Origin of the sequence: Variovorax sp. RA8 (assembly GCF_901827175.1) — a bacterium.
In the GTDB taxonomy this organism is placed as follows: Bacteria; Pseudomonadota; Gammaproteobacteria; order Burkholderiales; family Burkholderiaceae_C; genus Variovorax.
On record NZ_LR594662.1, the window covers coordinates 2460682 to 2516360 of the forward strand.

51 protein-coding genes (2 of these 51 only partly in view) are annotated in these 55679 nt (G+C 67.6%); 21 read left to right on the top strand and 30 right to left on the bottom strand.

Annotated features, from left to right (window positions below):
- The 5 genes in view from E5P3_RS11680 to E5P3_RS11700 are tightly spaced (at most 18 nt apart) and all read left to right on the top strand, a layout consistent with a single transcriptional unit that may run on beyond the window.
- On the top strand, nt 1-17 hold the final stretch of the coding sequence (locus E5P3_RS11680) for a TRAP transporter substrate-binding protein (RefSeq protein WP_162586119.1). 1012 nt of this gene lie to the left of the window's left edge; only the last 17 of its 1029 coding nucleotides appear in the window; the start codon falls outside the window, past its left edge; its stop codon occupies nt 15-17.
- Between the two features lie 4 nt (nt 18-21).
- A complete protein-coding gene (locus tag E5P3_RS11685) occupies nt 22-1893 on the top strand; it encodes a TRAP transporter large permease (RefSeq protein WP_162586120.1) in 1872 nt (623 codons plus the stop codon).
- A gap of 18 nt (nt 1894-1911) precedes the next feature.
- Nucleotides 1912-3006, top strand: coding sequence for a LacI family DNA-binding transcriptional regulator (locus tag E5P3_RS11690; RefSeq protein WP_162586121.1), 1095 nt, complete (start codon nt 1912-1914; stop codon nt 3004-3006).
- Nucleotides 3003-4001: a hydroxyacid dehydrogenase gene (locus E5P3_RS11695; RefSeq protein ID WP_162586122.1), complete on the top strand. Its 999-nt coding sequence runs from the start codon at nt 3003-3005 to the stop codon at nt 3999-4001. Before E5P3_RS11690 ends, E5P3_RS11695 begins: the two co-directional genes overlap by 4 nt.
- Nucleotides 3998-4912, top strand: a complete 915-nt coding sequence (locus E5P3_RS11700; RefSeq protein WP_162586123.1) for an amidohydrolase family protein — start codon at nt 3998-4000, stop codon at nt 4910-4912. The genes E5P3_RS11695 and E5P3_RS11700 overlap by 4 nt, the downstream gene beginning before the upstream one ends.
- Here E5P3_RS11700 and E5P3_RS11705 read toward each other — a convergent pair.
- The 4 genes from E5P3_RS11705 to E5P3_RS11720 form a co-directional block, all read right to left on the bottom strand.
- On the bottom strand, nt 4881-6317 hold the full coding sequence (locus E5P3_RS11705; RefSeq protein ID WP_232073097.1) for a trypsin-like peptidase domain-containing protein: 1437 nt from the start codon (nt 6315-6317) through the stop codon (nt 4881-4883). The genes E5P3_RS11700 and E5P3_RS11705 overlap by 32 nt on opposite strands.
- A 13-nt stretch (nt 6318-6330) precedes the next feature.
- Entirely contained in the window at nt 6331-6786 is a 456-nt protein-coding gene (locus E5P3_RS11710; RefSeq protein ID WP_162586124.1) for a universal stress protein, read from the bottom strand.
- Nucleotides 6787-6889: 103 nt separating this feature from the next.
- Nucleotides 6890-8329, bottom strand: a complete 1440-nt coding sequence (locus E5P3_RS11715) for a phenylacetate--CoA ligase family protein (protein ID WP_162586125.1) — start codon at nt 8327-8329, stop codon at nt 6890-6892.
- Nucleotides 8330-8399: 70 nt separating this feature from the next.
- Nucleotides 8400-8903, bottom strand: a complete 504-nt coding sequence (locus E5P3_RS11720; protein ID WP_162586126.1) for a DUF883 family protein — start codon at nt 8901-8903, stop codon at nt 8400-8402.
- Nucleotides 8904-8935: 32 nt separating this feature from the next.
- Here E5P3_RS11720 and E5P3_RS11725 point away from each other — a divergent pair, with 32 nt between their 5' ends.
- Nucleotides 8936-9589, top strand: coding sequence for a BON domain-containing protein (locus E5P3_RS11725; protein WP_162586127.1), 654 nt, complete (start codon nt 8936-8938; stop codon nt 9587-9589).
- A 101-nt stretch (nt 9590-9690) separates the two neighbouring features.
- Here E5P3_RS11725 and E5P3_RS11730 read toward each other — a convergent pair whose 3' ends face one another.
- The 5 genes from E5P3_RS11730 to E5P3_RS11750 all read right to left on the bottom strand — a co-directional run bounded on the left by E5P3_RS11730 (nt 9691) and on the right by E5P3_RS11750 (nt 12385).
- Nucleotides 9691-9954 carry a hypothetical protein gene (locus E5P3_RS11730; protein ID WP_162586128.1) on the bottom strand — a complete coding sequence of 88 codons (264 nt, stop codon included), beginning with the start codon at nt 9952-9954 and terminating at the stop codon, nt 9691-9693.
- Nucleotides 9955-9983: 29 nt separating this feature from the next.
- Nucleotides 9984-10637 (bottom strand): BON domain-containing protein, encoded by a 654-nt coding sequence (locus E5P3_RS11735; protein ID WP_162586129.1) that lies wholly within the window; start codon nt 10635-10637, stop codon nt 9984-9986.
- A 136-nt stretch (nt 10638-10773) separates the two neighbouring features.
- Nucleotides 10774-11169 carry a hypothetical protein gene (locus E5P3_RS11740; protein ID WP_162586130.1) on the bottom strand — a complete coding sequence of 132 codons (396 nt, stop codon included), beginning with the start codon at nt 11167-11169 and terminating at the stop codon, nt 10774-10776.
- A 65-nt stretch (nt 11170-11234) separates the two neighbouring features.
- A complete protein-coding gene (locus tag E5P3_RS11745; protein WP_162586131.1) occupies nt 11235-11663 on the bottom strand; it encodes an Hsp20/alpha crystallin family protein in 429 nt (142 codons plus the stop codon).
- A 122-nt stretch (nt 11664-11785) separates the two neighbouring features.
- Nucleotides 11786-12385, bottom strand: coding sequence for a host attachment protein (locus E5P3_RS11750; RefSeq protein WP_162586132.1), 600 nt, complete (start codon nt 12383-12385; stop codon nt 11786-11788).
- Between the two features lie 50 nt (nt 12386-12435).
- Here E5P3_RS11750 and ftsH point away from each other — a divergent pair, with 50 nt between their 5' ends.
- Entirely contained in the window at nt 12436-14316 is a 1881-nt protein-coding gene (gene ftsH, locus E5P3_RS11755; protein ID WP_162586133.1) for an ATP-dependent zinc metalloprotease FtsH, read from the top strand.
- Between the two features lie 20 nt (nt 14317-14336).
- Complete coding sequence (locus E5P3_RS11760; protein WP_232073099.1) at nt 14337-15869, top strand: trypsin-like peptidase domain-containing protein; 1533 nt, start codon at nt 14337-14339, stop codon at nt 15867-15869.
- Here the strand turns inward: E5P3_RS11760 and E5P3_RS11765 are convergent.
- From E5P3_RS11765 to E5P3_RS11780, 4 genes are all read right to left on the bottom strand, one after another.
- Entirely contained in the window at nt 15861-16268 is a 408-nt protein-coding gene (locus tag E5P3_RS11765; RefSeq protein WP_162586135.1) for a CBS domain-containing protein, read from the bottom strand. The genes E5P3_RS11760 and E5P3_RS11765 overlap by 9 nt on opposite strands.
- The gene (ppsA, locus tag E5P3_RS11770; RefSeq protein ID WP_162586136.1) at nt 16265-18703 is read right to left on the bottom strand and encodes a phosphoenolpyruvate synthase; all 2439 of its coding nucleotides are present in this window, start codon (nt 18701-18703) and stop codon (nt 16265-16267) included. The genes E5P3_RS11765 and ppsA overlap by 4 nt, the downstream gene beginning before the upstream one ends.
- Nucleotides 18700-19218, bottom strand: a complete 519-nt coding sequence (locus E5P3_RS11775) for a universal stress protein (protein ID WP_162586137.1) — start codon at nt 19216-19218, stop codon at nt 18700-18702. The genes ppsA and E5P3_RS11775 overlap by 4 nt, the downstream gene beginning before the upstream one ends.
- Nucleotides 19219-19401: 183 nt before the next feature.
- A complete protein-coding gene (locus tag E5P3_RS11780; RefSeq protein ID WP_162586138.1) occupies nt 19402-20031 on the bottom strand; it encodes a dienelactone hydrolase family protein in 630 nt (209 codons plus the stop codon).
- 257 nt (nt 20032-20288) lie between these two features.
- On the opposite strand from E5P3_RS11780, the gene E5P3_RS11785 reads away from it, so the two are divergent.
- Entirely contained in the window at nt 20289-21113 is an 825-nt protein-coding gene (locus tag E5P3_RS11785; protein WP_162586139.1) for a universal stress protein, read from the top strand.
- A gap of 23 nt (nt 21114-21136) precedes the next feature.
- Here E5P3_RS11785 and E5P3_RS11790 read toward each other — a convergent pair whose 3' ends face one another.
- The 8 genes from E5P3_RS11790 to E5P3_RS11825 form a co-directional block, all read right to left on the bottom strand.
- Nucleotides 21137-21877 (bottom strand): ABC transporter ATP-binding protein, encoded by a 741-nt coding sequence (locus E5P3_RS11790; protein WP_443083243.1) that lies wholly within the window; start codon nt 21875-21877, stop codon nt 21137-21139.
- Nucleotides 21837-23066 carry an ABC transporter permease gene (locus E5P3_RS11795; RefSeq protein ID WP_162586140.1) on the bottom strand — a complete coding sequence of 410 codons (1230 nt, stop codon included), beginning with the start codon at nt 23064-23066 and terminating at the stop codon, nt 21837-21839. Before E5P3_RS11795 ends, E5P3_RS11790 begins: the two co-directional genes overlap by 41 nt.
- Nucleotides 23063-24328 (bottom strand): efflux RND transporter periplasmic adaptor subunit, encoded by a 1266-nt coding sequence (locus tag E5P3_RS11800; protein WP_197893958.1) that lies wholly within the window; start codon nt 24326-24328, stop codon nt 23063-23065. The genes E5P3_RS11795 and E5P3_RS11800 overlap by 4 nt, the downstream gene beginning before the upstream one ends.
- A 98-nt stretch (nt 24329-24426) precedes the next feature.
- Nucleotides 24427-27087 (bottom strand): bifunctional lysylphosphatidylglycerol flippase/synthetase MprF, encoded by a 2661-nt coding sequence (mprF, locus tag E5P3_RS11805; RefSeq protein ID WP_162586142.1) that lies wholly within the window; start codon nt 27085-27087, stop codon nt 24427-24429.
- Nucleotides 27088-27108: 21 nt separating this feature from the next.
- Nucleotides 27109-29592: a magnesium-translocating P-type ATPase gene (gene mgtA / locus E5P3_RS11810; protein ID WP_162589650.1), complete on the bottom strand. Its 2484-nt coding sequence runs from the start codon at nt 29590-29592 to the stop codon at nt 27109-27111.
- A gap of 44 nt (nt 29593-29636) precedes the next feature.
- Nucleotides 29637-29867, bottom strand: coding sequence for a hypothetical protein (locus E5P3_RS11815; protein WP_162586143.1), 231 nt, complete (start codon nt 29865-29867; stop codon nt 29637-29639).
- A gap of 34 nt (nt 29868-29901) precedes the next feature.
- On the bottom strand, nt 29902-30420 hold the full coding sequence (locus tag E5P3_RS11820) for a CBS domain-containing protein (RefSeq protein ID WP_162586144.1): 519 nt from the start codon (nt 30418-30420) through the stop codon (nt 29902-29904).
- Between the two features lie 39 nt (nt 30421-30459).
- Nucleotides 30460-30885 (bottom strand): hypothetical protein, encoded by a 426-nt coding sequence (locus tag E5P3_RS11825; RefSeq protein WP_162586145.1) that lies wholly within the window; start codon nt 30883-30885, stop codon nt 30460-30462.
- 168 nt (nt 30886-31053) lie between these two features.
- On the opposite strand from E5P3_RS11825, the gene E5P3_RS11830 reads away from it, so the two are divergent.
- Nucleotides 31054-32637, top strand: coding sequence for a phospholipase D family protein (locus E5P3_RS11830; RefSeq protein WP_162586146.1), 1584 nt, complete (start codon nt 31054-31056; stop codon nt 32635-32637).
- An 18-nt stretch (nt 32638-32655) separates the two neighbouring features.
- On the opposite strand, the gene E5P3_RS11835 is transcribed toward E5P3_RS11830, so the two are convergent.
- Complete coding sequence (locus E5P3_RS11835; protein ID WP_162586147.1) at nt 32656-35487, bottom strand: AMP-binding protein; 2832 nt, start codon at nt 35485-35487, stop codon at nt 32656-32658.
- 144 nt (nt 35488-35631) lie between these two features.
- Between E5P3_RS11835 and E5P3_RS11840 the strand changes: the two genes are divergently transcribed.
- The 7 genes from E5P3_RS11840 (at nt 35632) to E5P3_RS11870 (ending at nt 43335) form a co-directional block, all read left to right on the top strand.
- Nucleotides 35632-36063, top strand: a complete 432-nt coding sequence (locus tag E5P3_RS11840) for an avidin/streptavidin family protein (protein ID WP_162586148.1) — start codon at nt 35632-35634, stop codon at nt 36061-36063.
- Between the two features lie 10 nt (nt 36064-36073).
- On the top strand, nt 36074-38074 hold the full coding sequence (gene pcm / locus E5P3_RS11845) for a protein-L-isoaspartate O-methyltransferase (protein ID WP_232073101.1): 2001 nt from the start codon (nt 36074-36076) through the stop codon (nt 38072-38074).
- Nucleotides 38075-38158: 84 nt separating this feature from the next.
- Entirely contained in the window at nt 38159-39937 is a 1779-nt protein-coding gene (gene acsA, locus E5P3_RS11850) for an acetate--CoA ligase (protein WP_162586149.1), read from the top strand.
- A complete protein-coding gene (gene pdhA / locus E5P3_RS11855; RefSeq protein ID WP_162586150.1) occupies nt 39934-40947 on the top strand; it encodes a pyruvate dehydrogenase (acetyl-transferring) E1 component subunit alpha in 1014 nt (337 codons plus the stop codon). The genes acsA and pdhA overlap by 4 nt, the downstream gene beginning before the upstream one ends.
- Nucleotides 40944-41930 (top strand): alpha-ketoacid dehydrogenase subunit beta, encoded by a 987-nt coding sequence (locus tag E5P3_RS11860; RefSeq protein ID WP_162586151.1) that lies wholly within the window; start codon nt 40944-40946, stop codon nt 41928-41930. The genes pdhA and E5P3_RS11860 overlap by 4 nt, the downstream gene beginning before the upstream one ends.
- Nucleotides 41927-43075, top strand: a complete 1149-nt coding sequence (locus E5P3_RS11865) for a dihydrolipoamide acetyltransferase family protein (protein WP_162586152.1) — start codon at nt 41927-41929, stop codon at nt 43073-43075. The genes E5P3_RS11860 and E5P3_RS11865 overlap by 4 nt, the downstream gene beginning before the upstream one ends.
- Nucleotides 43072-43335, top strand: coding sequence for an acyl carrier protein (locus E5P3_RS11870; protein WP_162586153.1), 264 nt, complete (start codon nt 43072-43074; stop codon nt 43333-43335). The genes E5P3_RS11865 and E5P3_RS11870 overlap by 4 nt, the downstream gene beginning before the upstream one ends.
- On the opposite strand, the gene E5P3_RS11875 is transcribed toward E5P3_RS11870, so the two are convergent.
- A complete protein-coding gene (locus E5P3_RS11875; RefSeq protein ID WP_162586154.1) occupies nt 43311-44156 on the bottom strand; it encodes a formate/nitrite transporter family protein in 846 nt (281 codons plus the stop codon). The two genes, E5P3_RS11870 and E5P3_RS11875, sit on opposite strands and share 25 nt — an antisense overlap.
- Nucleotides 44157-44240: 84 nt before the next feature.
- On the opposite strand from E5P3_RS11875, the gene E5P3_RS11880 reads away from it, so the two are divergent.
- From E5P3_RS11880 to E5P3_RS11890, 3 genes are all read left to right on the top strand, one after another.
- On the top strand, nt 44241-44936 hold the full coding sequence (locus E5P3_RS11880) for a hypothetical protein (protein ID WP_162586155.1): 696 nt from the start codon (nt 44241-44243) through the stop codon (nt 44934-44936).
- Between the two features lie 66 nt (nt 44937-45002).
- Nucleotides 45003-46187, top strand: a complete 1185-nt coding sequence (locus tag E5P3_RS11885; RefSeq protein WP_162586156.1) for a thiolase family protein — start codon at nt 45003-45005, stop codon at nt 46185-46187.
- Nucleotides 46188-46229: 42 nt separating this feature from the next.
- Entirely contained in the window at nt 46230-47267 is a 1038-nt protein-coding gene (locus E5P3_RS11890; RefSeq protein ID WP_162586157.1) for a ribose-phosphate diphosphokinase, read from the top strand.
- Here E5P3_RS11890 and E5P3_RS11895 read toward each other — a convergent pair.
- Both E5P3_RS11895 and E5P3_RS11900 read right to left on the bottom strand, forming a co-directional pair.
- A complete protein-coding gene (locus E5P3_RS11895; RefSeq protein ID WP_162586158.1) occupies nt 47193-48212 on the bottom strand; it encodes a hypothetical protein in 1020 nt (339 codons plus the stop codon). The genes E5P3_RS11890 and E5P3_RS11895 overlap by 75 nt on opposite strands.
- Before the next feature lie 39 nt (nt 48213-48251).
- Nucleotides 48252-48449 (bottom strand): hypothetical protein, encoded by a 198-nt coding sequence (locus E5P3_RS11900; protein WP_162586159.1) that lies wholly within the window; start codon nt 48447-48449, stop codon nt 48252-48254.
- A 177-nt stretch (nt 48450-48626) separates the two neighbouring features.
- Here E5P3_RS11900 and E5P3_RS11905 point away from each other — a divergent pair, with 177 nt between their 5' ends.
- Nucleotides 48627-49667 carry a DHHA1 domain-containing protein gene (locus E5P3_RS11905; protein ID WP_232073103.1) on the top strand — a complete coding sequence of 347 codons (1041 nt, stop codon included), beginning with the start codon at nt 48627-48629 and terminating at the stop codon, nt 49665-49667.
- 23 nt (nt 49668-49690) lie between these two features.
- On the opposite strand, the gene lon is transcribed toward E5P3_RS11905, so the two are convergent.
- From lon to E5P3_RS11930, 5 genes are all read right to left on the bottom strand, one after another.
- Complete coding sequence (gene lon / locus E5P3_RS11910) at nt 49691-52093, bottom strand: endopeptidase La (RefSeq protein ID WP_162586160.1); 2403 nt, start codon at nt 52091-52093, stop codon at nt 49691-49693.
- Nucleotides 52094-52139: 46 nt separating this feature from the next.
- On the bottom strand, nt 52140-53768 hold the full coding sequence (gene groL, locus E5P3_RS11915) for a chaperonin GroEL (protein WP_162586161.1): 1629 nt from the start codon (nt 53766-53768) through the stop codon (nt 52140-52142).
- Between the two features lie 171 nt (nt 53769-53939).
- The gene (locus E5P3_RS11920) at nt 53940-54512 is read right to left on the bottom strand and encodes a hypothetical protein (RefSeq protein WP_232073104.1); all 573 of its coding nucleotides are present in this window, start codon (nt 54510-54512) and stop codon (nt 53940-53942) included.
- A gap of 184 nt (nt 54513-54696) precedes the next feature.
- Nucleotides 54697-54906, bottom strand: coding sequence for a hypothetical protein (locus E5P3_RS11925; RefSeq protein ID WP_162586163.1), 210 nt, complete (start codon nt 54904-54906; stop codon nt 54697-54699).
- 229 nt (nt 54907-55135) lie between these two features.
- Nucleotides 55136-55679, bottom strand: the 3' portion of a protein-coding gene (locus E5P3_RS11930; protein ID WP_162586164.1) for an MBL fold metallo-hydrolase. The gene runs 359 nt beyond the window's last position; only the last 544 of its 903 coding nucleotides appear in the window; its start codon lies off the right edge, out of view — the gene reads right to left on this strand; the stop codon is at nt 55136-55138.

Consider the following 55679-nt stretch of genomic DNA (forward strand, 5'->3'; position numbering starts at 1 on the left):
ACGCGGCGCGGGTCTGAAGCCATGACCGCGGTCGCCGCAAGCTCGCTGGGCTTTCGCCACGACACCGTCTCGGGCGGGTGGCTTCGGACACTGAACCGCTGGACCGAGATCCTGTCGGCCGTCGTGCTGGCGGCCGACGTGGTCGTGGTCTTCCTTTCGGTCGTGTTCCGCTACTTCCTGCACGACCCCGTGGACTGGGCCGAGGAGATCGCGCGCGCGCTGATGATCGTGCTGGTCTTCTTCGGCGCCGCCACCGTGCTCGCGCGCAGCCAGCACGTGGGCATCGACCTGTTCCGCCACCTGCTGCCCGCGCACTGGCAGCCGGCGCTGATGCAGGTGAGCCACTGGATCATCGCGGGCGTGTCCGCGAGTCTTTTCGTCTCGTCGACGCTGCTGCTCGTCGACACCTACGAGCAGACCACCTCGATCGGCCTGCCGCAATGGCTCTACGTGTATCCGGTGGTGATCGGCAGCCTGTTCATGACGCTGTTCGGCCTGGCCAATGCGCTCAACGGCCCGCGCCGCGTGGTGCTCGGCACGTTGACGGCCTGCGTGCTGATCTCGGCCGTGGTCTTCGGCTGGAACGCGCTGGTGCCGCAGCACGCCATCCCGAGCGGCTTGCTGCTGGCAGTGGGCTTCATCGGCGGACTGGTGCTGGGCGTGCCGATCGGCTTCGTGCTGGCCTTCGCCGCGCTGCTCTACTTTCTCTCCGATCCATCGCTGCCGATGCTGATCTACTCGCAGCAGGTCATGGCCGGCACCGACCACTTCGTGCTGCTGGCCATTCCCTTCTTCGTGCTGGCCGGCCTGCTGATGGAATCGAACGGCATGTCCTCGCGCCTGATCGAGCTGCTGCTGCGCATCTTCGGCCGCGTGCGCGGCGGCCTGGGGCTGATCACCATCACCGCGACCGCCTTCTTCTCGGGCGTCTCCGGCTCCAAGCTCGCCGACATCGCCGCGGTGGGCGGCATTGTGATGCCGGCGGTTCGCCGCACCAAGCAGGACCCGAACGAAGCCGCGGGGCTCCTGGCCTGCACGGCGGTGATGGCCGAGACCATTCCGCCGTGCATCAACATGATCATCATGGGCTTCGTGGCCAACATCTCCATTGCCGGCCTCTTCATGGCCGGCCTGGTGCCCGCGGCCGTGATGGCGCTCGCGCTGGGCGTGCTGGCGGTGATCGTCGGGCGCAAGATCAATCCGGACGACGCCTTCGAGAAGCGCACGCCGCTTTTCAAGCTGCTCGGCGGTGCGCTGGTCGCGATCGTCATGGTGGGCATGATCGGCAAGGGCGTGACCTCCGGCGTGGCGACCTCGACCGAGGTTTCGGCCTTCGCCGTGGTCTATGCGCTGGTGGTCGGCAGCCTGGCCTTCCGGGAGCTCAGCGCGCGCGCCATGGGGCAGCTGTTCGTGCGCTCGGCCTCGATGGCCGGCAGCATCCTCTTCATCGTGGCGGCCGCATCCAGCGTGTCCTTCGCGCTCACCATCGAGCAGATTCCGCAGCTGGTCTCGACCACCATGATCGCCTTCGCGCAGCAGTACGGCAGCGTGATGTTCATCCTGCTGTCGGTGGCGATCATGATCGTCTTCGGCGCGGTGCTCGAAGGCGCGCCGGCGCTGATCATCTTCGGCCCGCTGCTGACGCCGATCGCACAGCAGCTCGGCATCAACCCGCTGCACTTCGGCACCGTGATGGTGATCGCGATGGGCCTGGGGCTGTTCGCGCCGCCGATCGGGCTCGGCTTGTTCGCCACCTGCGCGATCACCGGCACCGAGGTGAAGAACGTGGCGCGACCCATGATGAAATACCTGGCAGTGCTCCTGGTGACGCTGGTCGTGCTGGTGCTCGTCCCGTCGTTCTCCCTGTGGCTTCCGAACCGGCTCGGGTTGTAGCCGGCAACACCGTATTCGATGACCACCATTCAGGATGTCGCCCGCCATGCCGCCGTGTCGGTCAGCACCGTGTCCAACGTGCTCAACGGCCGAACCGACCGCATGCGTTCGGAAACCCTGGCGCGCGTCGAGGCGTCGATCCAGGCGCTGCAGTTCCGGCCCAGCAAGCTGGCCCAGCAGCTGAAGACCGGACAGACGCCGCTGCTCGGCCTCCTGGTGCCGTCGATGGCGAACCCGATGTACGGCTACATCGCGCGCGAGATCGAGAGCATCGCGCAGGAGCGCTTCGGCTATCGCCTGCTGATCGGCAGCACCTACCGCGACCGGGAGAAGGAGAGCGCCTTCTTCGAGGACCTGCTGGCGCACGGCGTGCGGCGCGTGATCGTGATCTCCTCGCTGGCTGACGAGCGTCACTTCGAATCGGCGGTGGAGCGCGGCATGGCGGTGGTGAGCTACGACCGTGGCGCGACGCCCGGCAAGCCGTCGAAGGTGGGCCACGTGATGCCCGACAACTTCGAGGCCGCGCGCCTGGCCACGCAGCACCTGATCGACAAGGGCCACCGGCGCCTGGCCTTCGCCACCGTGGCCGGGATGACCATGAGCCGCAGCGCCAAGATCGACGGCTTCTTCGCCGCCGCCGAGGCCGCGGGCCTGCGTGCCAGCGCACAGGTGCTGGATGGCGGCGCGCTCAACGAGTACGGCGACTCGGTGATCGCCGAGGTCGGCCGCGCGACCGCGCTGCAGATCGCGGGCCTGCCCGAGCATCCGACCGGCATCGTTGCCCTCAACGACCTGATGGCGCTGGGGTTGATGGCGGGCCTGCGCGAAGCCGGCCTGCGCGTGCCGGGCGATGTTTCGGTGGTGGGCATCGACGGCCTGTTCCTCGCGACCGTGTCGAACCCGATGCTGACGACGGTGCAGCTGCCGGTGCGCGAGATGGCCCGCGCCATGGTCGAGCGCGTGATGCAGCACCCGGGCGTGGCCGGCGAGGACGAGCACGCGCAGGTCTTCACCGGCGTGCGACTGATCGAACGCGAGTCCGTCGCGCCGCCGCCCGCGGCCAGCCAGCATCGCAACGCAAGAAGAACCAAGCCCGAGAAGGCAGCCCCATGACGACCGTTTTCGTGACACACCCGGCCGACAAGCTGGCGCAGTACTTCGGCCCCAAGGCCACCCAGGCGCTGGAGGCGATCGCCGAAGTGCGCTTCAATCCCGAGGCGCGCGAGCTCTCGACACCCGAGCTGGTGGCCGCGGCGCAGGGCTGCGATGCGCTGATCGCCTACCGCCAGACGCCCGGCCCCGAATCGCTCTTTCGCGACTTGCCGCGGCTCGCCGCCTTCGTGCGCTGCGCGGTCGACATCCGCACCGTCGACGTCGAGGCCGCGAGCCGCCACGGCGTGCTGGTGACGCAGGCCAGCCCGGGCTTCGTGCCGGCGGTGGCCGAGTGGATCGTCGCCGCGATGGTGGATCTCGCGCGCGGCATAGGCCGCTACACCCATGCCTATCATCGCGGCGAACCGCCGTCACCCTTCATGGGCCGGCAGCTGCGCGCGTCGACGCTGGGCATCATCGGCTTCGGCGCGATCGGCCGTTACCTGGGCGACCTCGCGCAGGCCTTCGGCATGCGTTTGCTGATCAACGATCCCCAGCCGATCGCGCGGCAGGCGATGTGCGAGCAGGTGGCGCTGCCGGCGCTCCTGGCGCAGTCCGACTTCGTCGTCTGCCTGGCGCCGGCCAGCACGCAGACCGAGAAGCTCATGAACGCCGAGGCCTTCGCGGCCATGCAGCCCGGCGCCTTCTTCATCAATGCGGCCCGCGGCGAGCTTGTCGACGACGAGGCGCTGCTCGCCGCGCTCGAATCCGGCCACCTGGGTGGCGCCGCGCTCGACGTCGGACGCGCGCCCGACCAGATGCCCACGCCGGCGCTCGCACGCCATCCACGCGTTGTCGCCACACCGCACATCGGCGGGCTCACGCTGCCGGCAGTGGAGCACCAGGCGCTCGAGACCGTGTCGCAGATGGCCGCACTGATGCGCGGCGAGATGCCCCCCGGCGCCGTGAATGCGGCGCATGCCACGCGGATGGCCCATTGGAGGCTTGCCGCATGACGACTCCTCCCATTGCCTACGCCGGCGCCTGCGATTGCCACGTCCACATCTACGAAGACGCCTGGCCGCTCGCGCCCACCGCAACCTTCAAGCCGCCGCATGCACCGGCCTCGGCCTACCGCGAAGTGCGGCGGGCGCTCGGCCTCACCCGCACCATCGTGGTCCAGCCCACGGGCTATGGCTTCGACAACCGCTGCACCCTGTCGGCGCTGGAGCAATTGGGCCCCGAGGCGCGCGGCATCGCGGTGGTGCCGCTCGACGTCGCCGACGACGAGCTCGAGCGCCTGCACCGGGCCGGTATCCGCGGCGTGCGCTTCATGATGCTGGCGGGTGGCCTCCTGCCCTGGTCCGGTTTGGAGGACATGGCCGCGCGGATCGCACCGCTCTCCTGGAACATCAACCTGCAGCTCGACGGCCGCGAGCTGCCGCAGCGCATGGCGATGCTCGAGCGCGTGCCGGGCCGCCTGGTCATCGACCATATCGGCAAGTTTCTCGGTCCGACGCCGCTTGACGGCGAGGCTGTCGGCGCACTGTGCCGCTTGCTCGACAAGGGCAACTGCTGGATCAAGCTGGCCGCGCCCTACGAGACCTCGAAAAGCGGCCCGCCCGCGTACGGCGACGCCGTGCCGCTCGCGCGGCTGCTGGCCCAACGCTATCCCGAGCGCTGCGTCTGGGCCAGCAACTGGCCGCATCCCAACGTCAAGCCGGAGCCCTCCAACGCAGCCTTGCTGGACTGGGCGTTGGCGCTCTTCGACAGCGAGCCGGTGCGGCGCAAGCTGCGGGTGGACAATCCGGCCGAGCTGTATGGGTTCCCGCTCTTATCGGCCGAAGGCTTCCATGGTCCGGCAAGCGCTCAAGCGGAACCTGGGCCCCGGCCGGTCAGTGGGATACGGGCCGCGCGGAGATCCTGATCGGCACATAGGCCAGCCTGCGATCGCGCATGACCAGCAATGCGACGGTCCGGCCCGCAGTCACATGCGTCAGGGCGAGCCGGAAATCGTCCACGCGTTCGAGGCGCTTGTCATTGATGGCGACGATCAGGTCGCCCGCGCGGATGCCCTCGCTGCGGGCGAGCCCGCTTGATTCGCGCACCAGCAACCCGGCGTCGATGCGAAGCTGCTGGCGCGTTGCGGCGGAGAGCTCTCCGAGACTCAGGCCGAGACCATCGTTCCATTCGGGTTCGGTGTTGCCGGGCGAGGGAAATCGCGCGCCCGGCTGCTCGGAAAGGGTGACCCAGATCGTGTGCGTCTCGCCACGGCGCCAGAGCTCGAGGCGGCTGCGCGTGCCGGGTGTATGCCCGGCGACTTGCTGCAGCAACTCGGAGAAGTGCGAGAAGCGCGCGCCGTCGATGGCCGTCACGATGTCGCCGGCTGCCAGCCCCGCGCGCCGGGCCGGACTATCCGCCTCCACGTTCACGACCAGCGCGCCGGCGGGCAGGGCGAGACCGAACGACTCCGCCAGCAAGGGCGTCATCTCCTGGAACTCGGCACCCAGGCGCGCCCGGCGCACGGCGCCGGTGGCGCGCAGCTGCTTCGAGATCTGCATGGCCAGGTTGATCGGCACGGCGAACGACAGGCCCATGTAGCCGCCACTGCCGCTGTAGATCATTGAATTGATCGCCACCACTTCGCCTCGGCTGTTGAACAGCGGGCTGCCCGAACTGCCGGGATTGATGGCGACATCGGTCTGGATGAACGGGATCTCCCCGGCGCCGGCGATGAGTCGATCCTTCGCACTCACCACGCCGGTGGTGACGCTTCCATGAAATCCGAACGGCGCGCCGATCGCTGCCACCCAGTCGCCGGGCAACAGCTGCGACGAATCGCCGATGACCGCGACAGGCAGCCCCTCGGCGTCGATCTTCAGCAACGCGACATCGGTCTGCCGATCGCTGCCGACCAGCCGGGCCGTGAATCGGCGTCCGTCGTCCAGGCGGACCTGCGCTTCGTCGACGTGGCTGACGACGTGCGCGCTGGTGAGGATGAGCCCGTCGCTCGAGACGATGATCCCTGAGGCCAGATCCCGGATCTGGCTGATCCTGGCACTGGCCGGAAGCGGCCAGGCAAGCCGGTCGGCAAAATCGTTCTCGGGCGCGAACTCCAGGCCCATCTCGCCTTCGCTCTCATCGCGCCCGATGCGCAGGGTGCTGATGTCCACCACCGTCGCGCTGCGGCTCGCGACCAGCGTCGAGAAAGCCACCGCCGCCTGCGCGGAGGGTTCGCTGCCTGCCGGTGGAACCTGGGCCGGGCTGATGCCGCAGCCGCAGATCAGGCAGGCACAAGCGAGGGCCGAGAGAAGTTGGCGTGGCTGTCGCACGAAGCGCGGCGCGTCAGGACTGTTCCGGATCGTCACGGACCAGAAGGACAGGCACGGGACTCTGGCGTACCACCAGATCGGCGTCGCTGCCGAGCGCCAGACGGCTGAAACCGCGCCGCCCGTGCGTGCCCATGACGATCAGGTCGCAGCCCGAGCTGCGCGCCTCGTCGATCAGGATGTCCGCGATGCGGCCCTGCGTCACCTCGCGCAGGACGGTCTCTGCCTGAACGTCAGCGGCGGCGGCTGCGGCATGCGCCTTCGACAGCACCTCCTGGCCGTACTCGCGCACCTTGCGCATCGCGGCGTCGAAGCTGGAAACCGCCGACATTTCCATCAGCATCGGAAAGTCGTCGATCACGTGCAACAGACGCAGCTTGCTCTTCTGCTCGGCGGCGAGACGTACTGCTTCGCGCAGCCCGCGTTCGGCAGTGGCACTGCCATCCAGGGGAACCAGAATATGTTGGTACATGGCTTTTCCTCGTTCGTCGGCCGTCTTGAACTTGCTCGCGATCGGCCTGGTCGACGAGCCGGCTCATTGTTCATTGCTGGCGCATCGTCGGGCTTGCGCTGCGTCAACGTTCACGCATGCGCACTTTCCGGTTCTTTCGGCGGGGGGTATGGCGCACGGCCGCTGGCGCGGCGATCACACGCTGTACCTTGCCGCTGCGGCCGTACAGTGCCGGCTCCGCGCTTCGGCAGCGGATACGGATTCCTCGCGCGCCCTGGCCGCGCAGGAAGACCTCGAGCGCACCTCGGCCGCGCTCCAGCGCGGCAACGGCGTCCGCGCCGTGCAAGCTGGTGCGCAGCAGGAGCTCGGACGGCCCCTCCTGCACCAGCTGGAAATCGAACAGGCCGGCCTCGCTCTCCAGGATCGTGCTCAGAGCCAGCGGGAGGAGGGAAATGAGGTGGCCCGGGTCGCGGCCGAGCTGGAGGGTCTCGTCGCAGCGGCCCTCGACGTCGATGACAGGAAGATGCGATCCGCAGGGGCAGGGCTCGGCATGCAGCGTCACCCGATCGCCAAGGTCATAGCGGATGAGCGGCTGCAGGTGGTTGGCGAGGTTGGTGAGTAGCACCGTTGCACCCGCGGTGCCGCACGGGACGGCGCGCCCCTCGCCGTCAACCGACTCGAGGATCGCCCAGTCGCTGTTCAGGTGCAGGTGGCCCAACCGGCACTCGAAGGCCAGCGACAGGAATTCGGAAGCGCCGTAGCTGTTCGCGATCGGGCAGTGGAAGGCTGCCTGCACGAGTCGTCGCATGGCGTCGGAAAGGCCTTCCCCGCCAGTCCAGATCTCCTGCACCGGGATGTTCAAGCGACCAGCAAGCTGCTCCTGCGCCAGCAAGACCGCTGCGCTCGGGTAGGTGGCGATGACGGTGGGGGCGATGCTGTTCAGGTCTTCGACCAGCTGCGGCATGGGCTGCAGAAAGGACACGCTGTGGAGATTGCCCGTGAGAGCGGGATTCAGGCGCTTCAGGCGCGCCAGCGAGACCGTACTCGCAAAATGCCCGTTGGTGGCCCCCACGAAGGCGATGCGCTCGCCCAGGCACCACGGGTCCATCCAGGGACGCAGGGGTCGCACCGAAGGCCTGCGTAGCGCCTCGAGCGCATCGTAGACGGCCATGGCCTTGCGGTCCTGCACGAAGATGCAAGGTTCGCCACTGCTGCCGGAACTCTCCCACACGGTGTATCCGTCCCTGTAGGGTGCCCCGATGGATGCCGGATCCGAGACGAAGAGGCGCAGGTCTTCCAGCCGCACGTCCGGGTCGGTGACCCATTCGTCGAAATGCGCCATCAGTTCGCGCTTGCGCACGATGGGCAGGTCGGCCAAACGAACGGAGGCGGAACGGCGGCCGGCGAGAAGACGCCCGTAGAGGGGCGAGCGGCGTGCCGCGGTTTCGACGAGTTCGCCAAGGCGCTGCGCGCGAAGCGCGGCCAGGGCGCCGGCATCGACACATCCGCCGGCGGCGACTTGGGCCGCGACCGCGCCGGCGAGCCAGGGGTCGAAGGACAGCATGGCTGTCGAGCCGGTCAGGGTGGGTTGTCCTTCGAGGGAGGGGCGGCGTGGCTCCTCCCCCGGGAGCAGCTCAGCGACGCGCGGCCAGGAAGCCGACGAGCAGCCCCGTGACCGCCACCGCTGCAAGTGCCCCGTAGGGGTGATGGTGCACGGACTCGTCGGCGGCGCGGATGGCCTCGCGCGTTCTGCGCAAGCTCGTACCTTGCAACTCGCTCAACTGTGCACGAACGCCGCGCAGCGCGTCGTCCAGCTTGGCGAGCGCTTCGCTGGAACGCAGGACCCGCCCGCAATGCGACGAGCTCTGGATCGAGCCGGCAGACTCTTCTTGGGGAGCGTGGATCATGGCATGTCTTTCGATAGGGGTGGGTGCGGTCATCGTAGGCGCGCCGTGCGTGCAACCGTTGATGCAGATCAAGCACGCGCAAGGCTGCCAGGTGACTTTGGCGGCGGCGATCTCCAAACGACCTTTCATTTGAGCTTGCTCAATCAGGTGCGCGAACCTTGGCTTCACCATGGCAAGTCGGGTGGCCCCCATTCTTCGTCGCCCGAACATCTTGCAGTTCTGTTCCTGCAAGCCCCGGTCAGACAGACTTTGAAAGGTAGATCATGAAGACGGATGCACAACTGAAAAAGGACGTGGAAGACGAGCTCGAGTGGGATCCCGCAGTGAATGCGACGCATGTGGGCGTAGTGGTCGACAAGGGTGTCGTCACTTTGACCGGTCATCTCGAGACGTACGGCGAGAAGTACCTGGTCGAGCGCGCCGTGCAGCGGGTCCAGGGCGTGAAGGCGCTTGCAGTCGAACTGGACGTCAAGCTTGCACCCGGACACAAGCGCAGCGACTCGGAGATCGCCGCGGCCGTGGAGTCGGCGCTCAAGTGGCATACGCAGGTGCCGGCGGAGCGCCTCACGGTGCGGGTGGAGCAGGGCTGGGTGACGCTCAAAGGCGACGTCGACTGGGCGTACCAGCGCAACGCTGCCATGCAGGCTGTCCGTGCGCTGACCGGTGTCCTGGGCCTGACGAACGAAATCATCCTCAAGCCGAAGGTGATGTCGGCGAACGTGCTCACGCGCATCCGCGAGGCGCTCGCCAGGCATGCCGAGCAGGAAGCGCAGCGCATCGAGGTCGTGATCGACGGCGCCACCGCCACCTTGCGGGGCACGGTGCATTCATGGGCGGAGCGCACGACAGCCCAGGGCGCCGCGTGGTCTGCGCCCGGAGTGACCAACGTGGTCAATGAACTCAAGGTTGGCGCTTGATGCGCGCAGGGGCGCCGCATCGCCTGCGGCGCCCCTGCGGCGGCACTCGAATCGAGAGGTCGAAGGCGCGGCAGCGCATCACGCACCTGCCGCATCGGCGGCTATTCGAAAGGCAAGGCCTTCTTGTCTTCCGTGAGAGACTCTGGCGCTTCGACGCCCCCTGCCTCCGCGTCGCGCGATGCGGTCTCGACAGATTGGCCATGCCCTTCGTTCGCTCGTTCGATATCGGTCCGATCCGGATCCCACGCGCCCCGCCGCGTGCTGTCGATCGCATCGCCTGCAGCCTCGTCGGGAGGCACCGGCGATCGGATCCGGCGCGCTTTTGCGGGTGCGGTGGAAGGCTTGGGCGTCGAGCGCTTCTTCATGGCATCGAGCTTCGAGCTGTCATCCGGACTCAGTCCAGGACCACCAGGTCGTTCTCGACCGAAGTCACGCCCGGCACCGACCAGGCGGCATTGCGGACCGCGTAGAGCTCGGCGAAGGAATGAACGGTGCCGCGCAGCGCGACCTTGGATCCGTCGACCGAGATCCGGATGCGGTCGCTCTCGCGCTGCGCCTGCCGGGCCAACGCTTCCCGCAGCTTCTTCTCGACGTCAGCGGCGTGCAGCTTCGGCGAGATCTTGACCATGTTCGACACGCCGGTGACACCCATCAGGGGACGCACCGCGTTCTCCGCTGCGCGGCGCTGGTACTCCCACTCGACCTCGCCGTTCAGCGTCACCCAGCCGGCCTCGACCATCGGCTTGATCTTCCCGTTCGGCACAAGGATGGTCCATTCGAGCGCGTGCTCCACGGCCCGCGCGATATCGGCATCCGTGCGTTCATCGCCCGCGGGCAGCTTGACCGTCAACTCGACCGCAAGCGCCTTCACGCCCCGGACACGTTGCGCCGCACGTTCGGCGGCCACCTTCTCGGCATGGCTGCCGAGATGGCCTGTCAAGGTGACCACGCCCTCTTTGGCGGTGACGCCGACTGCGCCGGCCTTGATGGCCGGGTCCCAGTCGAGTTCGGCCAGGACGTCGGTTCGGAGTTGCGTATCGGATTTCATGACTTGCCTTTCATTGAGAGATCGCGGCTGGCCTCCAGAAAGGAGCCCATGCCACTGTAGGAAGAGATTGCCGCCACCGCGTTGCGCTGGATCAAGAGAACCACGCGCGTGTCTTTTGCAGGCCCATCGCGCCTTGTCATGGATTGAGGATTTCGCCGTCGAGCAGGCGTGTCCATTCCTCATGGTCCTGAAGGAAGTCGTCGATCTCCTGAAGAACGTCGAGCACTACTCCATCGGAGCGCAGCTTGCTCGGCTGCCGCGCGTGCCCATCGGAGAGCTGCGAACGAACGCGCACGATCAGGCATGTGGAATCCGAGAACGCGCTGATCCGGACTTCATGGCGGCCCAGCTCGAAATGCGAAAGAAGCCCGCGCAAGGATTCCAGGCAATGGGCCGCACGTGCCTTGCGCGCGGCCTCGAGTGCTGTCTCCATGTCATTCTCGATGGCGCGAAGCGCAGACAGACAATTGCTGCGGCTGAGCGCAGCGACGCCCTCCGAAGAACGGGCGCTGCTTGAATCATCGAACATCATGCTACTCGTGGGGAGCCTGCGGCCCCAAGGACCGGGTCGCCCGGTCTTCAGGGCCGCATGGCAGCTCACTGGATGACGATCTTCGACGAGGCGGCGGGCGCCTTCTTCGGAAGCTCCAGCGTGAGCACGCCGTCGAGGTACTTTGCTTGCACCTTCGTGTCGTCGACGTCCTGGCCAAGGCTGAACGTGCGCGAAACCGACCCGTAGTAGCGCTCGCTGCGCAGGATCTTGTCGCCGTCGACCTTGGTTTCCTTCTCGCTCTTCGACTCGGCTTCGATGCTGACGACGTTGCCGTCGATCTTGACATTGATGTCTTCCTTCTTGACACCCGGAATGTCGGCCTGCACGGTGAAGGCCTTGTCGTTCTCTTTCACGTCGATGCGCATCTTCAGAGGAGCAGTCTCGCCCTCGAAGACAGTTGGAGAAAAGAAGCGGCGCAGCGCGGCTTCGAAGTCATTGCCGAACACCGGGTCCAGCAGTCTCAGGTTGCTCATGATGGTTCCTTGGGTAGAAGTGGTTGCGAAGGCGCGGGCATCTGCACCGCGCTTTGTCAATGTAGGCAGCCGCGCCGACAAGCCGCTTGATCTTCCTCAACTCTCGTGCGTGTGACGGGCGTTCATCGAGATGGCGATAGGTTCGCCTCGCCCCAGGAACGCGGCAATCTCGCCTCGATCTCGGCCATGTCTAATGCGGTGAGGTCGTTGTTGAGCGCCATCTTCAAGTGCTTCTCGACCCGTTCGCTGAGAAGCGCCCGCAGCTCGCCCAGGAAAGGGCTCGAAGCGAACACCAGCAGCGAGTCGAACTCGCCGGCGGCCAACCCTTTTTCCAGCCGCTCGGAGATCTCGTGCGCGAAGCGCAGATGCTCCTTGCGGCGCACATCGCTGCGCGGCTCGAAGCGGTTGGGACCGCGGCTGTTGTCGTTGGCTTCGCGACCCGGCCGGTCGTGCGCCAGTTCGGCGCCCTTGAGTCGGCTTTGCCGATGCGTCATCGTCTCCACGGGGACCAACGCTTCGCTGGCCGACCCACGCCTGAACAGGCGTGCAACCGAGGCATTGGCAACAAGAATCCACTGGTCTTTCATGGGAAAAGCTCCTGAAATGTGTGGGACATGTTGCGCGTCTTCCCGATCGCCGGCTTTGCGCCAGCGCAACAATCGGGTGGAGCGATGCCTCTTCTGCACCCGGCCCGTTTGACGCCTGGGCTTGCTCTGCGTCAAGGCCGCCGCTCGGCCGCCGTGCCTCAATCCCATTATTTGGCGAGGCCACCATGAAGAAGTGGAAGTTGACGCATCTGAACCTTGGCGCCGTGTGGCTCGCGGCGGCGCTCGGCCTGTTGATGTGGGACTACTGGACGCAGAGCCGGGGCGTCGAAGTGCTTCCGTACAGCACCTTCGAACGGCAGCTGCTCGACGGGCGGATCGCCGAAGTCACCGTGGGCGACACCGTGATCACCGGGCGGCTCAAGACGCCAGATGCCGAGGGCAGGCAGTTCGTTGCATCGACGATGGTGGAACCACAGATCGCGCAGCGGCTCTCGTCCTTCGATGTGCCCTATCAACGGGTTCACAGCTCGACCTGGGTTCAGACCCTGCTGCAGTGGGTTTTCCCCGTCCTGCTGATGTTCGGCCTGTGGAGTTTCCTGGCTCGTCGCGCGGGAGGCGGGATGGGCGGCGGGCTGCTGGGCATCGGCCGCAGCAAGGCGAAGGTCTACATGGAAAAGAGCACCGGCGTGCGCTTCGATGACGTGGCCGGGGTCGACGAAGCCAAGGAGGAGCTGCAGGAGGTCGTCGACTTCCTGAAGAATCCGAAGGAGCATGGCCGCCTGGGTGCACGCATTCCCAAGGGCGTGCTCCTGATGGGGCCGACCGGCACAGGCAAGACCCTGCTCGCGCGGGCGGTCGCCGGGGAGGCCGGCGTGGTCTTCTTCTCGATCAGCGGTTCCGAGTTCATCGAGATGTTCGTCGGTGTCGGGGCGGCACGCGTGCGCGATCTTTTCGAGCAGGCGCGCGCCAATGCGCCCGCCATCATCTTCATCGATGAACTCGATGCGCTCGGCAAGGCGCGCGCCGCGTTCCCGATGGCCGGCGGGCAGGAAGAGCGTGAGCAGACGCTGAACCAGCTGCTGGTCGAACTCGACGGCTTCGATCCCAGCGTCGGCGTCGTGCTGCTGGCCGCAACCAATCGCCCCGAGACGCTGGACCCGGCGCTGTTGCGCGCCGGCCGCTTCGATCGACAGGTGCTGGTCGACCGGCCGGATCGCATCGGGCGTGCCGCGATCCTCAAGGTGCACGCGAGGAAGATCAGCCTGTCCCCGGATGTGGATCTCGATCAGGTTGCCGCCATCACGGTGGGCTTTGCCGGTGCGGATCTTGCAAACGTGGTCAACGAGGCGGCCTTGGTCGCGACCCGGCGCAAGGGGAGTGCGGTGACGATGTCCGACTTCACGCAGGCCATCGAGCGCATCGTTGCCGGCATCGAGAAGAAGAACCGCATCCTCGGCCCCCTGGAGCGCAGGCTGGTGGCCACCCATGAACTGGGCCATGCGTTGACTGCACTGGCGCTGCCCGGCGCCGACAAGGTGCACAAGGTCTCGATCGTGCCGCATGGCATCGGTGCGCTCGGCTATACGCTGCAGCGGCCTTCGGAGGATCGTCATCTGCTGCGGCGCGCGGAGCTGCTCGACAAGCTGGCAGTGCTGCTGGGCGGGCGGGCCGCCGAGATACTGGTCTTCGGCGAGCCTTCCACCGGCGCCGCGGACGATCTGGTCAAGGCGACGGACCTGGCGCGCGACATGGTGCAGCGCTATGGCATGGACATCGGGCTCGGCCCCGTCGTGTACGGCGAGCAGGCGTCGCCCTTTCTCGAGCCCGCGCAGCACCCGGCATCCAGGCAGGCCGGCGCCGCGAGCGAACAGACCGCGCAGCAGATCGATGGCGCCGTGCGCGAACTGCTGAAGGATGCCCTGGAACGCGCGACCCAGCTGCTGCGCGCGCGCCGCGCGACGCTCGACCGATGCGTGCATGCATTGATGGCCAAGGAGACGCTGGAGGAATCGGAGTTGCTCGCGCTGGTCGGCAACGCCGGGGCGCCGGCCGCCGCCGTTGCATTGCCGTCCTCCAGTCTTCCGGTAGCCGCCACGGCGGCCTGAGAATGGGGAGCGGACTTTCCATGCCGGGAACATGGATCCACGCGGGTTGGGGCAGGTTGCTGCAGGGGGGCGTCTTCGCGGCCGTCGTTGCAGGCTCGGGCGCATGCACCACCGGAGCGATCCGGACCGGCGATCCCGTCGCACACGCCCGATCCCCGGTGGCGGCGCCCGCGCCGCCATTGCAGGCCGGTTCGGTGCCCGACTATCGCGCCATCGTGCAGCGGGAAGGCCCGGCCGTGGTGGGCATCACCACGGCAGGCGTGCACACGCTGTCCCCGACCGAGCTGCCGCCCGGCCTGGAGGATGATCCCGGCCTTCAGCTCCTGCTCGATCTCCTCGGCTTGCGGGGCGACGCGGCCAGGCTCGACATTCCCTTCCGCAACCAGGGCTCCGGCTTCATCATCGGAAGTGACGGACTGATCCTCAGCAGCGCGCACGTGGTGCGAGATGCCGCCGAACTCAAGGTCAAGCTCGGCGATCGGCGCGAGTTCAAGGCCAAGGTGCTGGGGAGCGACCCGGTCACGGACACCGCCCTGCTGCGCATCGATGCAAGGGGCCTGCCCGTCGTGCGCGTGGGCGATGTGGAGCAGTTGCAGGTGGGCGATCCGGTGCTGGCGATCGGCTCACCCTTCGGCTTCGAGCAGACGGCCACGCAAGGCATCGTGAGTGCCAAGGGCCGGGCACTGCCCGGCGACATCGCGGTGCCCCTCATCCAGACCGACGCTGCCGTGAATCCGGGCAGTTCGGGTGGCCCGCTGTTCGACGGCAGCGGCGCGGTCGTCGGCATCAACGCCCAGATCTATTCCCACTCGGGCGGCTACCAGGGGCTGTCGTTCGCCATCCCGATCGACGTGGCCCTGAAGGTGAAGGACCAGATCCTCGCGACCGGAAGGATGTCGCACGCCAGGCTCGGCGCGACGATCCAGGACCTGGACCAGGCATTGGCCGAGGCTTTCGGGCTCGATGCAGCCGATGGCGCGCTGATCAGCGGCGTCGCGCCCGGCAACGCCGCGGCAGCGGCCGGCCTGCAGCCCGGCGACGTGATCACCCGGATCGACGGGGAGCGGATCGGGCGGGCAGCGGACCTCACCAGTCGCATCGGCTTGGCCGCGCCTGGACAGACGGTGCGCTTGAGTGTGTGGCGTGACAGGCGCACGCGCGAAATGAGAGCGACACTCGGCCGCGTGGCAGACGCCGAAGACGCCAAACCCCCGGCCGGAGGCGAACGCGAAGGCGCACCATTCAGCCTGGAGCTGCGACCTCTGACGGCGAAGGAACGAGCGCAGAGGCGCCTGGAGGGGGGTCTCATGGTCGAAGGCGTGGCAGGCGTGACGGCGCGCGAGAGCCTGCAGCCCGGCGATGTACTGCTGGCCATCAACGGCGTAGCCGTGAATTCGGTCGATCAGGCGAACCTGCTGACCCGAAGAGGCTCCGGCAAGGTGGCGCTGCTGATCGACCGCGACGGCAGCCGCCGTTACGTTGCTGTCGAGCTTGGCGCAAGCCGTCCATCCGGCGCCGGGTTTCAGCGTGAAGGACCGGACGCTTCATTTTGAACCCGGCGCAACGTCAGGCGCTGCCGCGAAGCTGCGCACGAAGTCCAGCGACGACACCACGCCCGCGATCCCGGTGCCGTCGGTCACGACCACGTGATGGATGCCGCGCTCCACCATGAGCGCCGCCACCTGGGCGGCCGGCGTCCCGATGTCGACCACGATGGGCTTGTACGAGCACATCTGCCACGCGCGCGTGGTGGCGGCGTCGCGCCCCTGCGCATGGAATGCAACGAGATCCGAGGCGCTGATGATCCCCGCGACTTCGCCGCGTGCCGGCTCCAGGACCGGCACCCACGACAGGTGCCTGTCGGCGAGCAGGGCCTGCACCTGTTCCACGCTGTCCTCCATGGTGACGCTGTACACCGGACGCTGCATCATTGATGAAATGGGCGGGTTCATGAGCTTGTTCCTTGGGGCTGCTGGCGGGGAGGGCGCCCGAGCCGCTCTTCGACGGCGAGGACGTCGCGTGTGATCTTGAGCAGCGTGTCCGGGGTCACGCTCATCGAATCGATGCCGAGCTCGACCAGGTACGCTGCGATTTCCGGGTAGTCCGAAGGTGCCTGGCCACAGATGCCGATGTGGCGGCCGTTGCGTCGCGCACCTTCGATGGCCTGACGAATCATCTCCTTGACGCCATCGTCGCGCTCGTCGAAGTCGAAGGCCACCGTGCGCGAGTCGCGGTCCACGCCCAGCACCAGCTGGGTCAGGTCATTGGAGCCGATCGAGAAGCCGTCGAAGAGCCGGGCGAAGGCATCGACCTGGATCACGTTGTTCGGTATCTCGCACATGACGTAGATCTCGAGGCCGCCATCGCCGCGCCGCAGGCCATGCACCGCCATCGCCTCGAGCACGCGCTCGGCCTCCTGCACCCGGCGGCAGAACGGAATCATCAGCTTCACGTTCACGAGTCCCATCTCCTCGCGCACCCGCTTCATGGCGGCGCATTCGAGCGCGAAGCCTTCCGCGTAGGCCGGATGCGTGTAGCGCGAGGCCCCGCGAAAGCCGATCATCGGGTTCTCCTCCTTCGGCTCGAACCCGCTGCCGCCGAGCAGGCTGGCGTACTCGTTGGTCTTGAAGTCGGACATGCGCACGATCACCGGCCTCGGATAGAACGCTGCGGCGATCATGCCCACGCCTTCCGACAACTCACGCACGAAGTAGTCGGCCGGTCGCTCGAACGATCGGGTCAGCCGCGCGATCTCGGCCCGCTCCGCCGGGTCGGCGATCTTTTCCGGGTGGACCAGGGCCATCGGATGCACCTTGATGTGCTCGGCGACGATGAACTCCATGCGCGCCAATCCGACGCCGTCGTTGGGCAGCCGCGCCGTCTGGAAGGCGCTGTCGGGATTGCCGAGATTGACCATCAGATGCGTCTGCGGCCGTCCGAGCGCCGACAGGTCGACGCTTGTCTTCTCGAACGGCACTGCGCCTGCATAGACGCGGCCTTCGGCGCCTTCCGCGCAGGACACGGTGACTTCGTCGCCGGTGCGGATCCTGGCCGTCGCGTCGTCGCAGCCGATGACCGCGGGAATGCCGAGCTCGCGGGCCACGATCGCGGCATGGCAGGTGCGGCCGCCGCGATTGGTGACGACCGCGGCCGCGATCTTCATCACAGTGCCCCAGTCGGGCATCGTCGTGTCGGCAACCAGGATTTCCCCGGGCTGGAACTGGCCTAGCGCCATCACATCGGTGATGACGCGGGCCTTCCCCACCGCCACCGTCGCGCCGACCGCTCGACCGGTGACCACCGGCGCCGCCGTCGCATGGAGGCGGTGCTCGTCGATTCGGTCCAGCGGCTTGCGGGAAGCAACCGTCTCGGGCCGCGCCTGCACGATGTAGATCCGGCCATCGAGGCCGTCCTTGGCCCATTCGATGTCCATCGGCGTCGGCCGGCCCGCATGGCGGGTGTAGTGATCCTCGATCACCACGGCCGCATCGGCCAGTGTCAGCACGTCGGCATCGTCGATGCAGTATCGGGCCCGGTCTTCCGGGGGGGTGGGCAAGTTGCAGGTGGGCTCCCTGCCGGCGGCTTTCGAGTAGACCAGCCGGACTTCCTTGCTGCCCAGCTTGCGCCTGAGCACGGCGCGGCGGCCCAGCTTCAGGGTGGGCTTGAAGACGTAGAACTCGTCCGGGTCGACCGTGCCCTGGACGACGTTCTCGCCCAGGCCGTACGCGCCGGTGATGAAGACCACATCGCGGAATCCGCTGTCGGTGTCGAGCGTGAACATGACACCGCTGGCAGCGCGGTCGGAACGCACCATCTGCATCACGCACACCGACTGGAAGACCTTGAAGTGATCGAAGCCCTTGTCGACCCGGTAGGCGATGGCACGGTCCTTGAACAGGCTGGCAAAGCACAGGCGTACGGAGTCCAGCATCCTCGCCTCGCCGGAGATGTTCAGGAAGCTCTCGTGCTGGCCCGCGAAGCTTGCGGTCGGCAGGTCTTCCGCGGTGGCGGAACTGCGAACCGCGACGCTCATGTCGGCGCCGCACTCCGCCCGCAGCCGGGCGTACGCTGAGCGAATCTCGCTCGCCAGCTCCTCGGGGAGCGTTGCGGCAAGGACGATCTCCCGCGCAAGCTGCGCGCGCCGCGCAAGATCATCGATGTCCTCGACATCCAGGCCAGCCAACGCATCCCTCAAGCGCGGCAGCGCGCCGGAGAGCTCCAGGGTGCGGCGATAGGCCTCGGCCGTGATCGCGAAGCCGTTGGGCACGTGCACGCCATGGGGCGTCAGCGCGCGGTACATCTCGCCGAGCGACGCGTTCTTGCCGCCGACGCTCGCCACGTCGTCGACGCCGATCTCGGAGAACCAGCGGATATAGGTGGCCATCATTCGAAGGCCAGGGCCGCCGTCGGCTGACTTACGTGCACCGGTTCTCCCGGCTGCGGCCTGGATTCGGTCTCCGGTGCCCGCACGAGCAGCACCGGCACGGGCGCATTGCGCAGGATGTGCTCCGCGCTGCTGCCCATGACGACGCGACCGACGCCGCGGCGGCCGTGCGTTCCGAGGACGATCAGGTCCGCGGGCCACTTGGCGGCTTCGGCGGTGACCAGTTCGTGAACCTGTCCGGAGCGCCTGTCGTACAGGACCGTGTCGGCTTCGACGCCGGCCGCCTTCGCGGCAGCCGTGGCTTGCGCGAGGAGCCGCTCGCCGTCCTCGCGCAGCACGCTCAGCCAGTCTCCGGCGTGGCCGGCATAGGCATCCATGGCAAGCGCGAACGAGAGCTCGTCGATCACGTGGATGATCCGCAGCCGGCCTTGCGTCAACTTCGCCAGTCGGGTGGCTTCTGCCAGCCCGCGCTGCGCCGTCGCGCTGCCGTCGAGGGGCACAAGAATTCGTTGGTACATGACAGGATCCCTTCAATCTCGAATGCAGAGGCTGTCAGTATCGGAACGTCGGCGCATCGCGCCTTGATCTGCCGCAAGCCAGCACCACGGCCAGGAGAAGTGGTGTCGATCCTTGCCTGCCGGGCTGGCGGTATCCATCGCCGACCATGACGACGACAAGCAGCTGCCGAAGCGGAGGTCCGATCAAGCGTCAGGACGAAGATGCTCGACGAACCACGCGCTGGCCAGTGCCGAGACCACGTCCAGGGCGCCGGCTTCCTCGAAGAGATGGGTGGCGCGCGGGACGATCTCGAGACGCTTTGGGCAACGCAGCTGTTCCAGGGCTGCACGGTTCAGGGCCAGGACCTCGGTGTCGGCCCCGCCGACGATGAGCAGGGTCGGCGCAAGAACCGCCCCCAATGCCTCGCCGGCGAGATCTGGACGCCCGCCGCGCGAGACGACGGCTTGCACAGCCTCCGGACGCCGCGCCGCCGCGGCCAAGGCCGCGCCCGCACCCGTGCTCGCGCCAAAGAGGCCGATGGGCTGGGGGCCGTAGGACGACAAGGCGTCGAGCGCATCCATTACCCGTTGCGCAAGCAGGGGGATGTCGAACACGTTGGCGCGTTGCTTGGCCTCCTCGTCCGTGAGCAGGTCGAACAACAGCGTGCTCAGGCCTCTGCGTTGCAAGACCTCGGCCACCTGCATGTTGCGACGGCTGCGGCGGCTGCTGCCGCTGCCGTGCGCGAAGACCACGATGCCGCGCGGCGGACCCACCAGGCACAGTTCCCCTTCCAGCCTTTGGGATCCGATCGACAAGGGCAATAGGTTCGGCATGGAGACTCAGTCCTGATCTTGCGCCATGGCGAGGCGAAGGCGTTCGAGATCGATGTTCGACAAGAATGCATCCTGCGGGTTGGAGGTCAGTTTGACCTGTGAACTCAAAAGGAGGTTTGCGCTGGATCAAGTGCCCGGCAGTTGGATGAAAAGGGAGCCATCGAATCGGCGTCGTGCGGTTTGATGCTGCGCAAAGTCAAGAGACGCCGCTCGCGTTAACTTGGGCGCTTTCTTCGAGGGTACTCAAGGAGCCGCTCATGCAGACACCCAAGACCATCCTGCTTCACCTCGACAGCTCCGCGCGGGCTGCGGAACGAGTCAAGATCGCGCGCCAGGTCGCCGATGCCTTCGAGGGCGAAGTCATCGCCCAGCCTTGCACCAGGTCGGCCCTGATGCGGTACCCGTATGCCCTGGAGGGCGCGGCCGAAGCCATGGCGATCATGGAGTCGCTCGACAAGGACTGTCGCGACAAGGCGTACGCGACCTTCAAGGCGGCCGGCGGCGAATCGCCGCGCCTGCACTGGGCGGAGCCGATGAGCGACGCCCCCTGGGGCTTTGCCCGCCGTGCCCTCTATGCCGACCTGCTCATCCTGGGGCAGCGCGACCCGGATGACCCTGCCCCAGGAGAGTTGCCCGCGGATTTCGTGCCCAGCGTTCTTGTCGAGTCCGGCCGGCCCGCGCTGGTGGTGCCCTATGCGGGGCCGGTCGCCACGGTCGGCCGCAACGTCCTGATTGCCTGGAAGGAAACGCGCGAGGCCGCGCGTGCGTTGTCGGCAGCGCTGCCCTGGCTGGTGCGCGCGCAGTCCGTCCATGCGGTCTCCTATGGCGAAGACGCCGAGGCCTCCCTGCGCAGCCTGCAGCGCTATCTGAGCGCGCAAGGGGTGGATGCCGTGGCGCTGCAACACGGCGATCCGGATGAGGACGAAGTCGGGGAGAGGATCCTTTCGAAGGCCGCCGACGTGAGCGCAGACCTGCTGGTGATGGGCTGCTACGGGCACAGCCGCGCGCGCGAATGGGTGCTCGGCGGCGCCACACGGTCGATGCTTCAATCCATGACCTTGCCGGTGTTGATGTCGCATTGAGCCGCCCGGACCTTGCCAGGCGTTCAGGCTGTCACCGGGGCGACGATGCGCCCGTCGACGAGTTCCACGATGCGGTCGCACCTTCCGGCGAGTTGGTGGTTGTGGGTCACCATGAGCACCGTCGTGCCTTGCTTCGCGCTGACTTGTCGCAACAGCGTAAACACGCCCTCGGCCGACTTCGTGTCGAGGTTGCCCGTAGGCTCGTCGGCCAGGATGAGCGCCGGATTCATGGCGAGTGCGCGAGCGATCGCCACGCGCTGCTGCTGGCCGCCGGACATGTTCGTCGCACGGTTGTTCTGCCATGGCAGCAGGCCCACCTGGTCGAGAAGCGCGCGCGCCCGTTCGTTCATTGCATCGTCCGCACGGCCGCGCTCGAGCAGCATCGGCATCATCACATTCTCCAGTGCAGTGAACGCTGAGATCAGGTGGTGGTACTGGAAGACGAAGCCGATCGCGTGGCCGCGCAGGCGTGTCAGATCCGCTTCGCCGAGTCCGCTGGTGTCGTTGCCGTCGATCCATATGCGCCCGGCATCGGGCCGGTCGAGCAGACCCATGATGTTCAGCAGCGTGCTCTTGCCCGATCCGCTCGGGCCCATCAACGCGCAGAATTCGCCGCGCGCGAGCGCCAGGTCGATGCCGTGCAGCACCTCGGTCTCGGCCGTCGTCCCCACGCCATAGGATTTGCGCACACCCTCCAGCCGCAGGACATCATCCGTTGCCATGCTATCCCCGGATGGCGGCGACCGGATCGAGCCGCGCGGCACGCACTGCCGGCGTAACCGCTGCGACGAGCCCCGTGATCGTCGCGAGGACCGCGGCCCAGGCGTACAGCCCGGAGTCCACGGTCACCGCGAACATCGGCGTGCCGTCCGGATTGCGTGCCGCCAGCCGCCACACCTCGAGCAACAAGGTGCCGAACGCCGAGCCGACGAGGGAGCCGACCAGGCCGACCACCGCGCCTTGGATGAGGAAGACACTGAGCATCTGGCCGCGCGAGCCTCCCATCGCCCGCAGGATGCCGATTTCCTTGGATCGCTGTACCACCGACACCACCAGCACGCTGGCGATGCCCGCAGCCACTGAGAGGCCGACGAACAGCCGGATCAGGTAGCTCGAAAACTTCTGCGCGTTCAGCCCCAGGAAGAACTGGTTGTTCGTCTTGATCCAGCTCTCCGCGAGCAGGCCCGTCTCGGCGACGATCTCTTGCGCAACGGTTTCGGCCTCGAACGGATCGACCACGGTCAGGTCGATGCTCGAGACGCCGCCCACGAGGTTCAGCAGGTTCTGCGCGGTCGCGAGCTCGACGTAGACGTTGCGCTGGTTCACGCCCTTGGAGCCCAGATCGAAGATCGCGACGATGGCGAGCGTCGCGCTCGTGCCGGCGGCGGTCGCCACGCGCAGCTTGTCGCCGACGCGCACGCCCAGGTCATCGGCCAGCTGCGTACCCACGATCATGTCGCTCGTCGTCAGTCGAAAGCTGCCGGCCACGAGCTTGTCGGGCAGGGGAACGATCTTCACGTATTGCTGCGGGTCGATGCCGACCAGTGTGATCGACTCGCTGGCATCGCCGCGAATCGCGAATCCAGGGCCGCTTGCGGTGGGGGACACCACGTTGATGTCGGCGCGACGGCGCATCGACTCGCGCACCTTGCGCCACTGGTCGACCGACGCGACGAGTTGCGAGCGCCTCTGCACGTTGGCGGCGACGATCTCGCCGTCGCGCGGTACGCGCAAGGGCCGCGCCACATCCTTGGGGCGGCTGATGACGATGTGGGGCTGCGAGCTCAGTACACGGCGGAAGATGTTGGCCTGCATGCCATCGAGCAACGCCGACATGAACACGATCACGCCGACACCTATCGCTACGCCGCCCACGATGAAGAGGGTCTGCAAGCGGCCTTCGTTGAGGAAGCGCAGCGCTGCGAGCCACTCGATCGGCAGGAGCTTGCTCATGAGGCGCTCGCGACCGCAGCGCCGGCCCATTCCCGCAGATGGGTGCGAACGCGCTGTCCTTCGCCGATCGTCGGTGCGGGGCCGGCGAGCACCAGGTCGCCTTGGCGCAATCCATCGACGATCTCGATGCACGTGTCACCACGGACGCCTGTGCGAACCGGCTGCTTGCGGGCGCGGCCGTCCACCACATGCCACACCCATGGACTGGCCCGGCCCGCGTCATGCACCGCATCGCCGGGCACGGCGAGCGCTCCCGCGTGCCGTGCCACCAGGATGTCTACCGATACCGTCATGTCCTGGCGCAGGTAGTCCGGCGGCGAGGGTACGCGCAGCTTGACCTCGACCGAGCCGCGCTGCGGGTCGACGCCCGGATTGATGTAGGCCACCTCGGCATCGAACCTGAGGTCCGGGTACGCGTCGGCGGAGGCGAGCGCGACCTGCCCGAGCGCGATCAGTGCGAGGTTCTTCTCGTCGATTTGCACAACGAGTTGGGTCTCGCCCGAAGGTGACAGCACCATCAGCGCCTTGCCCGGGGAGACCACGTCACCACGCTCGACCGCGCGGCTGATCAGCGTGCCGGCCAATGGCGTCCTGATGATCGTGTGGTCCAGGTTGGCTTGCGCCGTCTGCATGGCGGCCTGAGCCTGCTCGACGGCCATTTGCGCGAGTCGTTGCGCGTTGCCCTCCGCGCTGTTGTCATCGACCTGCAACTGCGCTGCGCGCAACTGGGACTGGGCCACCTCGAGATTGCGCTTCGCACCATCGAGCTGTGCAAGCCCTACGAAGCCTGTCGCCTGCAGCTCGTGCGTGCGCTCGTACTGGCGCTGCACGTCGACGAGGTTCGCGCGCGCCTGGCGCAGCGACTGCTGCGCCGAAGGCAGGGTGGTCTCGCGCAACTGGCGCAGACGGGCCTCGGCTTGTGCCATCGCGAGGCGGGCCTGCACGACCTGCGCGCGCAACTCGTCGCCCTCCAGTTCGATCAGGACCTCATTCGCCTTGACCGCCTGGCCTTCATCCACAGGGATGCGCGATACGGAGCCAGTCAACTGGCTGCCGATGTCGATGCGCAACGGGTTCACGACGCGGCCACTCGCGACGACCGTCTGCACCACGTCGCCTCGGGTGGCCGCATAGGCTGCCACTGCCGGCGGGCGCCCCAGCAGGAACAGGAATGTCGCAATGGAGGCGGCGGCCCCCATGGCGGTGAGGATGAGGGTGCGGTGCGCCTTCAGCGAGGCGGCCCACGCGACAGGAGATGGCATTGCTTCATCGGGACTCGCGGCTTGTGCGCGCCCCGAACGCAACGGTAACGCGGAGCGATCGGCCATGGATTGAGCGACATCAAGGCGACGCGACAAAGTCATGCGTCGGTCGTGCGTGCAATCTTCGCCTGCCGGTCCTCAAGGCGCGAGCGAAATGCCGGCTTGGATTCGTCGCTGCGCCGCGTGGAGCCGCGAGAGCCGTGCTTGGAGACGATGCCAGCCACGCCGCCGGCCATCAGCGCAGCGACATCGAAGAGGATCGCCGGCAGTGCGACGCCCCCCGGGGACGCCAGATACAGCGGCGTCCAGACCGGATCGAACTTCGCCTTGTAGCGGCGCAGGCCCTCGAAGTTGTAGAAGTGTTCGCCGTGCCGAGACAGCAGCGTGCCGATGCGGCCCCATAGCGGCGTCTCGCGCTGCGTGTCCAGGCCCGCAAGCGGCGCCATGCCGAGGTCGAACCAGCGAAAGCCCTGTGCACGACCCCAGAGCATCAGCTCGCAGAAGAGGAAGTCCATCGTACCGTTCGGTGCGGTCGGCAGGTGCCGCATCAGGTCGACTGACAGCTCCTGCCTGCCGGCGCCGCACCACAGATTGGCGAAGGCGATGATGCCTTCTTCGCTGCGCACGACCGCCACTGGAAACTGCGCCAGGTAGCGGACGTCGAAGGACGCGTTGGAGAAGGCCTTCTCGTGGGTGCGCTTCGTGGCCAGCCAGGCGTCGGAGACCCGGGCCAGCTCGGGCAGCAGACCCGGAACGGTCTCGCGCGGCGCGATCTCGAAACGGCAACGGCGCCGCAGCAGCCGGGAACGCGCCTGGCGCAGATCACTGTGCGCCGGCAGGGCAAGGTCGAATCGCGCGAGGTTGACGCGCGCCTGCTCGCCCAGCGGCGTCAGGCCCAGCCCCACTTCCGCGTAATCCGCACGCCGCTCCCCTCGCACCTCGAAGAAAACGCACCAGCCGTCGAAGCGGTCGCACAGGTCGCGGAAGCGCCAGATCAGCTCGCGCGCACCTTCGGCGCTGCCAACCGGGTCGCCCATCGCGACCCAGCTGCGTCCGCTGCGGCCATACATCATGAAGGCGTCCTGAGCGCTGCTGAACAGCAGTGCCTTGTCGCCGCGCAGCACGAGGTTGGCATAGGTATGCGGCGAGCGCTCCACCATCGCTCGCGCGCGCTCGATGTCGCCGGCCGAGGGCGCCGGAATCGCGGGGCGCGCCGGGCGCAGCAGCCTGTACAGGCCGAACAACGCCGCCAGCGAGGCCGCTCCCACCGTCGCACGCAGCGAACGCGAAGCCTCGGCGTGCAGCGCGAAGTCCCACCATGAGAGACCCGCTTGCAACGCGTGCCGGTTTGCGAACTGCACGAGCCAGAGGGACGCGGCGAGCACGATCGCGATAGCGGTCATCCACGAGGGGCTGGAGGGCTCGCCGAGAAGTGAAGACCTGCGACGGAATTGTCCGCGGGAAGACAGCAGGACCACGCCCGCGAACCCGAGCACGATGGCCTCTTCATAATCCCAGCCCTTCGCCAGCGACAACACGGCGGCAGCGGCCAACAGCAGCAGCGCGACATGCCAGGCAGCATCGAGCCGGCGCTGCAGGGCATGCGCCAGGAGCAGCAGGGCCGCGCCGGCCAGGCTGGCCATGAAGTGGGAGACTTCGATCACCGGTAGAGAGAGCATGCGGCTGAGGAGCTCGAGCCGGCCCGAGGCGGCCGGCGTAGAGCCCGAGAACAGCAGCAGCGCCCCGGCGACGAAAACAATGGCGGCCAGAATCTGCGGCGCCAGCGCCACCAGGGACCGGGTGGCGTCGGAAAGCCTGTTGCGCCGAGCCGGCAGCCGCGCCGCGCCGGCCCGGACGCCCAGCAGGGCGGCCGCGAAGAACAGTGGCGCGATGAAGTAGATCCCGCGAAACACGAGGAGTGCAGCGGCCAGTTCGGCCGGCGGCACACGCTGGTCGAGCATGATGACCACTGCCGATTCGAACACGCCCAGTCCTCCGGGAACGAGGCTCACGTTGCCTGCCAGGAGGGCGAGGAGGAACACCGCCATGCAGTGGGTGAATCCAATGCCGGCGGCCGGCGGCAGCAGTGCGTAGAACACGGCCGACATCAGACACAGGTCCAGCGAGGCGACGCTGACCTGGCCGAAGGTGAGTGCCGGCGATGGCAGTTCGAGATGCCGGTTGCCCACTGCCAGAGGGCGGTGGCGCGTTGCCGTCGATACGGTCAGGGCGATGTACGCCCCGAGCAGGGCGAGGAATACAACGCCCAGCGGGCGAGTTGTCTCGCCGGCCCAATGGAGCGCCGCGGGCAGCATCACCGGGGCGCTGGCGAACGCCACGCCGCCGACCAGCAGGAATCCGAGCCAGAAGCCGGCGCTGCAGAAAAGCACCACTCGCGCGATATCGGGCGCCGACAGGCCGGCCGAGGTGTATGTCCAGTAGCGCACCGCGGCGCCGGTGATCAGCGTGTTGCCGAAGTTGTTGCCCAGGGCGTTGGAGATGAATGCCGTCGCCGCAATCGACGCCAGGGGCATGCGGCGGCTGACGAATCGCATGGCCAGCAGGTCGTAGCCGGCCAGTACCGCGTAGCCGCCCACAGTCAGCGCCGCGGCCCACCCCAGCGCCGTGGCCGGCATGCTCGACAGGACACGAAGCAGATCCTGGTGACGCTGCAGGCGCAGCCAATCCTGGAGCACCCACAGCGACAGCGCGAAGACGGCGATCCCGACGAACGGACGCAGGATCGCGAGTGGTCGCATCAGCCTGTCCTCCATCCGCGGCTAGCGTCGCAGATAGAAGAACCGCTTGGCCACCTCGGCCGCCGCGACATAGGCCAATGTCAGTACGACCATCGCAAGCACCACCGGTGCGGGCAGCGGCACGAAGCCGAAAATGGACACGAATGGCAAGTACGGCAGCGCGAGCGCCAGAACGATGATTGCCGCAGTGCTCGCGAGCAGCAGGTTTCCCGGCCGGCTGCGCCAGAAGGGTCCGCGCGTGCGCACCACCAGTGCAATCACCAATTCCGTCAGCAGCGATTCGATGAACCAGCCGGTGCGGAATTCCTCGGGCGTGGCATGGAACAGCCAAAGCAGCGCGCCGAACGTGAGGAAGTCGAACACCGAGCTCACGAGGCCGAACAGCACCATGTAGTCGCGGATGAACGCCGTGTCCCAGCGGCGCGGCTTCTGCACCCATTCGGCATCCACCGTGTCGCTGGCAATCGCGGCGGCGGGAATGTCGGACATGAAGTTGTTCAGAAGGATCTGCGAGGCCAGCAGGGGAAGAAACGGCAGCAGGACGGATGCGACTGCCATGCTGAACATGTTGCCGAAGTTGGCACTGATGGTGGTCAGGATGTACTTGAGCGTGTTGGCGAAGACCATGCGGCCCTCGTCGATGCCGGCCCGCAGGATGGTCAGGTCCTTGCGCAGCAGCACGAAGTCCGCGGCATCCTTCGCTACATCCACCGCGGTGTCGACCGAGATGCCTACGTCCGCGCTGTGCAGGGCGGGCGCATCGTTGATGCCGTCCCCCATGTACCCGACCACGTGACCCGTCTTGCGCAGCGCAAGGATGATGCGCTCTTTCTGGTTCGGGTCGACCTCGGCGAAGACGGTGGCATGCTGCGCCGCGTGAAGCAGGGCCTCGTCGCTCATCGCGTTCAGGCGGTCGCCGGTCAGGGTCACCTCGACCGGCAGGCCGATCGCCTGCGCAATGTGGCGGGCCACCTTGTGGTTGTCGCCCGTGATCATTTTCAGCTGCACGCCGCGCTGCGCGAGGTCCGTGAGGGTCTGGCGCACATCGTCTTTGGGTGGATCGAGGAAAAGCAGAAAGCCCTCGAAGCACATCCCGGTTTCATCGACACGCGAGTACGAAGCGCTGCGCTGCTCCACCACGCGCGAGGCCACTCCAAGTACGCGAAACCCCTCGGTGCTCCAGCCGTCGTAGCTCGCCTCGATCTGCGCGCGGGCCGCCGCGTCCAGCGCAGCCTCCGCCTTGCCGTCCCGCACCCGGTCGCACATGGCCAGGACATTCGACAACGCACCCTTGGTCACCAGGGTGCGCACGCCGGCGGCGTCGGCCGCGACCACGGAGAGCGACTTGCGCACGAAGTCATAGGGGATCTCATCCACCTTGCTTACCGTCGCCAGGTCCACGCCCGCCTTTTTTCCTGCGCAGCTCACGGCGTCATCCAGGGGGTTTGCCATGCCGGTCTGGAACTGCGCGTTGATGCAGGCGAGACGCAGTACCTCCGCACTCGGGCGGCCGGCCACGTCGGCCGCGGCATCGAGCTGCACGACCCCTGCCGTGAGCGTGCCGGTCTTGTCGGTGCACAGCACATCCATGCTGCCCAGGTTCTCGATGGAATTCAGGCGCCGCACGATGACGCCCAGGCGCGCCATCCGTTTGGCGCCATGCGACAGGGTCACGCTGATGATGGCGGGCAGCAGTTCGGGCGCCAGCCCCACTGCGAGCGCCAGCGCGAACAGCAGCGACTCGATCGGCGGCTTGGCCATGAAGATGTTGATGGCGAGCACGGTCATCACCATCACCAGCATGATGCGGGTGAGCAGGTAGCCGAAGCGCTGGATTCCGCGCTCGAACTCGGTCAGTGCGGGACGCAGCGCCAGCTTCCCCGCGATCTGACCGAAGACGGATTGCTTGCCTGTCGCCGCGACCAGCACCCGCGCCGTCCCGCTGCGCACACTGGTGCCCATGAAGACGCAGTTGCTGCGCTCGGTCAGCCCCGCTGCCGGCGCCACCGTGCCGGGCATCTTTTCCACGGGGAAGGTCTCGCCGGTGAGCACCGCCTGGCTGACGAAGAAGTCCTTCGCTTCGAGCACCAGGCCGTCGGCCGGGACCAGGCTGCCGGCGCTCAGTCGCACCACGTCCCCGGGCACCACCTCGGCCGACGGCAGCATGAGCTCGATCCCGTCTCGCACCACAAGGGCCCTGATGGTGACCTGCGAGCGAAGCCGTTCGACGGCGTTGCTGGCGATGTACTCCTGCACGAACCCGAGGATCGTGCTGCCAAGGACGATGACGAGCACGACGCCGGCATCGACCCATTCCGTGGCCACCAGGGATACGACCGAGGCGACGATCAGGATCAGTACCAGCGGGCTCTTGAACTGCCTTGCGTACAGGCCGATGGCGCCCGCACGCCTTGGCGCGTCGATGGCGTTGGGTCCGTACTTCGCCAGGCGCAAGGCTGCCTGCGCCGCAGTGAGGCCGCGGTCCGTCGACCGCGACTGCGCCATCAGCCGTCCTGGTGGGAGGCTCCAGTAGTTCCCTTCGATCTGGCCTACGCGATCTTGCACACGATCTCGGGCCAGAGCGCGCTGGACGCCGGGTTGTAGTGCCAGAGGATCTTGGTGATCGTCGCCTTGCCCTTGGCCTCTTCCTCGACGTTGGCGTCCTCGGGGATCACGATGGTCTGTCCGACTTTTGGGAGAGGTCCTGCGTAGGGATGGTGCGTCGTCCCGACCTGCACCTCGCAGGCTCGCTTGGCAGAGATGTGGATGGTGATCTTCATGAGCATTTCCCGAACTGCAATGGCCATCGCTCCGTCATGCTGTCCAGCCCGCGGTGCCGACGGCTGGAACGCGCAAGGGCATCGGTTTCGGCGGCTGCGGGTCGCTCCTGGATTCGGCGACCTCGCGCTCGATGCCGCTGCGAATCACCGCGGCGAGGCCGGCCAATTCCTTCGCGCACGCGTCCATCAGGTCGTCGAGCGAAACGATGCCAGTCACGCGCTTCTCGCTGTCGGTCACCAGCACTCGCCGTACCCCGTTGGCCTCCATCACGGCCATGGCGCCGGCAATGTCGGTCTCTTCAGGGACGCTCGCGATCTTGTCGCTCGCCAGCTCGCCGATCTTGATGCCTGCGGTCTCCAGGCCGCGGGCAAGCACGTCGATCACCAGGTCGCGGTCGGTGACGACGCCCGTCACGCAGGGACCCGCTGCGGTCTGGCTCGTGACGATCAGGGCGCCGACGTGATGTTCGCGCATCAGGCCGGCGGCCTGGGCGAGCGTGCTGCTGCTGTCCACGGCGATCATGCGCCGCGTGCAGATGGAACCGATGTTCATGCGTTTCTCCTCGAGAGGTGGGTGGGGCGGATCGATGTCTCACAGTTCGCTGGTGGCGGGCCAGTAGAGGGTGGCCTGCGTGGCTGCCTTGCCCACGCGTATGGTCTTGGAGCGCGTGAGCCCCGCGTAGCTCGCGACGACGCGGTAGATGCCGGGACTCAACGCGACGTAGAAAAGGGGGCCGCAGTCCGTGAACGGGCCCAATGGCGCGCTCTTGTTCGCAGGCTCGATGGTGACGGTCACCCCTGCGAGGTAGGCGCCCGTCTGGGCCTCGGCGAAAGTCAGGCGCAGGTTGTACAAGTCCTGGTTCGCCTGCATTTCCTGCTGGCCCTCGAAACTGACGCCTCCGCTGGCATGCGAACCGGGTGCGAGCACGGGCAACGGGGTGCCGAGCGCGGGTCCCGATGCACCTTGCAAGGCGAACAGCGCGGCGGCGAAAAGCAAGGCGGATCTGCGATCGTTCATGGTCGATGTCCTCAGGTGCATATGGGCCATTCTTGGGACAAGGGCGCCGCCCGCGTTTGCGCTGGATCAACAAGATGCCTTGGAGCACGCCAAGGATCGGACGATCTCTCCCGTGTGCCTTGACAAAGCGCAAAGCTTGGCGCGCCGCGCGATGCAAGCATGCGATCCATGGAGCGCCTGCGCATCAGCTTGAAGACAGTTTGCCGAATGGTCACGTTCGCGGCCGTCGCGTTCGCGGCCGGCTGCGCGCTGCTGCCGAGGGAGGTACCGCGGCCTGCGTCGTATGCCATCGACGGTGCGGAGCAGACGTTCCTGGGCCGCGCCTTCGCGGACCAACTCGCTGGGTCGGGGGGCGAATCGGGGTTCCGCCTGCTGGTGTCAGGCGAAGATGCCTTTGCGGCACGCGCCGCGCTGGCGGATGTGGCGCAGCGTTCGCTGGATCTGCAGTACTACGTCGTCGCGCGGGACACGACGGCCACGATGCTCCTCTACCGGGCGTTGCGCGCGGCGCAGCGTGGTGTGCGGGTCCGCTTGCTCATCGATGATCTGTATGCAGCCGGCCGTGATCGCGATCTTGCGACGCTGGCGGCGCATGCCAACGTGCAGGTCAGGGTGTTCAATCCCTTTGCGCACCGCGGTTCCCTCGGCTTGCTCCAGTGGCTGGACTTCCTGGGTGACGGGGCGCGCCTGAACCGCCGCATGCACAACAAGCTCTGGATCGCCGACAACGCGGTGGTCGTGATGGGGGGGCGCAATCTCGGCGACGCCTACTTCAACGTGCGCAGGTCGGGCGATTTCGCGGACCTCGACGTGCTGGCCGCCGGACCCATCGTGGCACAGGTATCGCGCAGCTTCGATGAGTACTGGAACAGCGAATCGGCCATCCCGGTCGCAGCATTCCTGGGTGAACCGCCGCAGGCCGCAGAGGCGAAGCGGCTGTACGCCGAGATGGAGGCGCATGCGCAGCGGTTTCGCGAAACGGACTATGTGCAGCGGATGCGGGCCTTGGACTTCTGGCGTGAGGTGCGCGGCGGCAAGCTGGCGCTCATCACCGCGCCGGCAAGCGTGCTCTACGACACCCCGGCCAAGTCGAAGGCCGGCGGCACGGAGGTCGGGCATATCGCTGCAGCGATGCGCCCGATCGTCGAGGCAGCGCGTCGGGAGGTACTCCTGGTCTCACCCTATTTCATCCCGAGCGAGCGCGGCGTTGCGGTACTTTGCGGGCTGGCCCGAAGATCCGGGCGTGTCAGGGTGCTCACCAATTCCCTTGCATCCACCGATGTTCCGCTTGTTCATTCGGGCTACGCGCGCTACCGGCCACGACTGCTGGCATGCGGGGTCGAACTGCACGAATTTCTCCCGAGCCTGCCAGCGTCGGGCAGTACACGCCCCGGGTTGTCGTCCGGGGCCAGCCTGCACGCCAAGGCCATCGTGGTCGACCAGCGGTGGGTGCTGATCGGATCCATGAACCTGGACCCGCGCTCGCGGTCTGCGAACACCGAGATCGCGGCGCTGATCGAGAGCGATGCGCTGGGCCGGCAACTCGGAGGCTTGTTTGCGGAGTCGACCGCTCTCGGCCAGGCGTACCGCGTCGACCTTGCGGAGCCCGACGCCAGCGGCACCGCGCAGGTCGTCTGGCATGGCCTGGCCGGCGGCGAGCCGGTGCGCTATGGCAGCGAGCCGTTGGCCGGCGGCTGGCGCCGGTTCATTGCCGGCCTGCTCGGCAGGTTTGCCCCGGAGGACATGCTGTGACGGGCCACGATCCCCGGCTCATCCCGCCACCACGGGTTCCGCACAACCTTGCGCGATCTGCTCGCGGGCCCTGTCCCGCAGACGCATCGCGTCCGACCAGGTATCGCCCTCGGCACGCAGCGGCTCGTGCACCTGCACCGCGATCGGACCACGGCGCGGCCGCCACGATCCGTCGCGCAACACGGATCGCGTGCCGCGCAGGCTGACTGGCATGACGGCGACGCCGGCCCCCACCGCCGCGACGAAGGCGCCCATGTGGAACGGCCGCAGGCCCGGCGCCCGGGCGAGCGTCCCCTCGGGGAAGTAGACCAGGCTCTCGCCCGCCTTGGCCGCCTGCTCCAGGCGCCTGGCGTCCTCGACGCTGGCGTGCACGTCGTCGCGCTCCACGAAGCGCACGCCCATGCGTTCGAGCACCCACTTCAAGGGAGCGGACTGAGCGAGTTCGCGCTTCGCCACGAAGCATGCGCGGGCTGGCAGCACTGCGGTCAGCAGCAGCCAGTCGAGGTAGCTCGCATGATTGGCGACGATGATCCGGGGGGCGTTCTGCAGGCTCGCCTGGCCCTCGACATGGATCGGCAGCCCCGAGACGCTCAAGCCGGCGCGGGCGATGGCGCGAGCCACTCGTTTGCGCACTGCCCGTGCGGGTAGCAGCGCCGCGGCTGCACCCAGGGCGGCCCCGATGCCGAAGACGGTCCACAGCCAGGCCGCGAAGAGCGCCGAGGCGCTCCGGCGCACCGACTCGCGCAACCGCCGCTGCAGGGCGTCCAGCCACAGGCGCGCCAGCTGCCAGGCGACGCCGCGTTCCGACCGGCCCAGCTCGCCCTGCTCGTACAGGCTGCGGCACGCAGCGCGGCGGATCTTGCCGCTGGAAGTCTTCAGAACCGTGTGCGGCGGCGCCAGCACGATGTCGTCGGCGGGCAGGCCCAGGACCTCGATCGACAGTTGGGCGATCCGGTCGCGCAGCGCTGCCCGGGAAGCCGGGACGTCGGTGCGGCTCTCCGCCAGCACGACCACCCGCTCGCTGCGGCTGTGCGGATCGGCCGCCCCGAACACCGCGACGCAGCCGCGCCGCACACCCGGCAAGGCGCCCACCGCTTCCTCGAGGTCATAGGGATGGATGTTGTGACCGCCACGGATGATGAGGTCCTTCACGCGACTCGTGAGGAAGACCTCGCCGTCCACCACATAGCCGACGTCGCCCGAATCCAGCCAGTCGCCGTCGAACAATGCCTTCGTGCCTTCCGGATTGCGAAAGTAGCCTTCCGTGGCCGAGGGTCCGCGGAACTCGATCCGCCCCTCTTGCCTGTCTGGCAGTTCCGCGCCGTGCTCGTTCACGACGCGCAGTTCGTGGCCGGGCAATGCAATCCCGCAGCCCACCACCTGCATCGCGCCCGGCCGCACGGTGTCAACGGGTTCGGCGCATCCCTTCTCATGCAGCACCTGCCGATCGATGACGTCGATCTTCGGGCCGCGGCCCAGCGGCGGGAAGGCCAGTCCCACGCCGCTTTCTGCGAGGCCGTAGACGGGCATCATCGCGCGCCGGTCGAAGCCGAATCGCCCGAAGCGCTGGCAGAACTGCGCCAGCGTCGCCGCGTGCACCGGCTCGGAGCCGTTCATTGCGGCTCGCCAACAGCTCAGGTCCAAGCCCTGCAGCTCGTCGTCCGGTACCTTGTTGGCAAGGATCTCGTAGGCGAAGTTCGGTGCAGCAGTGACCGTGCCGCGGTGTTCGCTGATGGCGTGCATCCAACGCGATGGCCGCCCAAGAAAGTCCTGCGGCGACATCAGCACCAGCGGCACGCCGTGGTAGAGGCTGCCGAGCCATGCGCCGATGAGGCCCATGTCGTGGTACAGCGGCAGCCAGCTGATGAAGACGTCGTTCGGCCCCGCCTTCATGGCTTGGCCCATGGCCCGGATGTTGGCAAGGAGGTTCGCATGCGTCAGCACCACGCCCTTGGGCTGGCCGGTGCTGCCCGACGTGTACTGGATCAGTGCCGTGTCCCGTGCGCCGCGAGGCACGGGATGCCATGGCCCGTCCGAGGCTCGCAGTCGATCCGCGGTCACCACCGCGCGCAGTTCGAGGGCGCCCGCACGCAGTATGCGGGCCGCCGGCAGCGCCTGTTCATCGCTGACCAGCAGCACCGCCTGGGCGTTGGCGAGGATGTTGGCCTGGCGGCGCAGATGATCCTCGATCTGAGAAGCGCGAAACGGGGGGTAGATCGGGATTGGCACGCCGCCCGCCAGCAGGATGCCCATGAAGCATTCCAGGAACGCCAGGCTTGTGGGCAGCATCAGTGCCACCGCCTCGCCAGGCGCGACGCCCAGCCGCTGGAGCGCCGCAGCCATCGTGCGTGCGTGCGCGAGCAAGGCGGCGTGGTCGAGCTCCTGTGGCGGCTGGTCGCCGGCCAGCAGTGCGACATGGCGCTGCTTGCCGCGCTTGTCGGCATGCCACTGCAGGACGTCGACCAACGTCTGCGCCTGGACCGGGAAATCGGCCGCGCCAAGGGCGGGCGGCGACGAGCCAGCCGTGGCGGCCGTGGCCGGACGGATGCTGCTGCGCGGTGCGGCTGCCATCAGTGCGCGCCACAGGTCGCGCGGCGTCTGCGCGGCCTGCATCGCGGCCTCGGGCATGCGCACGTCGAACGCCTGTTCGAGCCGCAGCATCAGTTCCATGCGCGCCAGGCTGTCGATGCCGAGCGTGCGCTGCAGGTCGTCGTCCAGACCAGGGGGCGCTGTTTCGCCGCCCCGCAGTTCATGCATCAGCGCCTGGATCACCGATGCCAGGCGCTCCGGTGTCACGTCGGGTCTTCCCGTCGTGGTTGGCGCGACATCGATGTCCGACCCCTGTTCCATCCCGGACACCATACGCGGTCGACGGCCGCTTCCGTTGCGCTGGCGCAAGGTCGTCGACGGCAGCCAGGCCTAGAGTGCAAGGCAGGTCGGACGCCGGCCTTGTCTCGCAGGGAGACGAACTGTCGAAAGAAAGGAGCCCCGACCATGAGACTCGAACAGGTGCTGGCCCGGTGGGCCGCAAGCGCGCCGAGCGAAAGGCCTACCGATACGCCGAGCGATACGCCGCAAGCGGGAGAGGCAATCGTGTCCCGGCGCTGGACCAATGAATACGGGTCCGTGGCCGACCTGTCGGTGGACGGCAACCGGGTGTCCGGAACCTACACGTCGGCAGTGGGCGCCGGTCCCGGCACCCTGAGCGGGCCCATCAGCGGCTTCGTGCGCGGGGATATCGTCGCATTCGAGGTCCTGTGGCCGGGCCCCATGCGTTCGATCACCTCGTGGGTCGGACAGGTGGTCGATGTGAATGGCGTGTCGGAGCTGAGGACGCTGTGGCACCTGATCGTGGACATCCCGGACTCCGAGGAGGCGGCCGGCCTTTGGGCCACGGTCCACACCGGGGCCGACACATTTCGCTAAGGAGCCCCGCATGGCACCGAACATGACGCAGATGGACTTCAATCAGCTTCGCGCCGCCATGGTCGACGATCAGATCGCCGGGCGGGGCGTGCGAGATCCCAACGTCCTGGAGGCGATGCGCGCGGTGCCGCGGCACATGTTCGTGCCGGAACCGCTGCGCGAGTTTGCCTACGAGGACTCGGCGCTGCAGGTCGATGCGGAGCAGACGATCCCGCAGCCCTACCTGGTCGCGCTCATGGCCGAAGCCCTCTCGATCGACGATCGCGCGAAGGTGCTGGAAATCGGCACCGGCACCGGTTATGCGACCGCCGTGCTTTCGCGCCTGGCGCGTACTGTCTGTACCGTGGAGACCAGCGGGACGACCGCGGCCAAGGCGGCGAGCGCGCTCATGGCGCTGGGCTGCACCAACGTGCACGTCCTTCACGGCGACGCGAGCCAGCGCTTCGAGCACCACGCGCCCTTCGATGCCATCATGGTGAATGCTCCCGGTCCGCACGTGCCGCAGGCGCTGGGGGAGCAACTGGCGATCGGGGGCCGGCTCGTCATGTCGGTGGGCATCGATCCGGCGGTCCGAGAACTGGTCCGCGTGACGCGGGTGTCGGAAGGCGAATTCCGGACCGAGGACATTGCCGACGTCCGGGTTGGCGTTTTCGACGCCGCGTCGCGGCGAGCCTCGGCCCGTCGAGACGGGCGCAGCGCGCTCGGGTCGCCGGATTCGATTCTGGCGAAGGCCATCGCAGCAGGCTGCGAACGGTTCGACGCGATGGACTCGGCGGATCTCGGCCCGCTACTGGAGCGCATCGGAGACGCCCGCGTGGTGCTCATGGGCGAGGCGACGCACGGCACGTCGGAGTTTTATCGCATGCGAGAGCACATCTCGCGCGAGTTGATCCTGCGCAAGAACTTCAACTTCATTGCCATCGAAGGGGATTGGCCCGATGCGGCTCGCATCGACCGCTACGTGCGCCACGGGCGGCATCGCCCGGCGAAATGGACGGCGTTCGCCCGCTTCCCGGTCTGGATGTGGCGCAACCGGGAGATGCGCGACTTCGTCGATTGGCTGCGCGACCACAATGCAGGCATCGACGCGGCCGACCGGGTGGCGTTTCACGGTCTCGACCTCTACAGCCTGTACAACTCGATCCACTCGGTCGTCGGCTACCTCGAAGAGGTCGATCCCCCGACCGCCGGTATCGCACGACAGCGCTACGGCTGCCTGACGCCGTGGCAGTCCGATCCCGCCAGCTACGGCTACGCGGCGTTGAACCCAAGGTACCGAAGCTGCGAGCAAGAGGTGGTCTCGATGCTCGGCGATCTGCTGCACCGGCAGCGGATCTACACGGGGCGCGACGGCGAGCGCTTTCTCGATGCGGTGCAGAACGCCCGCCTGGTCGCCAACGCGGAGCGCTACTACCGGACCATGTACTACGGCTCGCGCGCGTCGTGGAACCTGCGTGACAGTCACATGTTCGAGACGCTGAACGACCTGCTGAGTTTTCACGGACCCGCCAGCAAGGCCATCGTGTGGGCGCACAACTCCCATGTCGGCGATGCGAGGGCGACCGAGATGTCGCGACGAGGCGAGCACAACATCGGCCAGCTGTGCCGCCAGGCGTTCGGCAGTGCGGCCTGCCTGATCGGCTTCGGCACGGACAGCGGCACGGTGGCGGCAGCCAGCGACTGGGACGGGCCGATGGAGACCAAGACGATCCGGCCCTCGCTCGCCGGCAGCTATGAACGCCTGTGCCACGAGGCGGAGGTCTCGAACTTCATTCTTCCTCTTCGCGGCCCCGCATCCGCGGCCCTGCTGGACGGCCTGTCGCAGCCGCGGCTGGAACGGGCCATCGGCGTGCTGTACCGCCCCGAGACAGAACTGCAGAGCCACTATTTCCAGGCGGTGCTGCCGCGACAGTTCGACGAGTACATCTGGTTCGATCAGACCCACGCCGTCAAGCCCCTGGACACCGAGACCATCGAGGGCATGCCGGAAACCTATCCGTTCGGACTGTGACGGAGCGCGCCGAGCGATCCGATTCTTGATCTGTCGCAAACGGCTGGCCGACCCAGCCGCGCAGACTGCGTGCCAGGAGACCCTGTGGAAGTACCTGCACTGATCCGCAAGACCGCCCGCGATCGCCGCGTGCTGCCGAACCTGCTGGACTACGACGCCCAATGCCGCGCCTTCAGCTGGGATGCGGCCCGGGCCGAACTCAAGGGCCTTCCCGGCGGCGGGCTCAACATGGGCTTCGAAGCCGTCGACCGCCACGCGAGCGGTCCCCTGAAGGATCGGACGGCCCTGCGCTTCGTCTCGCGCAACGCGGCGCCGCTAGACCTGAGCTATGGCGAACTCGCGCGCCGGACCAGCCGCTTTGCCAATGTGTTGCGCCAGCTCGGCGTCGGCAAGGGCGACCGCCTGTTCGTGCTCGCCGGGCGCATCCCGGAACTCTATGTTGCCGTGCTCGGCGCACTGAAGAACGGCACCGTGGTGACACCGCTCTTCTCGGCCTTCGGCCCGGAACCCATCGCCACGCGCATCCGCATCGGCGAAGGCCAGGTGCTCGTGACCACGGACGGCCTGTACCGGCGCAAGGTGCAGCAGTTGCGCGCACAGCTGCCGTCGCTGCGGCACGTCCTGCTGGTCGCAGAGGAGGGCGGCACCACCGCCGAGCCCGGCACGCTCGACCTTGGCGCGCTGCTCGCCGCAGCCTCCGACGAGTTCGAAACCGCGGCGACCTTGCCGGAGGACCCTGCGCTCCTGCACTTCACCAGCGGCACCACCGGCGCGCCGAAGGGTGCTCAACATGTGCATGGCGCGGTGGTCGCCCACCATGCGACGGCGCGCTACGCGCTCGACCTCCATCCCGAGGACCGCTTCTGGTGTACCGCCGATCCCGGCTGGGTGACCGGCACCTCGTACGGCATCATCGCTCCGCTCCTGCTGGGCGTGACTTCGCTGGTCGATGTCGAGGAATTCGATGCCGAGCGCTGGTACGGCCTGCTCGAGCAGGAGCGCATCAGCGTCTGGTACACGGCGCCCACTGCCATCCGCATGCTGATGAAGTCCGGGATGGCGCTGGCGCGGCGCCGCACCTACCCGGATCTGCGCTTCGTGGCCAGCGTGGGCGAGCCGCTCAACCCGGCTGCCGTCTGGTGGGGCAAGGAGGCGCTGGGCCTGCCCATCCATGACAACTGGTGGCAGACCGAGACCGGCGGGATCATGATCGCCAATTTCCCGGCCTTCGACATCAAGCCGGGTTCGATGGGGCGCCCGCTGCCGGGCATCGATGCCCGCATCGTCCAGCGCCTGGACGTGGAGGGCGAGGAGCCCCGGGTGCGGGTCGTCGATGAGCCGGGCGTCGAGGGAGAGCTGGCCCTGCGCGCCGGGTGGCCATCGATGTTCCGGGGCTACCTGAACAACGAGGCCCGCTATCGCCGGTGCTTTGCCGGCGGCTTCTATCTCACCGGCGATCTGGCCCGGCGCGATGCCGACGGCTACTTCTGGTTCGTGGGGCGCGCCGACGACGTCATCAAGTCCGCCGGACATCTGATCGGCCCCTTCGAGGTCGAAAGTGCGCTGATGGAGCACGCCGCGGTGGCGGAGGCCGCGGTGATCGGCAAGCCCGATGCACTGCTCGGCGAGACGGTCAAGGCCTTCGTCTCGCTCAAGACCGGCCATGCACCCGGCGAGGCCCTGCGCATGGACATCCTCGCGCACGCGCGCAGGCGCCTCGGCGCGGCCGTCGCGCCCAAGGAGATCGACTTTCTTGCGACCCTGCCGCGCAACCGCAGCGGCAAGATCATGCGACGCTTGCTCAAGGCACGCGAGCTCGGGCTGCCCGAGGGAGATACCTCCACGCTGGAGGGCGGCGCATGAACGACACAGGCGTGCCTGCGCCCCCTACCGGCCCCGTACCCTGGGGCAAGCCGTTCTGCCTGAGGATGCTCGCCGACATGCTGCGCATCCGTCGCCTCGAAGAGAAGTGCGCCGAGCTGTACGGCAGGACGAAGATCCGCGGCTTCCTGCATCTCTACATCGGCGAAGAAGCCGTGGCCACCGGCGCGATGCATGCGTTCGATGCCGGCGACAACATCGTCGCCACCTATCGCGAGCACGGCCATGCACTGCTGCGCGGCGTCGGCATGGGCGCCATCATGGCGGAGATGTATGGCAAGCAGGAGGGCTGTTCGCGGGGCCGCGGCGGCTCGATGCACCTGTTCGACCGGGCGACCCGCTTCTTCGGCGGCCAGGCGATCGTCGGCGCCGGACTGCCACTGGCGGCCGGGCTGGCCCTGGCCGACAAGCTCTCGGGGCGCACCGCACTGACCGCCTGCTTCCTGGGGGAAGGAGCGGTCGCCGAAGGCGCCTTCCATGAGTCGATGAACCTCGCGGCCTTGTGGAAGTTGCCCGTGCTGTTCTGCTGCGAGAACAACCTCTACGCCATGGGCACGGCGTTGGCGCGGTCCGAGTCGCAGACCGACTTGTGCGTGAAGGCGGCCTCGTACGGGATGCGGACCCTGGCCGTCGACGGGATGGACGTGGTGGCGGTCCACGAGGCGGCGAAGCGCGCCGCCCCCGAGGTCCGCGCCGGCGGTGGACCCATGTTCATCGAGTTCCGGACCTACCGCTTTCGCGCCCACTCGATGTTCGACGCCGAGTTGTATCGCAGCAAGAGCGAGGTGGAGGCGTGGAAGACCCGCGGCCCGATCCATACCTACACCGCTCGCCTGAAAGCGCAGGGCAGCCTGGACGAGGACGAGTTCCTGGCCATCGACGCGAGGGCGCAGAGGGAGGTCGACGATGCCGTGGTGTTCGCCGAAGCCGGGACCTGGGAGCCGGTCGAAGACCTGCTGCGGGATGTGCTCACGCGCGAGGGGAATTCATGACGGTCCGCACCATCAGCTACCGGCAGGCACTGGCCGAAGCCTTGCGGGAAGCGCTGCAGCAAGACCCGCGCGTCTTCCTGATGGGCGAGGACGTGGGACTCTACGGCGGCACCTACGCGGTGTCCAAGGGCCTGCTCGAGGAATTCGGACCCGAGCGCGTGCGCGACACGCCCCTGTCCGAACTGGCTTTCGTCGGAGCCGGGGTCGGCGCTGCGCTGGGCGGCATGCGGCCGATCGTCGAGGTGATGACGGTCAACTTCAGCCTGCTGGCGCTCGATCCCATCGTCAATTGCGCTGCGCTGATGCACCACATGTCGGGCGGGCAGTTCTCGGTGCCGCTGGTGATCCGCATGGCCACCGGCGCGGGGCGCCAGGTGGCGGCGCAGCATTCGCACAGTTTCGAAGGCTGGTACGCGCACGTGCCCGGCATCCGTGTGGTCGCTCCCGCTACGGTGGAGGACGCTCGCGGCATGCTCGCCGCGGCACTCGCCGACCCGGACCCGGTGCTGTTCTTCGAGCATGTGCAGCTCTACAACATGGAAGCTGAGTTCGACGACGATTCCCGCATCGACATCCGCAGCGCCAAGGTGCGGCGCGCTGGCACCGACGTCAGCCTGATCGCCTATGGCGGGTCGCTGCCGAAGGCGATGCAGGCGGCAGAGGCACTGAGCCTCGACGGCATCGACGCGGAAGTGGTCGACCTGCGGGTGTTGCGGCCGCTCGACAATGCGACCGTGATGGCCTCGGTGCGCAAGTGCCGGCGAGCCGTGATCGTCGACGAGGGCTGGCGATCGGGCAGCCTGGCCGCCGAGCTGATGGCGCGCATCGGCGAACAGGCCTTCTTCGACCTGGATGCGCCGCCGGCGCGCGTGTGCAGCGAGGAGGTGCCGATCCCGTACGCCCAGCATCTCGAAGAGGCCGCATTGCCGCAACCCGCGAAGATCATCCTGGCGGTGAAGACGTTGATGGGGCGCGCGCCATGATCCGGTTCGAACTCCCGTCCCTGGGTGCCGACATGGACGAAGGCACCTTGCTGAAGTGGCATGTGCAGCCGGGCGACCGCGTGAAGCGGGGCCAGGTGATTGCCGTGGTCGACACCTCCAAGGCCGCTGTCGATGTGGAGGCCTGGCAGGAAGGCGTTGTGGCGCAGCTGCTGGTCGAGCCCGGGCAGAAGATCGCGGTCGGTACGGCGATGGCCACGCTGCTGGAGCCCGGCGAGGCGGCGAGCGGGCAGGCCGCCCCCGCGCCGCGCCGACCGATATCGCCGGCCGCCCGCAAACGCGCCCACGAGCTCGGCATCGTCGCTGACGAGGTGACGGGCACGGGCGTCCAGGGATCGGTGACCGTGGCTGACATCGAGGCCGCGGCCCATGCCGGGGAAGCCGCTTCGGCTCCCGCCCGTCCCGAGGCATCGCCGGCCGAACGCAACCAGAGCATGCGCAAGGCGATCGCCGCAGCGATGAGCCGCTCGAAGCGCGAAATTCCGCACTACTACCTCTCGGAGCCGATTCCGATGGAGAGCGCGCTGGCATGGCTGCAGCGGCGCAACGAGCGCGTGGCGCTCGCCGATCGCATGCTTCCGGCGGTGCTCCTGCTCAAGGCAGCGGCCGTTGCGTTGCGCAGAACGCCCGAGTTGAACGGCTTCTACCGCGAGGGCGTGTTCGTGCCCGGCACCGCGGTGCATGCAGGCGTGGCGATCTCGCTGCGCGGCGGCGGCCTGGTGGCCCCGGCCCTCCACGATGTCGGCAACAAGTCGCTGGACGCGTTGATGATCGAGCTCAACGACCTGGTCGAGCGTGCCCGCTCGGGTTCGCTGCGTAGTTCGGAGATGTCCGATCCGACGATCACCGTCACGAACCTTGGCGACCAGGGCGTGGAGACTGTCTTCGGCGTCATCTACCCCCCGCAGGTCGCTTTGGTGGGCTTTGGCCGCATCGCCGTGCGTCCCTGGGCGCAGGAGGGCGCCGTTCGGGTGCTGCCCGTCCTGCGTGCCACGCTGGCGGCCGACCATCGCGCGTCGGACGGGCATCGCGGGGCGCTGTTCCTTGCCGAGCTGCGCGACTTGCTGCAAGAGCCGCAGGCCCTGGCATCGGACGCGGACGGCGCCGCCCAAGGGGGAACCCCATGAACGATGACGCCCAAGCGCTCGGCGAGACCGTGCTCTCGCTGCTGCGTCCGATCGCGCCCGAGCTCGATCCGGCCACGGTCGACTGGAAGCGTCCCCTGCGCCGCCAGATCGATCTGGATTCGATGGATTGGCTCAACTTCCTTGTGGCGTTGAGTGCACGATTCGGCGTAGACGTACCGGAGTCCGACTACGCGCGTCTCGTCACACTCACGGATGTGATCGAGTACCTCGTGGCTCAACGTCGTTGCGGGCGCAGGTAGATCGTCCAATAGACGAGGGCGACAAGCACGCTGCCGCCCACCAGGTTGCCGGCGATCACCGGTCCCAGGTTGCGCAGCAGATCCAGCATGGTCAGCGGCGCGCCCAGCAGCATCGCCAGCGGGAAGAAATACATGTTGGCGATCGAATGCTCGAAGCCGGCAGCGACGAACGCGGTGATCGGAAAGACGATCGCCACCGCCTTGTCCGCCACGCTGCGGCCGGCCATTGCCATCCAGGTCGCCATGCACACGAGCACGTTGCACAGGACGCCGCGAAAGAACAGTTCGCCGATCGGCACCTCGGCCTTGGCGGTGGCGATTCGAAGCGCGGTTGCGGCGACTGCACCGCCGTTCATCGAGGTATGTCCGGACAAGAACACCAGCAGCGCCAGGCCGGCCGCCCCGACCAGGTTGGCAAGGCAGACCACCGCCCAGTTGCGCAGCAGCTCCCCGCTGCCAACCTCGCCGCTTGCCCACGCCATTGCTATCAGGTGGTTGCCGGTGAACAGCTCCGCGCCGGCCACCACCACCAGCAACAGCCCGAGCGAGAAGGCGAGCCCGCCGAGGAGCCGCGAGACGGCGAAGCCGAGGGATGCGTCGCTGGCTACCAGCGTGAACATCAACGCGCCGAAGCCGATGAAGGCGCCGGCCAGGACGCCCAGCATCGCCTGCGTCGCCCACGGCAGGCGCGCCTTGGCTACGCCGAGGTCGCGTACGCGCGCGGCGACCTCGGTCGGTGCATAGGCATCGGCACCGAACGTGGCATGACGATGGAGCGGCTGCGTTCGGTGAGCCGACGGGTGGGCGTCGCTGGCTGGCATTGCACCATGTTCGGATGCAAAGGTGGTCCACGCCTTGCGCCAGGTCAAGGCACCGCCACAGCCGCGCGGCTACGCTGGCGTCGCATGGAAGCTCAAGATCGCGGCGTCTGGAAAAGGAACTTCGGTGTGCTCGCGCGCGCCGCGCTCCCACTCGTCTGGCTGGCGCTGAGCGTGCCTTGTCTGGCCCGGGAAGGTGAAGCAATGCCAATGGAGCCTCCTGAGGTCGCGTCGCGCAACGCCGCCTACTTGTGCGCCCTCGATGCGGCGACTGCCGCGCGGAAGGCTTCCAAGGACGCCGGTAGCGCGCTGAAGAAGGCCGAGCAGTCCGCGAGGATTGCTTCCGTGCGCGCCACGGAGGCGACGCTTCGCGCAGCGCGCAAGGCCGATGAATCCGCCCGGCATGCTTGGGAGAAGACCATCCTTTCGGCCCTTCGAGCGACCAGCGAGAGTCGCGCGAAGGCGAACATCGCCGTAGAGGCAAGCGAGAAGGCTTCCATCGCATCCGGCAGAGCGCTCGGGAGTTCGAACGCAGCGGCCCGTCGAGCCGCCGAACCGAGCCGGCCAGAAGCGAGGAGCGCCGCGCGTTCGGCGCGCGACGCATTGCGAATCGCATTCCAGGCCCATCGTGCGGCGGCACACGCCGCGCACGAGGCTGCCGAAGCGGCATGGCGAGCCAGCAGGCAGATTGCTGGACGCACCGACATTCACCCGGCCCCCCTGCTGCGAGCACCTCATGTGCCGCCGAAGCCGCCTGGAGGTCTTGGCGAACCGGCGGCTTGATGTCGATCAATACGCACGAACGGCCATGAGCCTAGCCTCGCACCCCATCGACACCAGGAGTAAAGCATGACCCATCGCGACATTGTTCTTTGTCATCCGGTTCGCACTGCCATCGGCACCTACGGCGGCAGCCTCAAGGATGTGGCGGCCCCCGACCTCGGCGCAGTGGTACTGCGGGAAACTCTCAGGTTGTCCGGCCTGCCTGCGGACAAGGTGCAGACCCTGGTGATGGGCAATGTCATCCAGGCCGGCGTGAAGATGAACCCGGCGCGCCAGGCTGGCATTGCGGCGGGACTGCCGGTCGAGGTGCCCGCACTGACGGTCAACCGCGTCTGCGGCTCAGGGGCGCAGGCCATCGTCAGCGCTGCGCTGGAGGTGTGGTCGGGCATGGTCGACTGCGCCGTCGCCGGCGGCATGGAAAACATGGATCGCGCGCCCTACCTGCTGCCGCAGGGGCGCTGGGGAGCGCGCATGGGCGATGTCACCTTGTTCGACAGCATGTTGCGCGATGGCCTCAACGACGCGTTCAGCGGCCAGCACTCGGGGTGGCACACCGAAGAACTGGTGGAGGCCCGCGGCATCTCTCGCGAGGACCAGGATCGATGGGCTCTTCGCTCCCAGGAACGCTTCTCGGCGGCGCAAGCCGCCGGCCGCTTCGATGCGGAGATCGCGGTGGTCGAGGTCGAGACGCGCAAGGGTCCGGCGCGGTTCGCCAAGGACGAGCACAACCGCCCCGAGACCACGGCCGAGTCGCTGGCCCGGCTGAAGCCCGCGTTCCGCAAGGACGGAACCATCACCGCCGGCAGCGCGCCGGGCCTGAACTCCGGCGCCGCGGCGATGTTCGTCGCCGAGCGTCAATGGGCCGAGAAGAACTTTCTCAAGCCCATGGCACGGCTGGTGTCCTACGGGATCGGCGCCGTGGAACCTGCCTTCTTCGGCCTTGGGCCCGTGCCTGCCGTCACCCAGGCCCTGGCGCGCGCTGGATGGACTGCGAGCGAAGTCCAGCGCGTGGAGATCAACGAAGCGTTCGCCGCCATCACGCTGGCGTGCCTGCGCGAACTCGGTTTCGCGGAAGAGGTGGTGAACGTCGAGGGCGGCGCCATTGCCCATGGCCATCCCATCGGCGCCAGCGGCGCGGTGCTGGCCACGCGGCTGATCCACTCGATGAGCCGCGACGGGCTCAAGCGTGGCGTCGTCACGCTGTGCATCGGCGGCGGCCAGGGCATCGCGTTGGCGATCGAGGTGCTCTGAGCCACCGGAGCGCGCAAAGGCAATGCGGCGGAGATCTCCTTCATGCTCATCTTTTCCCTCGAGCCCGGCAATCCTTTCGCTCGCACGCTCGCCGATGCGCTGAATGTGCCTCTGTCACCGCACGAGGAGCGGCTGTTCGACGACGGCGAGCGCAAGCTTCGACCACTGGTGGATCCTTGCGGGGCCGATGCGTACGTGGTGCTGAGCCTGCATGGCGGACCGCTGGACAGCCCCCACGACAAGCTCTGTCGCCTCCTGATGTTCATCGGCACGTTGAAGGACCATGGCGCCGCGCGCGTGACCGCGCTAGTTCCATACATCGCCTACGCGCGCAAGGATCTGCGGACCAAGCCATACGACCCGCTGGGGCTGCGTTACGTGGCGCAGTGGCTGGAGTCCGCGGGCATGACACAGCTCATCGTGCTGGAGGCGCACAACGCCGCCGCTTTGCAGAATGCCTTTCGCTGCCCCACGATCCATCTGTCCGCTCACCATGCTTTTTGGCCGATGGCGCGGGAAATGGCCCGACAGGGACCGATTGCGGTGGCCTCGCCCGACCCCGGGGGCGTCAAGCGGGCGCTGTTGTGGCGCGAGGCGCTGGAGGCGCAGTTGCGCGAGCCGGTGCGCTTCGCGATGGTCGACAAGCGCCGCAGCGCCGGCGTGGTGAGCGGGGGCGAATTGGTTGCCGGCGACGTGGCAGGCGCGACCGTCCTCCTGCTCGATGACCTGATCGCTGCCGGCGACACCATGCTGCGCGGCGCTCGCGCATTGCGGCGTGCGGGCGCCAAGGCGGTGGTCGGGTGTGCGGCGCACGGCCTCTTCGTCGGCCAGGCGTCGCAGGCCTTGGCGTGCGACGATCTGTCGCGTCTGATCGTGACGGACAGCGTGCCGCCGTTCCGCCTGCCCGAAGGCGGCCCGGTGCGAGCCAGGCTCGACGTCGCGTCCGTGGTACCGATGTTCGCCGAAGCCCTCAGCGCCAACCATGCGGCCTGGAGACACCAGGCCTCACGCATCCATGCACCGTTCCAGGCCGTCCAGGGCAGCTGCTGCGTGGACCAGGTAGCGGGAGGCTTGGGGTAGCCACTTACCGGGAGTGCGAACCGCGGGGTCGAGCAGGTGCGCGGCGCTCAACCTCGCGCGCAACAGGGCCCGCCGCGCGGTGTAGAGCACGTGGAGCTGCGCTGGAGGTGCATCCTGCAGCGCCAAAGCCAGCCGCGCCCGGAGTCCGGGGCCTACCGAGGAATCCCCGGCCACCGTGCATTCGAGCCCGAGGAAAGACAGCTCGTCGAAGGGATCGACCTCGCGCAGCCGACTGTCGAACTCCAGTGCATCGATCACGACCGGCGGCTCGATCAGGGCAACATGCTCGGGACGCAGGTCCCCGTGTCCATCCACGATGCGTGCTTCGACAACGCGCCTGCGCAGAAGGCCTTCATGCCGCGTGATGGCGCGGCCCATGCGGTCGCTCAGCCTGCGCGCGTCGGCCAGGCCGAACTCGGGGCGTTCGAGCACTTGGCGGCTGTCGCTCAGCTCGTGCCGCAAGCGCTGGACGTACTCGACCTCACCGACATGTGCGCGCGCGGCGTTCCGGTAGAAGGGCACGAGGATCGCGGCCACCGCATCGATGTCCGCTTGGCGTACCTCTGCGCGTGCGATCACCTGGTCGAGCATGCGTTGTGCCGGCAGCCGTTGCATGACGACCGCCCAGTCCACGATGCGGGCGTGTGCCGGCAGCCGGTTTTCGGGAACGGCGCGAAGCGATCCATTGTCCAGCTGGAGCGCGAGCAGGCCAAGATAGACCTGCGGCGCAAGTCGACGATTGAGGCGCAGCTCCTCCCGCCCATTGCGCTCGCGCGCTTGAACGGTCGAGAGGTCGAGGAACGGATAGCGAACCGGCTTTTTCAGCTTCAGTACCTGCCGTTCGCCGATCAGGATCCAGGACATGTGGGTTTCGATGCGACGCACGACACCGCTGGCGCCGTCGGGCGAGAGCACCGCCTCGAGACAGCGCAGCCGGTCTTCCATTCCCGGTCTGGTCTCATCCGTTTCCATATGTGGTGGGTCTCAGTGGGCCGCGGTATTCCGGTTCGTCGTCCCGAGGCGCTGCGCCCATTCCTTGGCCTTCGCGATTCCGATCCGGATGGCCTTGCCGTCGTCGCAGCCTTCGGCGAGCAGGGCATTCGCGATCTCGACGGCCTTCAGGCGCACCACGGGTGGCAGCCTGCGCATCGAGGCGGGGTAGCGATCGGGTGACCAAGGCATCGAATGCTCCGTGTGGTGGCTGTCGGACAATAAGCCCGCCGGTCGCGCCGAAGCTTGATCGTGCGCAAGCAACGGGCCCCCGAGGGCACATCTTCCAGGATCCGCCGCGCGGTTGTGCTGCATCAAGGCGCAGGCACTGCACCTGCGCTATGGTGATACAAGCTCGGGGGTGTATGGATGACCGATGAACCAGTCGAGGATCGCGTGGATGCCGGGCGTCCTCCCATGGCCCCGGGCCGGCAGCGCTTCGATATCTGCAACGGCGATGCCGATGGCCTGTGCGCGGCGCTTCAATGGCGCCTCCATGACCCATCGCCCGCAACGCTGCTGACCGGCTTGAAGCACGACATCGCGTTGCTGGCGAAGGTGCATGCGAAGGCCGGCGATGAAGTCAACGTGTTCGACCTGTCGATGCAGCGCAACGGAGCCGACCTGCTTCGTCTGCTCCAGGCGGGCGTGCGCATCCGCTACTTCGACCACCATGCGGTGGAGCGCATTCCGGACCACCCCCTGCTCGACGCGCACATCGACTGCGCGAGCGATGTCTGCACCAGCCTGCTCGTCGACCGCCATCTCGGCGGCGCCTTCCGGGCCTGGGCCGTGGTCGGCGCGTATGGTGACAATCTGCCAATGGCTGCCGCGCTCCTGTCGCGCGGCGCCGATTTCGACGTCGGGGACCGGGCCCTGCTGCAGCGCCTCGGCGAGGCGATCAACTACAACGCCTACGGCGACGACGAGCGCGACGTGTTCATCGCGCCGAGGCGGCTCTTCGAGATCATGGCGCGCTACCCCGATCCCCGGGACATGATCGCCCACGAGGCCGTTGTCGACGCCATGGATGATGTGCGCCGGAGTGATCTCCGGCGGGCGTTCCTGGTGCCGCCGCTGTGCCGGGAGGCAGCCGCGAGCGTGCATGTCTTGCCCGACGCGCCCTGGAGCCGGCGCGTACTCGGCTCTTTTGCGAACGAGCTGGCGAACGCCGAGCCTGAGCGTGCCCATGCAGTGCTGAAACCACGGGACAAGGGCTATGTCGTCAGCGTCCGGGCACCGCTGACGGCGCCATGGGGCGCGCACGAGCTGTGCCGCGAGTTCGGCGGAGGCGGCCGTGCCCGGGCAGCCGGCATCGACGGACTCACGCACGACGATCTTGCGCGCTTCGTGAAAGCCGTTGTGAAGATGCGCTGGGGCGAGCCGCCAAAGAGGCCCGAAGCCGGCTGACGATCGGGTGCCGGGGGCGTCGTTCAGACCAGGACCAGGTCGGGTGCCGCCTTGCGTGCGCCGGCTTCGGCCAGTGCTGCGCGCATCGCGTCGTCCACCGTTTCCAGCGCGACGAACTGCATGCTCGCGCGCACGCTCTCCGGCACGTCGCGCAGGTCCTTGAGGTTGCGCGCCGGAAGCAGCACGGTGGCGATGCCGGCGCGCTGGGCAGCGAGCACCTTTTCCTTCACGCCGCCGATGGGCAGCACCAGCCCCCGCAGGCTGATCTCGCCGGTCATCGCCACGTCATGCCGCACCGGGCGATCGGTGAACAGCGACGCCAGCGCGATGAACATGGCGACGCCGGCGCTCGGGCCGTCCTTCGGTATGGCGCCCGCGGGAATGTGGAGGTGGACGTCGATGTTGTCGAAACTACCGGACGGAACGCGCAGATCGGCGCCACGGGACTTGACCAGCGTGAGCGCGGCCTGCGCGCTCTCCTTCATCACGTCGCCCAGTTGTCCCGTCAGGTTCAGCTTGCCGTTGCCTGGCACCCGGGTCGCTTCGATGAAGAGGATGTCGCCCCCCACGGGCGTCCAGGCAAGGCCGGTGGCAACACCGGTCACACTGCTGCGCAGAGCGAGCTCGCGCTCGTATTTGGCAGGCCCCAGGATGGTGTCGAGCGCGGCCGCATCGATGCGGATCTTCTCGGTCGCCCCTTCTGCCACTTTCATCGCGGCATGGCGCATGGTGCGGCCGATCTCGCGCTCGAGCTGCCGCACGCCGGCCTCCCGCGTGTAGTTCGCGATGATGGCTTCGAGCGCGCCGACGCTCAGCTCGCACTGGTCTTCCTTCAGGCCGTTGGTCTCGCGCTGCCGGCGCACCAGGTAGGTCTGCGCGATCTGCAGCTTCTCTTCCTGCGTGTATCCGGGAAGGTCGATCACCTCCATCCGGTCGCGCACGGGCGGGGGTATGTTGTCGAGCACGTTGGCGGTGGCAATGAACACCACGCGGCTCAGGTCGAAGGGCACGCCGAGGTAGTTGTCCCGGAAGCTGTTGTTCTGCTCGGGGTCCAGAACCTCGAGCAACGCGGCCGAGGGATCGCCGTGCGCGCTCGCGTTGAGCTTGTCGACCTCGTCAAGCATCATCACGCAGTCGCGGGCGCCGGCCCGGCGCAGCCCCTGCACGATGTTTCCGGGCAGGGCGCCGATATAGGTGCGGCGGTGCCCGCGGATCTCGGCCTCGTCATGGACGCCCCCGAGCGAAACGCGGACGAAGGGCCGTTGGATCGCCCGCGCGATGCTCTGGCCGAGCGAGGTCTTTCCGACTCCGGGCGGCCCGACGAAACACAGGATCGGCGCGCGGCCTTCGGGGTTGAGCTTGCGCACGGCGAGAAACTCGAGGATGCGCTGCTTCACGCGTTCGAGTCCGAAGTGATCGGTCTCGAGTGTGCTGCGCGCAACGGCGAGGTCGATCGGCGCCAGGGCCGGGGCCCGCCACGGGAGCTCTGTCATCCATTCGAGGTAAGTCCTGAGCATCGAGTACTCGCCGGAAGCGTCCGACATGCTGCGCAAGCGACCCAGCTCCTTGCGCGCGTGAGCCTCGGCCTCGGCCGGCATCCCGGCCTCGGCGATCGCCTCTTCGAGACGCTTCATCTCCTCGGCATTGCCGCCGTCCTCGCCGAGCGCGTGCTGGATCGTCTTCATCTGCTCGCGCAACAGGAACTTGCGCTGATGCTCGTCCAGCTGTTCCTTGGTGCGTTCGCCGATCTCTCTCGAGAGGCGCAGAACCTGGAGACGATGCGACAGGAGCTTCAGGAGCCTGGCGACGCGCTCCGCCGGCGCGATCGTCTCGAGCAGTGCCTGCTTCTCGTTGACCTCGACGTCGACCACACTCGCGGTGATGTCGGCCAGCGCCGACGGCCCACGGGTCGTCTGCAAGGCATGCACCAGCTCGGGCGGTACGCTGGGCAGAAAGGACATGAGTTCGATGGCCCGGTCGCGCAGCTGGAGCGCCAGGGCCTCGGCCTCGGCCGATTCGTCGACATGCTCTTCGATGCGCTCGATCCTCGCCGCCAGGAAGGGATAGCCCTCGGCCGCTTCGACCATGCGAAAACGCTGGATGCCCTGACACACCGCATGATGCTGGCCTTCCTCGGGATCGAAGTGATGGACGACCGTCGCGAGGGTGCCAACGGCACAGAGCGCGTCGAACGCCGGCTCGTTGTCGCCGGGGTCTTTCTGCAGAACGATGCCGATCTGCGCGGGTCCATCGAGGGCATGCTTGAGCGCAGCGATCGACTTCGGGCGACCCACGCTCACGGCCGTCAGGACATGCGGGAACATGACAAGGTTGCGCATCGGAATCAGGGCCACGACGTCCGGCGGCAACTGGAGGGCTGGTTCCGGGGGTGAGGCCGCGGGACCGGATGGGGTGGTTTGCGTCATTCGTTCTCTCCTGCATGGACCGGCATTCGGGCCGCCATGGCATGGGTCAATACAGATCGGGTTCGAGACCCGGGCGGGCATCTGCCGGCGCCTTCTTCGGTGCATTGGCGACCATGCAGTCCGTGGTCAGCACCAGGCTGGCAATCGACGCGGCGTTCTGCAGCGCCAGGCGTGTCACCTTCGCAGGGTCGATGACGCCCATCTTCAGCATGTCGCCATATTGGCGCGTCGCGGCGTTGTAGCCGTAGCTTCGCTGCGTCGAAGCATCGACCTTGTCCAGCACGATCGACGGCTCGTCGGCCGCGTTGCCGACGATGCGCCTGAGCGGCTCCTCGAGCGCGCGCTGCACGATCTTGACGCCCGAGGCCTGGTCCAGATTGGGGGGCGCCAGTTCTGCGAGGCAGCGCCGCGCGCGCAGCAGCGCAACGCCGCCCCCCGGGACAATGCCTTCCTCGACCGCGGCGCGCGTGGCATGCAGGGCATCCTCGACGCGCAGCTTGCGCTCCTTCAGCTCGGTTTCGGTGGCTGCGCCGACCTTGATCAGTGCCACGCCGCCCGAGAGCTTGGCGATGCGTTCGTCGAGCTGCTTGCGGTCGTACTCGCTGGTCTGTGCCTCGCGTTCCTTGCGGATGGAGGCGATGCGGTCGCGAATGGCTGTCGGGTCACCGGCGCCGCCGATGAGGGTGGTGCTGTCCTTGTCGATCACCACGCGGCGCGCGCGGCCCAGGTTGTCCAGGGTCGCCTTTGCGAGGGTCAGCCCGAGCTCGCTCGAGATGACTTGCCCCCCGGTGAGGACGCCCATGTCCTGCAGCATCGCCTTGCGGCGGTCGCCGAAACCGGGTGCCTTCACTGCACAGGTCTTCACCACGCCGCGAATGCTGTTGACGACCAGCGTGGCCAGTGCATCGGCGTCGACGTCCTCGGCGATCACCAGCAGCGGCGCTCCCGATTTCGCCGCCGCCTCGAGCAGCGGGACCAGGTCGTTGAAGCTCGAGAGCCTCTGGTCGCACAGCACGATCAGCACGTTCTCCAGCACCACCGCCTGCTTTTCTGCGTTGTTGACGAAGTAGGGCGACAGATAACCGCGATCGAACTGGAGTCCCTCGACAATCTCGAGCTCGCTGACCAGGCCGGAGCCGTCCTCGATGGAGATGGCGCCCTCGCGGCCCACCTTGTCCATTGCATGGGCGATCAGCTCGCCGATCGAGTGGTCGTTGTTGGCCGAGATGGCCGCGACGTGCGCGATCTCCTGCGAGGTCGTGCTGGGTTGCGAGATCGCTTTCAGTTCGCCCACGACCTTCTCGACGGCAAGGTCGATGCCGCGCTTGAGGTCCATCGGGTTCATGCCGGCGGCGAGGTACTTCAGGCCCTCCAGCATCATGGCGTGCGCCAGCACGGTGGCGGTCGTGGTGCCATCCCCCGCCATTTCACTGGTACGGGCCGCAACCTCGCGCAGCAGTTGCGCCCCCATGTTCTCGAAGCGATCCTCCAGCTCGATCGACCTGGCGACCACGACGCCGGAGTTGACGATCTGGGGCGCGCCGTACTCGCTGTCGATGATCACGGTGCGCCCCCGAGGCCCGAGGGTGACCTTGACTGCGTCGGCGAGCGTATCGACGCCGCGGCGGATCTTCTCGCGCGCGTCTTCCCGAAAAAGCAACTTCTTGGCTGTCATGATGTCGGATCTCCTTTTGTTGCGTCAAGAGCGTCGTTCCAGCCACGGTAGAGCGTGCGGTGGCGGTGTCGGTTGATCATGCGCAAACGCGGCGCAACCCGGAGCGATCATTGCGAGGGAATCGCCGCGGGTTGCGCTGGATCAAGACGCTGGATGCAGACGAACTTCGTCTCACTTCGTCTCGGGTGGAGGCGACGCAGGGCGGTCCGTCTCCCTGGGCCGCAGCGCAGCCTCCTTGGCAGCGCTTGCCGCGGCACGTGTCGCTTCCTCCGCCTTCCTGAGCGCTTCACGGGTCGCTGCGGCCGCCTTCTCGGCTTCTTCCTTGCTCGATGACACGGCTCGCCTGGACGCGTCCTCCGCCTGGGCGAGTGCCTCACGGGCGGCGGCCGCGGACTTGCTGCTCGCCTGCGCAGCGGCGCGAGCGGCTTCGCGGCTCGCGTCGCCCGCCTTGCTTGCCGATGCAGAAGCCTTCTCCTCGAAGCGGCGCGCGGATTCCGCAGCCTTGCGCGCCGCTCGCCGGATGGCCTCGGCGAAAGCTTTGGAGACCTTGCCTGCGGTGGCTTCGCTCCTTTGCAAGGCCGCCTTGGCGTCGTCGGCCGCCCGGCGCGCAGCGGCTTCCGCCTCGCGTGCGGCCTTGTTTGCGGCATCTCTGGGCTTCTTCACAGGGCCGGGCGGCGGACTCAGCTGTCCAGGTTGGGTGTAATCCGCGGCAAATGTTGCTGAGCTGAACGCCATCGCGAGCATGACCAGCATGGTGGTGGGTTTCATGTGCGTACCTTGGATGAGGTGGGTGGGAGCGCTCAGCATGCGATGCAACGGAGGGGCAAGGCTTGCGCCAACGCAAAGGAGACCAACGAGCTGCCGAGGCGCCCGCGGCAGCTGCGGGCGCCGCGCCCTGCCACCAGGGGGCGGCACTCAGCAGGCGGTTTCAATGCGGCCGGCTCGGGTACACGCTGGGCCACGTCACCTCCCGCCCCATCATCGCGCGGGCATACAGGTAGTTGTTGAGCGATCGCTCGCTCAGCGCGTCCATGTTCACGTGACCCTCTACGGTGCAGGGAAAGACGAATCCGCGGCGGCCCGCGAACAAGGCGTCGAAGCGGAGTTCCCAGCCGGTGGATGCATGCGATGAGTTCATGACCGTCTCCTCGTACGCCCCGGAGCCTGGTGGAATCGAGACTCTGCCGGGACGCCATCTCAATGTAGGCGCTGCGCTTTGCAGCTCGGTCAACGCCCGGCACCGAAAAGGAACAGTCTGTCAACGCTTTGTGTCATCCTGGGAACGGAGCATCGTGACCGGTCCGACTGGGCCGGCCTGAGGCCACACACTTGTACGCGACACCGGACAGGCAGGTCCTGGGCCTGGCTCAGGCGGCTTGCCTTGCGTCGAGCCGAGGATGAACGGGAAGCGCATTCAGCGGAATGCGAAGGTAGGCGACGCCGTTGTCGTCCGGGGGCGGGAGCTGCCCGCCGCGCACGTTCACCTGAATCGACGGCAGGATGAGCGTCGGAACATCGAGCGTGGCGTCACGAGCCGTGCGCATTGCGACGAAGGCGTCCTCGCCGATGCCGTCGCGCACATGAATGTTGCCGGCTCGCTGCTCGGCGACGGTGGTCTGCCAACGCGGCTGTCGAGATGCAGGTGGGTAGTCGTGGCAGACGTACATCGTGGTCTCGGGCGGCAGGTCCAGCAGTCTGCGCATCGAGGCGTAGAGCTGGCGGGCGTCGCCGCCGGGGAAATCCGCACGTGCGCTGCCGACGTCGGGCATGAAGAGCGTATCGCCGACGAAGACGCAGCCGTCCACCAGGTAGGCCATGTCCGCCGGAGTGTGGCCTGGCACCAGCATTGCAGTGGCCTCCACCTGGCCAATCTTGAAGGTCTCGCCGTCCGTGAAGAGGTGGTCGAACTGG

Excerpts from the sequence above, each read along its gene's own strand:
- E5P3_RS11685 (WP_162586120.1), top strand. The coding sequence starts at position 22 with ATGACCGCGGTCGCCGCAAGCTCGCTGGGCTTTCGCCACGACACCGTC.
- E5P3_RS11690 (WP_162586121.1), top strand. The coding sequence starts at position 1,912 with ATGACCACCATTCAGGATGTCGCCCGCCATGCCGCCGTGTCGGTCAGC.
- E5P3_RS11695 (WP_162586122.1), top strand. The coding sequence starts at position 3,003 with ATGACGACCGTTTTCGTGACACACCCGGCCGACAAGCTGGCGCAGTAC.
- E5P3_RS11700 (WP_162586123.1), top strand. The coding sequence starts at position 3,998 with ATGACGACTCCTCCCATTGCCTACGCCGGCGCCTGCGATTGCCACGTC.
- E5P3_RS11710 (WP_162586124.1), bottom strand. The coding sequence starts at position 6,786 with ATGTACCAACATATTCTGGTTCCCCTGGATGGCAGTGCCACTGCCGAA.
- E5P3_RS11715 (WP_162586125.1), bottom strand. The coding sequence starts at position 8,329 with ATGCTGTCCTTCGACCCCTGGCTCGCCGGCGCGGTCGCGGCCCAAGTC.
- E5P3_RS11725 (WP_162586127.1), top strand. The coding sequence starts at position 8,936 with ATGAAGACGGATGCACAACTGAAAAAGGACGTGGAAGACGAGCTCGAG.
- E5P3_RS11730 (WP_162586128.1), bottom strand. The coding sequence starts at position 9,954 with ATGAAGAAGCGCTCGACGCCCAAGCCTTCCACCGCACCCGCAAAAGCG.
- E5P3_RS11735 (WP_162586129.1), bottom strand. The coding sequence starts at position 10,637 with ATGAAATCCGATACGCAACTCCGAACCGACGTCCTGGCCGAACTCGAC.
- E5P3_RS11740 (WP_162586130.1), bottom strand. The coding sequence starts at position 11,169 with ATGATGTTCGATGATTCAAGCAGCGCCCGTTCTTCGGAGGGCGTCGCT.
- E5P3_RS11745 (WP_162586131.1), bottom strand. The coding sequence starts at position 11,663 with ATGAGCAACCTGAGACTGCTGGACCCGGTGTTCGGCAATGACTTCGAA.
- ftsH (WP_162586133.1), top strand. The coding sequence starts at position 12,436 with ATGAAGAAGTGGAAGTTGACGCATCTGAACCTTGGCGCCGTGTGGCTC.
- E5P3_RS11760 (WP_232073099.1), top strand. The coding sequence starts at position 14,337 with ATGCCGGGAACATGGATCCACGCGGGTTGGGGCAGGTTGCTGCAGGGG.
- E5P3_RS11765 (WP_162586135.1), bottom strand. The coding sequence starts at position 16,268 with ATGAACCCGCCCATTTCATCAATGATGCAGCGTCCGGTGTACAGCGTC.
- ppsA (WP_162586136.1), bottom strand. The coding sequence starts at position 18,703 with ATGATGGCCACCTATATCCGCTGGTTCTCCGAGATCGGCGTCGACGAC.
- E5P3_RS11775 (WP_162586137.1), bottom strand. The coding sequence starts at position 19,218 with ATGTACCAACGAATTCTTGTGCCCCTCGACGGCAGCGCGACGGCGCAG.
- E5P3_RS11780 (WP_162586138.1), bottom strand. The coding sequence starts at position 20,031 with ATGCCGAACCTATTGCCCTTGTCGATCGGATCCCAAAGGCTGGAAGGG.
- E5P3_RS11785 (WP_162586139.1), top strand. The coding sequence starts at position 20,289 with ATGCAGACACCCAAGACCATCCTGCTTCACCTCGACAGCTCCGCGCGG.
- E5P3_RS11795 (WP_162586140.1), bottom strand. The coding sequence starts at position 23,066 with ATGAGCAAGCTCCTGCCGATCGAGTGGCTCGCAGCGCTGCGCTTCCTC.
- E5P3_RS11800 (WP_197893958.1), bottom strand. The coding sequence starts at position 24,328 with ATGCCATCTCCTGTCGCGTGGGCCGCCTCGCTGAAGGCGCACCGCACC.
- mprF (WP_162586142.1), bottom strand. The coding sequence starts at position 27,087 with ATGCGACCACTCGCGATCCTGCGTCCGTTCGTCGGGATCGCCGTCTTC.
- mgtA (WP_162589650.1), bottom strand. The coding sequence starts at position 29,592 with ATGGCGCAGTCGCGGTCGACGGACCGCGGCCTCACTGCGGCGCAGGCA.
- E5P3_RS11815 (WP_162586143.1), bottom strand. The coding sequence starts at position 29,867 with ATGAAGATCACCATCCACATCTCTGCCAAGCGAGCCTGCGAGGTGCAG.
- E5P3_RS11820 (WP_162586144.1), bottom strand. The coding sequence starts at position 30,420 with ATGAACATCGGTTCCATCTGCACGCGGCGCATGATCGCCGTGGACAGC.
- E5P3_RS11825 (WP_162586145.1), bottom strand. The coding sequence starts at position 30,885 with ATGAACGATCGCAGATCCGCCTTGCTTTTCGCCGCCGCGCTGTTCGCC.
- E5P3_RS11830 (WP_162586146.1), top strand. The coding sequence starts at position 31,054 with ATGGAGCGCCTGCGCATCAGCTTGAAGACAGTTTGCCGAATGGTCACG.
- E5P3_RS11835 (WP_162586147.1), bottom strand. The coding sequence starts at position 35,487 with ATGGAACAGGGGTCGGACATCGATGTCGCGCCAACCACGACGGGAAGA.
- E5P3_RS11840 (WP_162586148.1), top strand. The coding sequence starts at position 35,632 with ATGAGACTCGAACAGGTGCTGGCCCGGTGGGCCGCAAGCGCGCCGAGC.
- pcm (WP_232073101.1), top strand. The coding sequence starts at position 36,074 with ATGGCACCGAACATGACGCAGATGGACTTCAATCAGCTTCGCGCCGCC.
- pdhA (WP_162586150.1), top strand. The coding sequence starts at position 39,934 with ATGAACGACACAGGCGTGCCTGCGCCCCCTACCGGCCCCGTACCCTGG.
- E5P3_RS11860 (WP_162586151.1), top strand. The coding sequence starts at position 40,944 with ATGACGGTCCGCACCATCAGCTACCGGCAGGCACTGGCCGAAGCCTTG.
- E5P3_RS11865 (WP_162586152.1), top strand. The coding sequence starts at position 41,927 with ATGATCCGGTTCGAACTCCCGTCCCTGGGTGCCGACATGGACGAAGGC.
- E5P3_RS11870 (WP_162586153.1), top strand. The coding sequence starts at position 43,072 with ATGAACGATGACGCCCAAGCGCTCGGCGAGACCGTGCTCTCGCTGCTG.
- E5P3_RS11875 (WP_162586154.1), bottom strand. The coding sequence starts at position 44,156 with ATGCCAGCCAGCGACGCCCACCCGTCGGCTCACCGAACGCAGCCGCTC.
- E5P3_RS11880 (WP_162586155.1), top strand. The coding sequence starts at position 44,241 with ATGGAAGCTCAAGATCGCGGCGTCTGGAAAAGGAACTTCGGTGTGCTC.
- E5P3_RS11885 (WP_162586156.1), top strand. The coding sequence starts at position 45,003 with ATGACCCATCGCGACATTGTTCTTTGTCATCCGGTTCGCACTGCCATC.
- E5P3_RS11890 (WP_162586157.1), top strand. The coding sequence starts at position 46,230 with ATGCTCATCTTTTCCCTCGAGCCCGGCAATCCTTTCGCTCGCACGCTC.
- E5P3_RS11895 (WP_162586158.1), bottom strand. The coding sequence starts at position 48,212 with ATGGAAGACCGGCTGCGCTGTCTCGAGGCGGTGCTCTCGCCCGACGGC.
- E5P3_RS11900 (WP_162586159.1), bottom strand. The coding sequence starts at position 48,449 with ATGCCTTGGTCACCCGATCGCTACCCCGCCTCGATGCGCAGGCTGCCA.
- E5P3_RS11905 (WP_232073103.1), top strand. The coding sequence starts at position 48,627 with ATGACCGATGAACCAGTCGAGGATCGCGTGGATGCCGGGCGTCCTCCC.
- lon (WP_162586160.1), bottom strand. The coding sequence starts at position 52,093 with ATGACGCAAACCACCCCATCCGGTCCCGCGGCCTCACCCCCGGAACCA.
- groL (WP_162586161.1), bottom strand. The coding sequence starts at position 53,768 with ATGACAGCCAAGAAGTTGCTTTTTCGGGAAGACGCGCGCGAGAAGATC.
- E5P3_RS11920 (WP_232073104.1), bottom strand. The coding sequence starts at position 54,512 with ATGCTCGCGATGGCGTTCAGCTCAGCAACATTTGCCGCGGATTACACC.
- E5P3_RS11925 (WP_162586163.1), bottom strand. The coding sequence starts at position 54,906 with ATGAACTCATCGCATGCATCCACCGGCTGGGAACTCCGCTTCGACGCC.